The sequence below is a fragment of the Arenimonas sp. MALMAid1274 genome (assembly GCF_049195245.1).
Taxonomy (GTDB): Bacteria; Pseudomonadota; Gammaproteobacteria; order Xanthomonadales; family Xanthomonadaceae; genus Arenimonas.
Genome location: NZ_JBMIRR010000028.1, coordinates 1 through 57,671 on the forward strand (window position 1 = coordinate 1; position 57,671 = coordinate 57,671).

At 69.8% G+C, this 57,671-nt stretch carries 44 protein-coding genes, 1 tRNA gene and 1 pseudogene (1 of these 46 running past the window's edge); 33 read left to right on the top strand and 13 right to left on the bottom strand.

The annotated features are described in order from the left end of the window. A pseudogene (locus tag ACOQFR_RS14830) lies at positions 1–1,646 on the top strand (spermine synthase); the annotation flags it as partial. Here the strand turns inward: ACOQFR_RS14830 and ACOQFR_RS14835 are convergent. Continuing rightward, positions 1,624–3,003, bottom strand: coding sequence for a sigma-54-dependent transcriptional regulator (locus ACOQFR_RS14835; protein ID WP_421383323.1), 1,380 nt, complete (start codon positions 3,001–3,003; stop codon positions 1,624–1,626). The pseudogene ACOQFR_RS14830 and the gene ACOQFR_RS14835 overlap by 23 nt on opposite strands. Positions 3,004–3,054: 51 nt before the next feature. Continuing rightward, positions 3,055–4,689 (bottom strand): sensor histidine kinase, encoded by a 1,635-nt coding sequence (locus tag ACOQFR_RS14840; RefSeq protein WP_421383325.1) that lies wholly within the window; start codon positions 4,687–4,689, stop codon positions 3,055–3,057. 130 nt (positions 4,690–4,819) lie between these two features. Between ACOQFR_RS14840 and sucC the strand changes: the two genes are divergently transcribed. The 4 genes from sucC to ACOQFR_RS14860 all read left to right on the top strand — a co-directional run bounded on the left by sucC (position 4,820) and on the right by ACOQFR_RS14860 (position 10,595). Further along, positions 4,820–5,980 carry an ADP-forming succinate--CoA ligase subunit beta gene (gene sucC, locus ACOQFR_RS14845; RefSeq protein WP_421383327.1) on the top strand — a complete coding sequence of 387 codons (1,161 nt, stop codon included), beginning with the start codon at positions 4,820–4,822 and terminating at the stop codon, positions 5,978–5,980. Positions 5,981–5,993: 13 nt separating this feature from the next. After that, positions 5,994–6,875 carry a succinate--CoA ligase subunit alpha gene (sucD, locus tag ACOQFR_RS14850; RefSeq protein ID WP_421383329.1) on the top strand — a complete coding sequence of 294 codons (882 nt, stop codon included), beginning with the start codon at positions 5,994–5,996 and terminating at the stop codon, positions 6,873–6,875. A gap of 127 nt (positions 6,876–7,002) precedes the next feature. Further along, entirely contained in the window at positions 7,003–8,970 is a 1,968-nt protein-coding gene (locus tag ACOQFR_RS14855; RefSeq protein WP_421383331.1) for an acyltransferase family protein, read from the top strand. After that, a complete protein-coding gene (locus ACOQFR_RS14860) occupies positions 8,967–10,595 on the top strand; it encodes an NAD+ synthase (protein WP_421383333.1) in 1,629 nt (542 codons plus the stop codon). The genes ACOQFR_RS14855 and ACOQFR_RS14860 overlap by 4 nt, the downstream gene beginning before the upstream one ends. A 51-nt stretch (positions 10,596–10,646) precedes the next feature. Here ACOQFR_RS14860 and ACOQFR_RS14865 read toward each other — a convergent pair whose 3' ends face one another. Continuing rightward, positions 10,647–11,480 carry an outer membrane protein assembly factor BamD gene (locus ACOQFR_RS14865; protein WP_421383335.1) on the bottom strand — a complete coding sequence of 278 codons (834 nt, stop codon included), beginning with the start codon at positions 11,478–11,480 and terminating at the stop codon, positions 10,647–10,649. Positions 11,481–11,601: 121 nt separating this feature from the next. Between ACOQFR_RS14865 and rluD the strand changes: the two genes are divergently transcribed. From rluD to clpB, 5 genes are all read left to right on the top strand, one after another. Then, a complete protein-coding gene (gene rluD / locus ACOQFR_RS14870; protein ID WP_421383337.1) occupies positions 11,602–12,618 on the top strand; it encodes a 23S rRNA pseudouridine(1911/1915/1917) synthase RluD in 1,017 nt (338 codons plus the stop codon). A gap of 3 nt (positions 12,619–12,621) precedes the next feature. Then, positions 12,622–13,374: a peptidoglycan editing factor PgeF gene (gene pgeF / locus ACOQFR_RS14875; RefSeq protein ID WP_421383339.1), complete on the top strand. Its 753-nt coding sequence runs from the start codon at positions 12,622–12,624 to the stop codon at positions 13,372–13,374. A gap of 90 nt (positions 13,375–13,464) precedes the next feature. Then, positions 13,465–14,424 (top strand): tetratricopeptide repeat protein, encoded by a 960-nt coding sequence (locus tag ACOQFR_RS14880; protein WP_421383341.1) that lies wholly within the window; start codon positions 13,465–13,467, stop codon positions 14,422–14,424. Between the two features lie 141 nt (positions 14,425–14,565). Beyond that, positions 14,566–16,602 carry a glycoside hydrolase family 97 protein gene (locus ACOQFR_RS14885; RefSeq protein WP_421383343.1) on the top strand — a complete coding sequence of 679 codons (2,037 nt, stop codon included), beginning with the start codon at positions 14,566–14,568 and terminating at the stop codon, positions 16,600–16,602. 107 nt (positions 16,603–16,709) lie between these two features. Next, positions 16,710–19,295 carry an ATP-dependent chaperone ClpB gene (gene clpB, locus ACOQFR_RS14890; RefSeq protein WP_421383345.1) on the top strand — a complete coding sequence of 862 codons (2,586 nt, stop codon included), beginning with the start codon at positions 16,710–16,712 and terminating at the stop codon, positions 19,293–19,295. Positions 19,296–19,323: 28 nt separating this feature from the next. On the opposite strand, the gene ybaL is transcribed toward clpB, so the two are convergent. Continuing rightward, positions 19,324–21,003: a YbaL family putative K(+) efflux transporter gene (gene ybaL / locus ACOQFR_RS14895; protein WP_421383347.1), complete on the bottom strand. Its 1,680-nt coding sequence runs from the start codon at positions 21,001–21,003 to the stop codon at positions 19,324–19,326. 121 nt (positions 21,004–21,124) lie between these two features. Here ybaL and abc-f point away from each other — a divergent pair, with 121 nt between their 5' ends. Continuing rightward, positions 21,125–23,047, top strand: a complete 1,923-nt coding sequence (gene abc-f, locus ACOQFR_RS14900; RefSeq protein WP_421383350.1) for a ribosomal protection-like ABC-F family protein — start codon at positions 21,125–21,127, stop codon at positions 23,045–23,047. 19 nt (positions 23,048–23,066) lie between these two features. Here the strand turns inward: abc-f and ACOQFR_RS14905 are convergent, their stop codons facing one another. The 4 genes from ACOQFR_RS14905 to ACOQFR_RS14920 all read right to left on the bottom strand — a co-directional run bounded on the left by ACOQFR_RS14905 (position 23,067) and on the right by ACOQFR_RS14920 (position 29,613). Continuing rightward, entirely contained in the window at positions 23,067–24,665 is a 1,599-nt protein-coding gene (locus tag ACOQFR_RS14905) for a diguanylate cyclase domain-containing protein (protein ID WP_421383352.1), read from the bottom strand. Between the two features lie 245 nt (positions 24,666–24,910). Continuing rightward, the gene (locus ACOQFR_RS14910) at positions 24,911–25,954 is read right to left on the bottom strand and encodes a DUF3011 domain-containing protein (protein ID WP_421383354.1); all 1,044 of its coding nucleotides are present in this window, start codon (positions 25,952–25,954) and stop codon (positions 24,911–24,913) included. A gap of 135 nt (positions 25,955–26,089) precedes the next feature. Further along, positions 26,090–28,375, bottom strand: a complete 2,286-nt coding sequence (gene ggpS, locus ACOQFR_RS14915) for a glucosylglycerol-phosphate synthase (RefSeq protein WP_421383356.1) — start codon at positions 28,373–28,375, stop codon at positions 26,090–26,092. Beyond that, positions 28,372–29,613 (bottom strand): MFS transporter, encoded by a 1,242-nt coding sequence (locus ACOQFR_RS14920; protein ID WP_421383358.1) that lies wholly within the window; start codon positions 29,611–29,613, stop codon positions 28,372–28,374. The genes ggpS and ACOQFR_RS14920 overlap by 4 nt, the downstream gene beginning before the upstream one ends. 182 nt (positions 29,614–29,795) lie before the next feature. Here ACOQFR_RS14920 and ACOQFR_RS14925 point away from each other — a divergent pair, with 182 nt between their 5' ends. Both ACOQFR_RS14925 and ACOQFR_RS14930 read left to right on the top strand, forming a co-directional pair. Further along, a complete protein-coding gene (locus tag ACOQFR_RS14925) occupies positions 29,796–30,110 on the top strand; it encodes an FmdB family zinc ribbon protein (protein WP_421383360.1) in 315 nt (104 codons plus the stop codon). A gap of 40 nt (positions 30,111–30,150) precedes the next feature. Next, on the top strand, positions 30,151–30,837 hold the full coding sequence (locus ACOQFR_RS14930; protein ID WP_421383362.1) for a hypothetical protein: 687 nt from the start codon (positions 30,151–30,153) through the stop codon (positions 30,835–30,837). A 52-nt stretch (positions 30,838–30,889) separates the two neighbouring features. On the opposite strand, the gene ACOQFR_RS14935 is transcribed toward ACOQFR_RS14930, so the two are convergent. Then, positions 30,890–31,618 carry a DUF3011 domain-containing protein gene (locus ACOQFR_RS14935; RefSeq protein ID WP_421383364.1) on the bottom strand — a complete coding sequence of 243 codons (729 nt, stop codon included), beginning with the start codon at positions 31,616–31,618 and terminating at the stop codon, positions 30,890–30,892. A gap of 168 nt (positions 31,619–31,786) precedes the next feature. Here ACOQFR_RS14935 and aspS point away from each other — a divergent pair, with 168 nt between their 5' ends. From aspS to ACOQFR_RS15020, 17 genes are all read left to right on the top strand, one after another. Further along, positions 31,787–33,565, top strand: coding sequence for an aspartate--tRNA ligase (aspS, locus tag ACOQFR_RS14940; protein WP_421383366.1), 1,779 nt, complete (start codon positions 31,787–31,789; stop codon positions 33,563–33,565). After that, the gene (locus ACOQFR_RS14945; protein WP_421383368.1) at positions 33,562–34,200 is read left to right on the top strand and encodes an esterase/lipase family protein; all 639 of its coding nucleotides are present in this window, start codon (positions 33,562–33,564) and stop codon (positions 34,198–34,200) included. Before aspS ends, ACOQFR_RS14945 begins: the two co-directional genes overlap by 4 nt. 46 nt (positions 34,201–34,246) lie before the next feature. Then, positions 34,247–34,978 carry a YebC/PmpR family DNA-binding transcriptional regulator gene (locus ACOQFR_RS14950; RefSeq protein ID WP_421383370.1) on the top strand — a complete coding sequence of 244 codons (732 nt, stop codon included), beginning with the start codon at positions 34,247–34,249 and terminating at the stop codon, positions 34,976–34,978. Then, complete coding sequence (ruvC, locus tag ACOQFR_RS14955) at positions 34,975–35,505, top strand: crossover junction endodeoxyribonuclease RuvC (RefSeq protein ID WP_421383373.1); 531 nt, start codon at positions 34,975–34,977, stop codon at positions 35,503–35,505. The genes ACOQFR_RS14950 and ruvC overlap by 4 nt, the downstream gene beginning before the upstream one ends. Next, on the top strand, positions 35,502–36,101 hold the full coding sequence (gene ruvA, locus ACOQFR_RS14960; protein WP_421383375.1) for a Holliday junction branch migration protein RuvA: 600 nt from the start codon (positions 35,502–35,504) through the stop codon (positions 36,099–36,101). The genes ruvC and ruvA overlap by 4 nt, the downstream gene beginning before the upstream one ends. A gap of 28 nt (positions 36,102–36,129) precedes the next feature. Continuing rightward, positions 36,130–38,019, top strand: a complete 1,890-nt coding sequence (locus ACOQFR_RS14965) for a potassium transporter Kup (protein ID WP_421383377.1) — start codon at positions 36,130–36,132, stop codon at positions 38,017–38,019. A gap of 327 nt (positions 38,020–38,346) precedes the next feature. Next, on the top strand, positions 38,347–39,378 hold the full coding sequence (gene ruvB, locus ACOQFR_RS14970) for a Holliday junction branch migration DNA helicase RuvB (RefSeq protein WP_421383379.1): 1,032 nt from the start codon (positions 38,347–38,349) through the stop codon (positions 39,376–39,378). Next, complete coding sequence (ybgC, locus tag ACOQFR_RS14975; RefSeq protein WP_421383381.1) at positions 39,375–39,776, top strand: tol-pal system-associated acyl-CoA thioesterase; 402 nt, start codon at positions 39,375–39,377, stop codon at positions 39,774–39,776. The genes ruvB and ybgC overlap by 4 nt, the downstream gene beginning before the upstream one ends. 15 nt (positions 39,777–39,791) lie before the next feature. Next, positions 39,792–40,568, top strand: a complete 777-nt coding sequence (tolQ, locus tag ACOQFR_RS14980) for a protein TolQ (protein WP_421383383.1) — start codon at positions 39,792–39,794, stop codon at positions 40,566–40,568. A gap of 44 nt (positions 40,569–40,612) precedes the next feature. Continuing rightward, positions 40,613–41,053: a protein TolR gene (gene tolR / locus ACOQFR_RS14985; RefSeq protein WP_421383385.1), complete on the top strand. Its 441-nt coding sequence runs from the start codon at positions 40,613–40,615 to the stop codon at positions 41,051–41,053. Beyond that, positions 41,043–41,984 (top strand): protein TolA, encoded by a 942-nt coding sequence (locus tag ACOQFR_RS14990; protein ID WP_421383387.1) that lies wholly within the window; start codon positions 41,043–41,045, stop codon positions 41,982–41,984. Before tolR ends, ACOQFR_RS14990 begins: the two co-directional genes overlap by 11 nt. After that, complete coding sequence (tolB, locus tag ACOQFR_RS14995; RefSeq protein ID WP_421383389.1) at positions 41,981–43,294, top strand: Tol-Pal system beta propeller repeat protein TolB; 1,314 nt, start codon at positions 41,981–41,983, stop codon at positions 43,292–43,294. The genes ACOQFR_RS14990 and tolB overlap by 4 nt, the downstream gene beginning before the upstream one ends. 64 nt (positions 43,295–43,358) lie before the next feature. Next, positions 43,359–43,868 carry a peptidoglycan-associated lipoprotein Pal gene (pal, locus tag ACOQFR_RS15000; protein ID WP_421383391.1) on the top strand — a complete coding sequence of 170 codons (510 nt, stop codon included), beginning with the start codon at positions 43,359–43,361 and terminating at the stop codon, positions 43,866–43,868. Between the two features lie 3 nt (positions 43,869–43,871). Then, complete coding sequence (gene ybgF / locus ACOQFR_RS15005) at positions 43,872–44,723, top strand: tol-pal system protein YbgF (protein ID WP_421383393.1); 852 nt, start codon at positions 43,872–43,874, stop codon at positions 44,721–44,723. A gap of 25 nt (positions 44,724–44,748) precedes the next feature. Beyond that, positions 44,749–45,405, top strand: coding sequence for a 7-carboxy-7-deazaguanine synthase QueE (queE, locus tag ACOQFR_RS15010; RefSeq protein WP_421383395.1), 657 nt, complete (start codon positions 44,749–44,751; stop codon positions 45,403–45,405). A 162-nt stretch (positions 45,406–45,567) separates the two neighbouring features. After that, positions 45,568–46,242 carry a 7-cyano-7-deazaguanine synthase QueC gene (queC, locus tag ACOQFR_RS15015; RefSeq protein WP_421383397.1) on the top strand — a complete coding sequence of 225 codons (675 nt, stop codon included), beginning with the start codon at positions 45,568–45,570 and terminating at the stop codon, positions 46,240–46,242. Between the two features lie 56 nt (positions 46,243–46,298). Next, a tRNA-Lys gene (locus ACOQFR_RS15020) sits at positions 46,299–46,371 on the top strand. A 224-nt stretch (positions 46,372–46,595) separates the two neighbouring features. On the opposite strand, the gene ACOQFR_RS15025 is transcribed toward ACOQFR_RS15020, so the two are convergent. The 3 genes from ACOQFR_RS15025 to ACOQFR_RS15035 form a co-directional block, all read right to left on the bottom strand. Further along, positions 46,596–47,645, bottom strand: a complete 1,050-nt coding sequence (locus ACOQFR_RS15025; protein ID WP_421383399.1) for a lipid A deacylase LpxR family protein — start codon at positions 47,643–47,645, stop codon at positions 46,596–46,598. A gap of 91 nt (positions 47,646–47,736) precedes the next feature. Continuing rightward, positions 47,737–49,551, bottom strand: a complete 1,815-nt coding sequence (gene recQ, locus ACOQFR_RS15030) for a DNA helicase RecQ (protein WP_421383401.1) — start codon at positions 49,549–49,551, stop codon at positions 47,737–47,739. A gap of 103 nt (positions 49,552–49,654) precedes the next feature. Continuing rightward, positions 49,655–50,182, bottom strand: coding sequence for a Dps family protein (locus ACOQFR_RS15035; RefSeq protein ID WP_421383403.1), 528 nt, complete (start codon positions 50,180–50,182; stop codon positions 49,655–49,657). A gap of 89 nt (positions 50,183–50,271) precedes the next feature. Here ACOQFR_RS15035 and hrpA point away from each other — a divergent pair, with 89 nt between their 5' ends. After that, positions 50,272–54,252, top strand: coding sequence for an ATP-dependent RNA helicase HrpA (hrpA, locus tag ACOQFR_RS15040; protein WP_421383405.1), 3,981 nt, complete (start codon positions 50,272–50,274; stop codon positions 54,250–54,252). On the opposite strand, the gene ACOQFR_RS15045 is transcribed toward hrpA, so the two are convergent. Then, on the bottom strand, positions 54,245–54,718 hold the full coding sequence (locus tag ACOQFR_RS15045; RefSeq protein ID WP_421383407.1) for a hypothetical protein: 474 nt from the start codon (positions 54,716–54,718) through the stop codon (positions 54,245–54,247). The two genes, hrpA and ACOQFR_RS15045, sit on opposite strands and share 8 nt — an antisense overlap. 137 nt (positions 54,719–54,855) lie before the next feature. Here ACOQFR_RS15045 and ACOQFR_RS15050 point away from each other — a divergent pair, with 137 nt between their 5' ends. Together ACOQFR_RS15050 and ACOQFR_RS15055 are read left to right on the top strand one after the other, a co-directional pair. Beyond that, positions 54,856–56,928: a RelA/SpoT family protein gene (locus tag ACOQFR_RS15050; protein WP_421383409.1), complete on the top strand. Its 2,073-nt coding sequence runs from the start codon at positions 54,856–54,858 to the stop codon at positions 56,926–56,928. Positions 56,929–56,991: 63 nt separating this feature from the next. Continuing rightward, positions 56,992–57,671, top strand: partial view of a hypothetical protein gene (locus tag ACOQFR_RS15055; protein WP_421383411.1) — the beginning only. Its footprint extends 922 nt past the window's final position; only the first 680 of its 1,602 coding nucleotides appear in the window; the start codon lies at positions 56,992–56,994; the stop codon falls past the right edge of the window.

The following is a 57,671-nucleotide window of genomic DNA, read 5'->3' on the forward strand; positions in this document are numbered from 1 at the left end:
TGAGCCTGAGCCTGGGCCGGGCCTCGCCCGAGTCCCTGGCCTCGGGCGTGTTCCGCACGGGGGCCTCGGAGCTGGCGCAGGGTTCGCAGGTGCGCTTCCTGCGCGATGGCAAGACCGCCACGGTCGCGTTCTACCAGCAGGGAATGGCCGGCACGATCGCTACCAACGGCAAGCCGGACGCCGCGATGCAGCTCGATCCTTCGCTCGCCCCGTCTGACGACGAGATCACGATGCTGATGCTGGGCTCCATGCCCTTGGCGGCACATCCCTCTCCGAAGCGAATTGCTTTGATCGGTTGGGGGTCCGGCTTGAGTACCCACACCGTGCTGGGCAGTCCGGTGCCGGAGGTGGTGGACTCGGTCGAGATCGAGCGCGCCATGTACGACGGCGCCATGCTCTACGGAGAGCGCGTCGCGCGCGCCTACCGCGACCCCCGGTCCAGGCTGCACATCGATGACGCCCGCACCTACTTCTCCGCCGGCAAGAAGAAGTACGACGTGATCGTCTCCGAGCCGTCCAATCCCTGGGTCAGCGGCGTCGCCGGGCTCTTCACCCACCAGTTCTACGACTTCCTTGGCAACCACCTCGACGAGGGTGGCGTGCTGGTTCAGTGGATCCATACCTACGAACTGAACGATCCGCTGCTGGCCACCATGCTCGCCGCGCTCTCGGAACGGTTTCCTTACATCGAGTTGTACCGCCCCAATTTCGGGGACCTGATCGTGGTCGCCAGCCACAGTCCTCTGCAGGACCTGGTGTATCCGGCGGCCGAGGGGAGCGCGCTGGGTGCGGAACTGAAGCGCGTGGGGCTGGGTGGGCTGGCGGACTTCTCCGCCACGCACATGGGATCCCGGGCCGTTGTCGAGAATTTTGTGCGCTTGTTCGGCACTGCGCCCCACGACGATTTCCACCCTACGGTCTCGCTTCAGGCGCCCCGCAGCCGCTTCCGCGGCGATTCCGCCGGATCGCTGCAGCTGCTCGTGCAGTCGGGAATCCCGGTGCTGGAAATGACCGATGCCTGGGTTCCGCCCAGGGCCTCGTCGGGAATGAACCTGACGCGCAACGATCAGATGGTGACGCTGCCGCGCGACGCCGCGCGGATTGCCGCCGCGATGCGCAGCGGCGACTTCGCCGACGTGGCCAGTGACTACCAGCCTCTCGCGGCCCAGGGGTTCGTATTCCGGTCGCTGTCCGGTGCACCCGTTCCTGAGGCGCAGGTGGTGAACTGGATGACCTCCGCCAGTGCGATCGCCGAGCTCACCCTGGCGCACCTGGCGGTGGAGGACCAGGGAGGAATGTGGATCGGGCCGGCGTGGTACGTCCCTGAGGGCCAGCCGCGCCCGGTGCAGGCCGTGATGGCCGCCTATGGCGCGGCGGCGCTGCGCGATGGGCCCGCGATGCTCACGACCGGCCGCGCTGCGCTTGCCGAACTCGACCTCGGCTATCCGACGGAGACCCGGGAGCACATGCTGGTCATCGCAATGCTCGGTGCGCTGGCGTCCGGCGACTCCGCCGAGGCCGTCCGGCTGGACCGGGAAGAAGGTGCGACCGTGCCGGTGCTGCCCAACTCCAGCTACGGATTCATCCGAGCCTACCTGCTGGCGTGGGCGGATCGCCCCGCCACTACTCCATCCCCAGCTTCTTGAGCTTGTACCGCAGCGCCCGGAACGTGATCCCCAGCTGCACGGCGGTCTTGGTCTTGTTGTAACGGTTGGCTTCCAGCGCCTTCTGGATGGTCTCGCGCTCCATCTGCTCGATCGCGTCGGGAAGGGCCGTGCCGTCGGCGCCCAGCGCGGTGGGCGAGGGCGGTGCCAGCGGCCGCAGCGGCGCGTCGCCGTCGGTGCCGATCAGGGCGTCCACCTGGGGCAGGTAGAGGTCGGCCACTTCGATCACCGCGCCCTCGCACAGGGCCACGGCGCGCTCGAGGATGTTTTCCAGCTCACGCACGTTGCCAGGGAAGGGATACGCGGCCAGTGCGGCCTCGGCTTCATCCGACAGCGTGGGCAGCACTTCGGACTGTTCCCCGGCCAGCCGCTTGAGGATGGCCTCGGAAATCGGCGCGATGTCCTCGCGCCGCTGGCGCAGCGGCGGCACGGCCAGTTCGATCACGTTGATGCGGTAGTAGAGGTCCTGCCGGAACTTGCCGTCCTCGACCAGCTTGGCCAGGTTCTTGTGCGTGGCCGACAGGATGCGCACGTCCACCGGCAGTTCGGCCGGGGCACCCACGGGCCGCACCGACTTTTCCTGGATCACGCGCAGCAGCTTGACCTGCATGTGCAGCGGCAGCTCGGCCACTTCGTCCAGGAACAGGGTGCCGCCGTTGGCGGCCTGGAACAGGCCTTCCTTGTCCACATGGGCGCCCGTGAAGCTGCCCTTCTTGTGGCCGAACAGTTCGCTCTCCATCAGCTCGGAGGGAATGGCACCGCAGTTCACCGGCACGAAGGTGCCGGCGCCGCGCGAGCCCTGCTCGTGGATCAAGCGCGCCACGAGCTCCTTGCCCACGCCCGACTCGCCGCTGATGTAGACCGGCGCCTGGCTGCGCGCGACCCGCCCGATGGTCTGGCGCAGCTGCTGCATGCGCGGCGAATCGCCGAGCAGGCGGGCGCTGGCCGGGCTCATCGTGCGGCGCTGTTCGTTGAGGTCGAGCGCGTGCTGCACCAGTCGGCGCAGCACCGCCAGGTCGACCGGCTTGGTGACGAAGTCGAAGGCGCCGGCCTTGAGCGCGTCCACCGCCGCCTCGACGTTGCCGTAGGCGGTGATCATGGCGACCGGGGTATCCGGATAGCGCTGGGCGATGTGCTGGATAAGTTCCTGCCCCGACCCGTCGGGCAGGCGCATGTCGGTCAGGCACAGGTCGTATTCGCCCTGGGCCAGCTGCGCGCGCGCGCTGGTGAGGTCGGCGGCGGTGTCCACGCGCAGGCCCATGCGGCCCAGGGTCAGGACGAGCAGCTCCCGGATGTCGCGTTCATCATCGACTACGAGGGCGCTGCGGGGGCTTGCCATGGTGTACCGGGGGCGTGAAAGGCCCCTGTACCTTATCCGAACCGGCAGGGCTCAGGCCAGATTTAGCCGGCCGGAGGGCGCGTCCTCGCGCATCAGGGTCATGCCCGGCGGCAGGATGATGCGGAAACAGCTGCCGCCCCCGGGTACCTGCTGGTAGACCAGCGTGCACTGGTTGGCCTCGCACAGCTGCTGGGCAATGTAGAGGCCCAGGCCGGTGCCGTGCTCACTGGTGGTATAGAAGGGCGTGAAGATCTGCTCGGCCACCGCGGGCGGGATGCCGGGGCCGCGGTCGACCACGTTCAGCTCGGGCGGCGCGCCCAGCGGGGCGCTGCGCACCGCCACCGTCACCTTGGCCGGTTCACCGGGCATGCGGCCGTAGGTCAGGGCGTTCTGCACCAGGATGGTCAGCACCTGGTGCAGGTGGCGCGGGTCGGCCATGGCCAGCGTGCTGCGCTCGCTGACGGCCTGCAGGATGTCGGTCTCCAGCGGGTGGCTGGCGCGGTATTCCTCGACGAAGCGGCGCGCGAACTGGCCGATGTCGATGGTCTCGGGCTGCGAGCGCTCGCGCCGGGCAAGGCCCAGGATGTCCTGCACGATGCCGTTCATGCGCTGGCACTGGGTGTGGATGATCTCCAGCAGGCGCCGGTCGGCCTCGGGCAATTCGGTGGTTTCTTCCAGCAGTTGGACCGAATAGTTGATCGCGGCCAGCGGATTGCGGATCTCGTGCGCGATGCTGGCCGACAGCCGGCCCAGCGTGGCCAGGGTCAGCTCCTCGGCGCGGTCGGAATAGATGCGGCTGTCGTCGAGGAAGATCAGGAACAGGTTGTCGGTGAGGCTGAGCGAGACGAAGCGCGGCAGCACCTCCGGCGCCCCTTCGGCCAGGGTCATGGCTTTCGGGATGTCGCCGCGGCCCTGCCGCCACAGCAGCAGGGCGCGATGCAGGGTGCCGGCGATGTCGCCCAGCTGCTGGCGGTCGGGCGAGGGCTTGCCCAGCAGCCCCCAGGCGGCCTCGTTGCAGACCTTGACCCGGTGTTCGCCGTCCACCACCAGGATGCCGGTGCGCATGCGCCGGATCACCAGCTCGTTGATCTCGGCCTGGTTGGCCAGCTCCTCGCCGCGCTTCTCGGCCAGGGCCTGGGACTCGATCACCTGCCGGCTCAGCAGTTCGCACAGCACCGCGGTGGCCAGGTAGGTGACGCTGAACATGACCGATTCGGCCATCGGCCGGGCGTTCATCGGGTCGAAGGTGCGGTGGTAGAGGCTGTCCCCGAGCACCACCAGGGCCGCGCCGGTTGCAAAGCCCAGGCCCGCCCGCTGCGGAAGGATCAGGGCACCGGCGCCGATGTTGAACAGCAGCAGCAGGGCGATGCCGCCCTGGCTTCCGGTGGTGGTGGCCAGGATGCCGCCCGCAACCAGGATGTCCAGGCTCAGTCCCAGCGCGGCCTGCCGCGGGGCACTCATCTGGCTCCGGTAGCTGGCGACGATCAGGGCGGCGGCCGCCAGCATGTAAAGCGCGACGATGCTCTGCAGCATCGCCGGTTCGCGGATGTCCAGCAGCAGGTCGCCGACCGGGCTGAAGGCCACCAGGGCCAGCAGGGCCGCCTCCAGCCCGCGGTAGAGCGTGAAGAAATACAGCTCGCGGCGCTGCGGCGAGGTCGCCAGGGATTTGCGGGGGGAGGGCGCCATGCCCGGCAGTATGCCACCGGCTCCGGCCGCTGCCGCCGTCCGCCGGGTCCCGGGCGTTTTGCCTTTGCCGGGGGGGTCGGCGACAATACCGCCCCTCGCTCGCGAGCCCTCCCCAAGCACAGGTAGCCGCATGAACTTCCACGAGTACCAGGCCAAGCAGCTGTTCGCCGACTACGGCATCGCCGTCCCGGCGGGCCGCGTCGCCCGCACCCCCGAGGAGGCCGTCGACGCGGCCAAGGCCATCGGCGGCGACTTCTGGGTGGTCAAGGCCCAGATCCACGCCGGCGGCCGCGGCAAGGCCGGTGGCGTCAAGCTGGCCAAGACGCTCGACGACGTGCGCGCCTACGCCAAGGGCATGCTCGGCACCAAGATGAGCACCTACCAGACCGCGGGCGTCGCCCTGCCGGTGGACACGGTGCTGGTGACCCAGGCCACCGACATCGCCAAGGAGCTCTACCTGTCGGTGCTGGTCGACCGCGGCACGCGCTCGATCACCTTCATCGCCTCCAGCGACGGCGGCGTGGACATCGAGACCACGGCCAAGGAAAACCCGGACGCGATCAAGACGCTCAACGTCAACTTCGTGCAGGGCCTGCAGCCCTACCAGTGCCGCGAGCTCGGCTTCGACCTGGGCCTGAACGCCAAGCAGGTCGGCCAGCTCAGCAAGATCATGATGGGCCTGTACAAGCTGTTCAACGAGAAGGACCTGGCCCTGGTCGAGCTCAACCCGCTGGCCATCCTGACCAACGGCGACCTGGCCGTGCTCGACGGCAAGATCAACTCCGACGACAACGCCACCTTCCGCCACGCCGACCTGGCCGCCATGCGCGACGTGCGCCAGGAAGACGAGACCGAGCTGCTGGCCAGCAAGTACGACCTCAACTACGTCACCATGGACGGCAACATCGGCTGCATGGTCAACGGTGCCGGCCTGGCCATGGCCACGATGGACGTGATCGCGCTCAACGGCGGCTCGCCCGCCAACTTCCTGGACGTCGGCGGCGGCGCCACCAAGGAGCGTGTCACCGAGGCCTTCAAGCTCATCCTGTCCTCGGACAAGGTCAAGGCCATCTTCGTCAACATCTTCGGCGGCATCGTGCGCTGCGACATGATCGCCGAGGGCATCATCGCCGCGGTGAAGGAAGTGGACGTCAAGGTGCCGGTGATCGTGCGCCTGGAAGGCACCAACGTCGACAAGGGCAAGGAAATCCTCCGGAACTCCGGCCTGGCCATCCAGGCCGCCAACGACATCAACGACGGCGCCAAGCTCGCCGTCGCCGCTGCAGCCTGAGGACACAGAACCCATGAGCGTTTTGATCAACAAGAACACCAAGGTCATCGTCCAGGGCTTCACCGGCCAGCAGGGCACCTTCCACGCCGAGCAGATGGTCGAGTACGGCACCAAGGTCGTCGGCGGCGTCACGCCCGGCAAGGGCGGCACCACCCACATCGGCCTGCCGGTGTTCAACACCGTGCGCGATGCGGTGGAAGAAACCGGCGCCGACGCCTCCGTCATCTACGTGCCGCCGCCGTTCGCGGCAGACGCCATCCTGGAAGCGGCCGACGCCGGCATCCGGGTCATCGTCTGCATCACCGAGGGCATCCCGGTGCTGGACATGCTGCGCGTCAAGAACACCCTGATGGGCTACGACGACGTGGTGCTGGTCGGCCCGAACTGCCCCGGCGTGATCACCCCGGGCGAGTGCAAGATCGGCATCATGCCGGGCCACATCCACCTGCCCGGCAAGATCGGCATCGTGTCGCGCTCGGGCACGCTGACCTATGAAGCCGTGAAGCAGACCACCGACGCGGGCCTGGGCCAGTCCACCTGCATCGGCATCGGCGGCGACCCGATCAACGGCACCAACTTCATCGATGCGCTCCGGCTGTTCCAGGAAGACCCGCAGACCGAGGGCATCATCCTGGTCGGCGAAATCGGCGGCAGCGCCGAGGAAGAAGCCGCGGAGTTCATCGCCGAATACGTGACCAAGCCGGTGGTCGGCTTCATCGCCGGCGCCTCGGCCCCGGCCGGCAAGCGCATGGGCCACGCCGGTGCCATCGCCTCGGGCGGGCAGGGCACGGCCGCGGGCAAGTTCGCCGCGCTCGAGAAGGCTGGCGTCACCACCGTGAAGTCGCCCGGCGACCTGGGCAAGGCCATCGCGGAACGGTTGGCCGCAAAACGCTGAGCGGTCGCGGCGGCTGGCCGCGCCGCTGGAGTCTCGGTCCCGGAGGCAAGTCGCGCCTGGATCGGGAAGGCGCCGGACCGGCCGCCAGGGTGATACGTTCCCGGGCGGAGATCATCGCGAGGGTTGCTTGGCCAAGCTCACCTACCGCCCGGAGATCGATGGCCTGCGGGCCATCGCCGTCGTACTTGTCGTCCTCTACCACGCTGACCCGCGGCTGCTGCCAGGCGGTTTCATCGGTGTAGACGTTTTTTTCGTCATCTCCGGCTACCTGATCACCTCCTTGCTGGCCGACGAGTGGAAGCGCACAGGTCGAATCGACTTCCCGGCCTTTTACGCCAGGCGTATCCGGCGGTTATTGCCGGCGCTCGTGGTCGTCGTGGTCGCTGTGGTGGCAGCCGCGGTGCTGCTGATCGGTCGTCACGGCGAGGTGTTCGAACAGACCGGTGACTCCGCCGTGGCGGCGTTGCTGCTTGCGTCGAACCTGTACTTCGACTCGACCACCGGGGGCTATTTCGACAGCGCAACCGAGTTGGCGCCAATGCAGCACCTCTGGTCGCTGTCGGTCGAAGAGCAGTTCTATCTGGTGTATCCGCTGATGCTGGCACTGCTGTTGCGCTGGGTTCCGCAGGGCGTTGCCCGGCGGCTGGCGGTGCTCTCGGTGATGTCGTTGCTGCTTGCGGAGTATTGGGTCCATATCGTGCCGCAGCGGGCGTTCTACCAAATGCCAGCGCGTTTCTGGGAACTGTCGGCGGGCGCGATGGTGGCGCTGTCCGCGACGGCTCCCGCACCCCGCAGCCTTGCCCCCTGGTACCTGCCCGCCGGTGTACTGGCCATTCTGTCCGCCAGCATGTGGACACCGGCATGGCCGAGCTTCCCCGGCCTGGGGGCGATGCCCGCGGTGCTGGGTTCGGCGCTGGTGCTGCTGGGCATACAGCGTGGGCAGGTGTCAGGCCACTTTGCAGCCTTGCTGCGTACCCCCGTCCTGGTCGGCCTCGGGCTGGTGTCCTACTCGCTGTATCTCTGGCACTGGCCGCTGCTGGCGTTCGACGCCAACGTCCGCTTCGAGCCATCTGCGCTGCCATGGCGGCTGGCCCTGTGTCTGTTGGCGGTCGGCCTGGCCTGGTTGAGCTGGCGATACGTCGAACAGCCGCTACGACGCCCGCGCGGGCAGGAGCCTGGTCGCACGATACTGGCGGGTGGCGGCGCCACCCTGGTGGCGATTGCGGCCGTGCTGGCCTTGATGTCCATCGAGCGCACGCCTGTGGAGGCCAGACGCATGGCCGAGGCGGGACGTGGCGATCATCCCGCCTACATGGCCAACTGCCACTTCGATGCCCTGGACGAATTCACCGGCCTCAAGCCAGCGTCATGCCGATCCCGGCCTGCCGTCGAACCCACGGTGGCGCTGTGGGGTGATTCCCATGCGATGGCCTGGCAGCCTTTCACATGGCACCTGGCGGCGGCGTCCGGCCAGTCTGCGGCGGGGGCGACCATGAACGCGTGCCGCGCGAGCGGCTTGCCGGCGTCGCGAAGCAGCAATCGCCTCGAAGCCAATTGCGCGGCCTTGAACGCGCAGGCGCTGGCGTGGCTCGAGTCCGGCAACATCGATACGCTGGTGATCGGCTTGCGCTGGCCGTTGGTCGAGGCATCCGGCGAGGTGATTCCGGACGTGCTGCAGCAGCGTTACCACGAAATCGACAGCGCGCTTGTCCGGCTGCGGCAGGTGCGACGGGTGATCCTTATCGGCCCGGTTCCCTTGCTGAAGCGTTCCGCCTCCACCTGCCTGTCGCTGGGATGGGATGACCGATGCGCGGTTTCCCGCGCGCATCACGACCAGGTGAGCTCGGGCGCGTGGCAGGCGATGGACGCGCTGGCGCGTGTGCATCCGAACGTGGTGTTAATCGACCCGACCGAGTTCCTCTGCAACGACGTGGTGTGCCCGGTAGCCCGGGATGGTTACTCGCTCTATTGGGACAACAACCACGTTTCGGCCACGGCGTCAGCGCAGTTTGCCGTGCAGTACCTGCGCGAGCCCGCGCGCTACACTCGTAAGCCGCAAGTGGGCCCGTCCCCCTCACCGCAGGAGTCACCATGAGGTCGCTGCGAATTGCCTTGGCCCAGTTCGATTTCCCCGTAGGCGCCGTGCAGGCCAATGCCGCCCGCATTGCCGCGCTGGTGGCCCAGGCCCGCGATGACCATGGCGCCGACCTGGTGCTGTTTCCCGAACTCGCGATTTCCGGTTACCCGCCCGAGGACCTGCTGCTGCGCCCGGCATTCCTGGCCGCCTGCGAGCAGGCCATCGAACGGGTCGCCCACGCCTGCACTGGCATCACCGCCGTCGTAGGCTGGCCGCAGGCGGCGGGTCCGGTGGTCTACAACGCCGCCAGCGTGCTGCGCGACGGCCGCATCGAGCAGACCTACCGCAAGCGCGAACTGCCCAACTACGCGGTGTTCGACGAGCGGCGGTATTTCGCCGTGGATCCCGATGGCGGTGCCTGCACCTTCGAGGTGAACGGTGTCACGGTCGGCCTGGTGATCTGCGAGGACCTCTGGTTCGCCGAGCCCCTGGCCGAAACCGCCGCGCTGGGCGCCGAACTGGTGGTGGTGCCCAACGCCTCGCCCTTCGAAAGCGACAAGACCGCCCAGCGCGACACCCTGCTGGCCCAGCGCGTGCAGGAAACCGGCGTCGCCCTGGCCTACCTCAACCTGGTCGGCGGCCAGGACGAGCTGGTGTTCGACGGCGCCTCGGTGCTGGCCGACGGCGATGGCGGCGTGCATCCGGCCGCGCGTGCGTTCGAGGACCACTGGCTGGTCGCGGATTTCGACGCGGACACCCGCCGCTTCACCCGCCGCGCCTGGCCCGAGGAAACCGACGAAGGCCGCGAGTCGCTGGCCTATCGCGCCATCGTGCGGGGCATCCGCGACTACTGCGGCAAGAACGGCTTCGACCGCGTGTGGCTGGGCCTGTCGGGCGGCATCGATTCGGGCCTGGTGCTGGCCCTGGCGGTGGACGCGCTGGGTGCCCGCAACGTCGCGGCGGTGCGGCTGCCCTCGCGCTACACCAGCGGCCTGAGCAACGACCTGGCCGACGACCAGGCCCGCCTGCTCGGCGTGCGGCTGGAAACGGTCGCGATCGAGGCGCCTTTCACCGGTTTCCTCGAGGCGCTGTCGCCCCTGTTCGAAGGCCTGCCCCCGGGCGTGGCCGAGGAGAACCTGCAGTCGCGCAGCCGCGGCGCCCTGATGATGGCCCTGAGCAACCGCTTCGGCGGCCTGCTGCTGACCACCGGCAACAAGAGCGAATACGCGGTCGGCTACGCCACCATCTATGGCGACATGTGTGGCGGCTTCGCGCCCATCAAGGACCTGTACAAGGTCGAGGTGCAGGCACTTTGCCGCTGGCGCAACCGCCAGTCGCCTGCGATCCCCGAGCAGGTGATCACCCGGCCGCCCTCGGCCGAGCTGCGCGAGAACCAGACCGACCAGGACTCGCTGCCGCCCTACGAGGTACTCGACGGCATCCTGGTGCGGCACGTGGACCTGGAGCGCTCCGCCGCCGAGATCGTCGCCGATGGCTACGAGGCCGCCACCGTCGAGCGCATCCTGAAGCTGGTGCGCACCAGCGAGTGGAAGCGCCGGCAGTCGGCGCCCGGCCCCAAGCTGTCGCGTCGCGCCTTCGGCCGCGAGCGCCGCTATCCGATCACCTCGGGTTGGCGCGACTGAAACGACAACGCCGCCCGGAGGCGGCGTTGGTTTGAGATCCGCGCTGGGATGTCAGTCGCGGTCGAAAGGATTGATGCGGCTGAAGAAGCCGTCCGACTTCGGCCAGCGGCCGCCATCGAGATAGTCGTGGTCCGGGTAGTTCTGCTCGAGCACCTTGCGGGCGTCCGCCGCCAGCTGCTCCTGGCCCAGCGCGCTGTAGGACGCGGCCATCAGCGCCACCGCGTCGCCGTCGTAGGCACTCTGCGGATAGGTCTGCAGGATGTACTTGCCGCGGTTGGCGGCGGCCACGTAGGCATCGCGGCGCAGGTAGTACAGGCCGACGTTGATCTCGTGCTGGGCCAGCAGGTTGCGCAGGTAGATCATGCGCTGGCGGGCGTCGGGGGCGTAGACGCTGTTCGGGTAGTCGCGCACCACTTCGGCGAAGTCGTTCAGGCTCTGCGTGGGCGCGCCCAGGTCGCGCTGCGACATGTCCTGGCGCGCGAGCCGCAGCAGCAGGCTGGAGCTGCGGTCGAAGTTGATCAGCGCCTTGAGGTAGTGCGCGTAGTCGATGTGGCGGTGCGTGGGGTAGGTGCGGATGAAGCGGTTGATGGCCGAGGTGGCTTCTTCCGTCTTGGCCTGCTTGTAGAGCACGTAGGCCAGCTCGAGCTGGGCCTGCTCGCTGTACACGCCGTAGGGGAAGCGCGAGACCAGGCGCTGGTAGAAGCGCGCCGAGCGGTCGTAGTTGCGACCCAGCATCGAGCCCTTGGCCTCGGAATACATCGCCTCGACCGGCAGGGTTTCGGTGGCCTCTTCCTTGTTGCCGCCGAACAGCTTGCCGATGCTCTGGCAGCCCGAAAGGGTCGCCACCAGCACCAGGATCAGGAAAATACGCGTCTTGCCGGTCATTCGGGTCATCAGGAAGGCAGGTCAGGGCGCTGGAGGCAGCGAGTTCGGGGATAATACCGGAAAGCCCGCTGTCGCCTCCATGAATGGGGCCGGGAGCCCTCCCGGCCCGAAGAGACCCCCTATGCCACCCCTGCGACCGCAAGACACCGCCCCCGCCGACGACGCCGACGGCGAGCGCGAGCTGCTCGAAGCCGCCATCCCGCTCGAATCGGCCGGACGCCGCTTCGACCAGGTGCTGGCCGAGCTGTTCCCGGATTTCTCCCGCTCCCGGCTGACCGAATGGATCAAGGCGGGCGACGCCCTGCTCGACGGCCGACTGGTCAAGCCCAAGGAGGCCGTGCGCGGCGGCGAGCCGGTCACGCTGTCGGTGCGCATCCAGGTCGAGACCGGGGAGGCCCTGCCCGAGGACATCCCGCTCGAGATCCTGTTCGAGGACGAGGACGTGCTGGTGGTCAACAAGCCCGCCGGCCTGGTGGTCCACCCGGGCGCCGGTAACCCCCGCGGCACCCTGGTCAACGCGCTGCTGCACCATGACGCCCGCCTGGCCGGCCTGCCGCGCGCCGGCATCGTGCACCGGCTCGACAAGGACACCTCGGGCCTGATGGCCATCGCCCGCAGCCTGCGTGCCCATACCTCGCTGGTGGAGCAGCTGTCCGGACGTGAAGTGCACCGGCAGTACCTGGCCGTGGTGCAGGGCACCATGGTCGCCGGCAGCACCGTCAACGCGCCGATCGGCCGGCATCCCACCGACCGGGTCCGCATGGCGGTGGCGAAGGAGGGCGGTGGCCGCGACGCCATCACCCACTATCGCGTGCGGGAAAAATTCCGCGCCCACACCCTGGTCGAGTGCCGGCTGGAAACCGGGCGCACGCACCAGATCCGCGTGCACATGGCGCATATCCGCCACCAGATCGTCGGCGACCCGCTGTACGGCGGTTCCTTCCGCCAGCCCAAGGCCGCCACCGAGGCGCTCGCCGCGACCCTGCAGGGCTTCCGGCGCCAGGCCCTGCATGCCGAGAAGCTGAGCTTCCGGCACCCGGCCACCGGCGACACGGTCACCACCGAGGCGGCCATGCCCGAGGACATGCAGCGGCTGGTGCGCGACCTGCGCGACGACACTGCCGCCGCAAAGAAGTAGGCGATGGGTGCGCCGGCCTGGATCGACGCCGACTGGCCCGCGCCCCCCGGCGTGCGTGCGCTCACGACGCTGCGCGGCGGTGCCGGCGTTTCCGCGCCGCCGTTCGACCGACTGAACCTGGGACTGCGCAGTGGCGACGACCCCGCCCACGCCCGGCGCAACCGCGAATTGCTTGCGGACTGGCTGGCCTTGCCATCGCCGCCGCACTGGCTCCGGCAGGTCCACGGCACCCGCGTGCTGCGGGTGGATGCGGCGCCCGTGGGCGACGACGAACCCGAAGCCGATGCCCTGGTCACCGGCCGGCCTGGCGTGGTGCTGGCCATCCTGACCGCCGATTGCCTGCCGGTGGTCCTGGCCGATCGCGACGGCCGCGAAGTTGCCGCTGCGCACGCCGGCTGGCGCGGACTGGCCGCCGGCATGCTGGAGGCCACGGTTGCGTCGATGCACTCGGCGCCGGCGCAGTTGCGCGCGTGGCTGGGTCCGGCCGCGGGCCCCCGCGGCTATGAAGTTGGCGCGGAGGTGCGCGACGCCTTCCTGACGCACGATGCGGGCGCCGGCGCGGCCTTCGTGCCGACCCGCCCCGGGCACTGGCACGCGGACCTCTACGCGCTGGCGCGCCAGCGGCTTGCGGACGTCGGCGTGACGCAGGTGTATGGCGGTGACCGCTGCACCCTCACCGAGCCGGACTGCTTCCACTCCCACCGGCGCGACGGACGCAGCGGCCGCATGGCCACCCTGGCCTGGATCGCAACCTGAGCTGACCGGCCGGAGGCGTGGGTGCCTGCGGGGCCTTGGTGCGGAACGCGACGCGTGAGATGTTCGCCGCTGCCATCCGGGAGAGTGCCCATGCGTCGAAGCCTTTGGTCCTGCGTCATGCTGTTTTCCCTCGCCCTGCCGGCTTGGGCCGCCGATCCGGTGGCCGATGCCGCCGCGCTGCTCAAGGCCAAGGACCCGCGCGCCGAAGCCACGATCAAGGGGCTCGTGAAATCGCAGCCCCGCAATCCCGAGGTGCACATCCTGCAGGCGCGCCTGTGGCTGCAGAAGGGCGAGGCCGAAGAGGCCGTGGATGCGGCCGAACGTGCGGTGGACCTGGCACCCGACAGCGCGCAGGCGCACTACTGGCTGGGCAACAGCTACGGAAACCGCATCGGCCAGGTAGGCATGCTGTCGCAGGCGATGATGGCGCCCAAGCTGCGCGATGCCTTCGAGCGCGCCGTGCAGCTGGACCCGGATCTGCACGACGCCCGCATCAGCCTGGTGGAGTACTACCTGCAGGCCCCGGCGATCGCCGGCGGCAGCGTGGACAAGGCGCGCGCGCAGGCCGCCGAACTCGCCCGCCGCGACCCGCCGCGCGGCCACTACGCCCGCGGCCGCATCGCCACGATGGAAAAGAAGCCGGCCGAGGCGGCGCAGGCCTTTGCGGCGGCGTATGCCGCGCGGCCCGACAACAAGGACTACCGGATGATGGCGGGCCTGGGCTACCAGGAAACCGCGCAATGGCCCAAGGCCTTTGCCCTGTTCGAGGCCTGGACCGCGGAAGATCCGAAATCGGCCATGGCCTGGTACCAGCTGGGACGCACCTCGGCCCTGTCCGGCCAGCGACTGGACATCGGCGCCGCGGCGCTGAAGCAATACCTCACGCTGCCCACCGTGCGCGGCCAGCCGGGGCCGCAGCATGCCTGGTATCGCCTGGGCCAGGTGCAGGCACATGCCGGCGACAAGGCCGCCGCGCGGGCTTCCTTCGAGCGTGCGATCAAGGCCGAGCCGGACAACGCGCAGTTCAAGGCGGCGCTGGCGGCGCTCTGAGCGGGGCGCGGGTCTCGCATACGTATTCAGGACCGGCGCCTGCGAACAGCCGTTAGGCTCGAACCCTCCGGGCCGGCACCGCCGCGACGCCTGCGCGCCGCCGCAACGGCCGGGTCCGCCAACGAACCGGGAGGGTTCCGAATGCGCCTGCTGACCTGCCTCGCCGTCCTCGGACTGGCCTTCGCTTCCCCGGCTGACGCCAAGCGCGAGGTGGTCGCGCGCGTCGCCTCGCCCGGCGACGTGCTCACCGTCGAGATCGGCCTGGACGAAGGCCGCGCCGACTACCGCGTGCTGCGCCTGGGCGAGGAGGTGATCGCGCCCTCGCGGCTGGGCTTCCAGCTGCGCAACGCGCCCAAGCTGGAGCGCAACTTCATCCTGGCCGGCCAGCGCCAGGCCGATGCCGACCAGACCTGGGAACAGCCCTGGGGCGAGAACCGCCGGGTGCGCGACCACCACCGCGAGCTGCGCGTGCGGCTGCGCGAGTCCATTGCCCCCGCGCGCGAGCTGGAGCTGGTGTTCCGAGTGTTCGACGACGGCGTCGGTTTCCGTTACGAGTTCCCCGACCAGCCCGCGTTGAAGGATGTCGTGATCGACGATGAACTCACCGAGTTCAACATCGCCGATCCGGCTACCGCCTGGTGGATCCCGGCGGGCGAATGGAACCGCTACGAATACCTCTACCAGCGCACGCCGGTGTCGGAAGTGAGCCAGGCGCACACGCCGATGACGGTGCGCACCGAGGGCGGCCTGCACCTGGCCTTCCACGAGGCGGCGCTGGTGGACTACTCGGCGATGTGGCTGCGGCGGGTCGAGGGGCAGCGCTTCCGCGCGCAGCTGTCGCCCGCCTCCGAAGGCTGGAAGGTGCGGCGGCAGGCACCCTTCCACACGCCGTGGCGCACGATCCAGGTCGCGGAGACGGCGGGGGCGCTGTACCAGTCCTCGCAGCTGGGCCTGAACCTCAACGAGCCCAACGCGCTCGGCGACGTGAGCTGGGTGAAGCCGGCCAAGTACGTGGGCGTCTGGTGGTCGCTGCACCTGGACACCGAGACCTGGGCCACGGGCAAGCGGCACGGCGCCACCACGGCCAATACGCGCCGCTACATCGATTTCGCCGCGGCCAACGGCTTCCGCGGCGTGCTGGTGGAAGGCTGGAACCCGGGCTGGGACGGCCAGTGGTTCGGCAACGGCTGGGACTTCGACTTCACCCGCGCCACGCCCGATTTCGACCTGGCGGGACTGGCCGCGCGCGGCAAGCCCGACGACGTGCACCTGGTCGGCCATCACGAAACCGGCTGCGCGGTGAGCCACTACGAGCGCCAGCTGGAGGCCGCGTTCGCGCTGTACGCGCGCCACGGCGTGGACCAGGTCAAGACCGGCTATGTCTGCGACGCCGGCCAGATCGAACGCCAGGACCAGCCCGGCGGCCCGGTGCTGCGCGAATGGCACGACGGCCAGTGGCAGGTCGGGCACCACCTGCGCGTCGTCCGCGAGGCGGCGAAGCATCGCATCGCGATCAACGCGCACGAGCCGATCAAGGACACCGGCCTGCGCCGCACGTATCCCAACTGGCTGGCGCGCGAGGGCGCACGCGGCATGGAGTACGCGGCCTGGGGCAACCCGCCCAACCCGCCCGAACACGAGGCCAACCTGGTGTTCACCCGCCTGCTGTCGGGCCCGATGGACTACACGCCGGGCATCGTCAGCCTGCAGGGCCGCGGCCAGGCGGTGCAGACCACGCTGGCCAAGCAGCTGGCGCTGTACGTGGTGGTGTACAGCCCGATCCAGATGGTGGCCGACCTGCCCGAGAACTATGCGCGCCAGCCCGCCGCGTTCCAGTTCATCAAGGACGTGGCGGTGGACTGGGAGCAGAGCCTGGTGCTCAACGGCGAGGTGGGCGACTACGTCACCTTCGCCAGGCAGGCGCGCGGCAGCGGCGAGTGGTTCCTGGGCAGCCTGACCGACGAGCATGGCCGCGTGCTGTCGGTGCCCCTGTCCTTCCTCGCGCCGGACACGACCTACGTGGCCGAGATCTACCGCGACGGGCCGGGCGCGCACTGGCGCGACAAACCCTTCGCCTTCGAAGTGGAGAGGCGCGAGGTGCGTGCCGGCGACACGCTCAACCTGAAGCTGGCGCCGGGCGGCGGCCAGGCCATCCGGTTCGTGCCGCGCACGCCCTGACCGGCGCGCGGAAAGGCCCGCCGGGCGCTTGAAACGCGCCCCGCGGGCACCATCTTGGAAGTCGTGCGGGCGGCGTTTCGCGGCCCCGGAACTCCCACGGTGATCCCATGCGCATGGACAAGCTGACGTCCCGATTCCAGCAGGCCCTGGCCGACGCCCAGTCGCTGGCCGTCGGACGCGACCACAACCTCATCGAACCCGCCCACGTACTGCTGGCCCTGCTCGACCAGCAGGGCGGCAGCACCCGCCCCCTGCTGCAGCAGTCCGGCGTCAACGCCACGGTGCTCCGCCAGCGCCTCGGCGAGGCCCTGGACAAGCTGCCGCGCGTCTCCGGCCAGGACGGCACGGTAAGCGCCGGCAACGACCTCGGCCGCCTGCTCAACGTCTGCGACAAGCTGGCCCAGCAGCGCGGCGACGGTTTCATCGCCAGCGAACTGTTCGTGCTGGCCTGCCTGGACGACAAGGGCCCGGCCGGACAGGCCCTGAAGGCCGCCGGCGCGAAGCGCGAGGCGATCGAAAAGGCCGTGGACGGCCTGCGCGGCGGCGAGCCGGTGCAGGACGCCAACGCCGAGGAAAACCGCCAGGCGCTGGAGAAGTACTGCCTGGACCTCACCGCCCGTGCCGAGTCGGGCAAGCTCGACCCGGTGATCGGCCGCGACGAGGAGATCCGCCGCACCATCCAGGTGCTGCAGCGGCGCACCAAGAACAACCCCGTGCTGATCGGCGAGCCCGGCGTGGGCAAGACCGCCATCGTCGAAGGCCTGGCCCAGCGCATCATCAACAACGAGGTGCCCGAGGGCCTGCGCGGCCGCCGCGTGCTGTCGCTGGACATGGGCGCGCTGATCGCCGGCGCCAAGTTCCGCGGCGAATTCGAGGAGCGCCTGAAGGCGGTGCTCAGCGACCTTGCCAAGCAGGAAGGCAACGTCATCCTGTTCATCGACGAGCTGCACACCATGGTGGGCGCCGGCAAGGCCGAAGGTTCGATGGATGCCGGCAACATGCTCAAGCCGGCGCTGGCGCGCGGCGAGCTGCACTGCATCGGCGCGACCACGCTGGACGAATACCGCAAGTACGTCGAGAAGGATGCGGCGCTGGAGCGCCGGTTCCAGAAGGTGTTCGTGGGCGAGCCCTCGGTCGAGGACACCATCGCCATCCTGCGCGGCCTCAAGGAGCGCTATGCGGTGCACCACGGCGTCGAGATCACCGACCCGGCCATCGTCGCCGCGGCCACGCTGTCGCACCGCTACATCGCCGACCGCCAGCTGCCCGACAAGGCCATCGACCTGATGGACGAGGCCGCCTCGCGCATCCGCATGGAGATCGACTCCAAGCCCGAGGAAATGGACCGCAAGGAGCGCCGGTTGATCCAGCTCAAGATCCAGCGCGAGGCGCTGAAAAAGGAGAAGGACAGCGAGTCCAAGCAGCGCCTGGCCGACCTGGAAAGCGAGATCGAGCGCCTGGAGCGCGAGTTCAACGACCTGGAAGAAGTCTGGAAGGCCGAGAAGGCCACGCTGACCGGCGCCACCAGGATCAAGGAGCAGCTCGAGCAGGCGCGGCAGGAGCTGGAGGCCGCGCACCGGCACCAGGATTTCGCCAAGGCCAGCGAGATCCAGTACGGGCGCATCCCGGGCCTGGAGAAGCAACTGCAGTCGGCGCAGGAGGTCGAGTCGCGCGGCTTCACCCTGCTGCAGGACAAGGTCACCGCCGAGGAGATCGCCGAGGTGGTCTCGCGCTGGACCGGCATCCCGGTGTCGAAGATGCTGGAAGGCGAGCGCGAGAAGCTGCTGAAGATGGAGGACGCCCTGCACGGCCGCGTGATCGGCCAGGACGAGGCGGTGAAGGCCGTGTCCGACGCCATCCGGCGGTCGCGCGCGGGGCTTTCCGATCCCGACCGCCCGAACGGTTCCTTCCTGTTCCTGGGCCCTACCGGCGTCGGCAAGACCGAGCTGTGCAAGGCGCTGGCCGGCTTCCTGTTCGACACCGAGGACGCGATGGTGCGCATCGACATGAGCGAGTTCATGGAGAAGCACTCCGTGGCCCGCCTGATCGGTGCGCCCCCGGGTTACGTCGGCTACGAGGAGGGCGGCTACCTGACCGAAGCCGTGCGCCGTCGCCCGTATTCGGTGCTGCTGCTCGACGAGGTCGAGAAGGCGCATCCGGACGTGTTCAACATCCTGCTGCAGGTGCTCGACGACGGCCGCCTGACCGATGGCCAGGGCCGCACCGTGGACTTCCGCAACACGGTGATCGTGATGACGTCCAACCTGGGCTCGCAGCAGATCCAGGAGCTGAGCGCCGACGACAGCGCCGAGAGCTACACCCAGATCAAGGCGGCGGTGATGGGCGTGGTGCAGGCGCACTTCCGGCCCGAGTTCATCAACCGGCTCGACGACATCGTGGTCTTCCACCCGCTGGGCAAGGCGCAGATCCGCAGCATCGCCGGCATCCAGACCGCCTACCTCTCGCGGCGGCTGCAGGAGCGGCAGATCAAGCTCGTGCTCGACGATGCGGCGCTGCAGCTGCTGGGCGAGGTCGGCTTCGATCCGGTGTACGGCGCCCGCCCGCTCAAGCGCGCGATCCAGCAGCAGCTGGAGAACCCGCTGGCCAACCGCATCCTGTCGGGCGAATTTGGTGCCGGCGACACCGTGCGCGTCGGCGCGGAAGCCGGCGCCCTCACCTTCACGAAAGCCTGAGGCCAGGAAACCGCGGTCGCCTGGTCTCTCAGGCCGGGCGGGGCTTGCGGAAGGGCGGGGCGGACAGCGCCATTTCGGCCATGCTGTGCGCCAGCTCCTTCTCGGCCAGCACGGCGCCGTCGGCGCCGTGCGCCAGCAGGTGCCGCACCTCGGTGTCGCTGTGCGCGCGCGCCAGGATGGTCAGCTCCGGATTGAGCGCGCGCAGCCGTGCGATCACTTCGCCCGCCTCCAGCGCCTGCGGGATGGCCAGCACGATGAGCTTGGCGCCTTCCGGCGAAGCCTCGGCCATCACCCGCGGCGCGGCGGCGTTGCCGCGGATCGCCGGGAAGCCGGCCGCGCGGGCCTTCTGCACCAGGTCGTTGTCGTCGTCGATCACCACCAGCGGCACTGCGCGCTCGCGCAGCAGCTTGGCGATCTCGCCGCCTACCCGGCCGTAGCCGATCAGGATCGCGTGGCCTTCGGTCGGCAGCGGCGGACCCGCGGCGACATCGGCCGCGGGCGTCGGCCTGGCCTCCGATTCGTCCCGGTGCCGGGCCTGCCACGCATCCAGCGCCACGAAGATAAGCGGGTTGGCGATGATGGACAGCAGCGCGCCGGCCAGCACCAGGTCACGTCCTTCTTCGGGCAGGATCGCCAGCGACACGCCCAGCCCGGCCAGGATGAAAGAGAACTCGCCGATCTGCGCCAGGCTGGCGGAAATGGTCAGCGCGGTCGCGTTCGGGTGCCCGAACGCACGCACGATCAGGTAGGCCGCCAGCGACTTGCCCACCGTGATGATCAGGAAGGTGGCCAGCACGGGCAGCGGCTGCTGCACCAGGATCATCGGGTCGAACAGCATGCCCACCGACACGAAGAACAGCACCGCGAAGGCATCGCGCAGCGGCAGCGAATCCGAAGCCGCCTTGTGGCTAAGGTCGCCGTTGAGCAGCATGCCCGCGAAGAAGGCGCCCAGCGCGAACGACACCCCGAACAGCTTCGCCGACCCGTAGGCCACGCCCAGCGCGATCGCCAGCACCGACAGCGTGAACAGCTCGCGCGATCCGAAGCCGGCGACGCGCTCGAGCAGCCAGGGAATCGCCCGGCGCCCCACCACCAGCATCAGCACCACGAAGGCGCTGACCTTGGCCAGGGTCAGGCCCAGCGAGCCGAGCACCGATCCCGCACCGGCGCGCTGCTCGCCGCCCATGGACTCGGCCAGCGCCGGCAGCAGCACCAGCGCCAGCACCATCACCAGGTCTTCCACGATCAGCCAGCCCACCGCGATGCGGCCACGCCGGGTGTCCAGCAGGCGCCGGTCCTCCATCGCCCGCAGCAGCACCACGGTACTGGCCACCGACAGCGCCAGGCCGAACACCAGGCCCTGCAGCGTCGGCCAGCCCAGCAACCACGCCAGGCCCCAGCCCAGCAGTGTCGCCACCGCGATCTGCGCGATCGCGCCCGGGATCGCGATCCATTTCACCTCCATCAGGTCCTCGATGGAGAAATGCAGGCCCACGCCGAACATCAGCAGGATCACGCCGATCTCGCTGAGCTCGAAGGCCAGCTCGGGATCTGCCACGAAGCCCGGCGTGAACGGCCCCACCAGGATGCCCGCGACCAGGTAACCCACGATCGGCGACAGCCGCAGCCGGTGCGCCAGCGAGCCCAGCACGAAGGCCAGCACCAGTCCCACGGCAAGCAGGGCGATCAGGGGGGTGTGATGCGGCATCGTGTCTCCTCGGGGTCGCGTCGATTATCACGGCCCGGGTCCGGGCACGGCAAACCGGGGCGGCACCGCCCGGCCTGATAGAATGCCGCCCCTCGCCTGTACGCGCGCCCCGCCCAAGCCCATGATCGCCTTCCGAAACTTCGCCTTGCGCCGCGGCGAACGCCTGCTGCTGTCCCAGGTCGACCTCAGCCTGCACGCCGGTTGGCGCATCGGCGTGATCGGCCGCAACGGCTGCGGCAAGTCCAGCCTGTTCGCCGCGGTCATGGGCGAAGTCGAAGCCGACCAGGGCGACATCGACCTGCCCGGCAAGGTGCGCATCGCCAGCGTCGCGCAGGAAACCCCGTCGCTGCCCGACGCGGCCATCGACTTCGTGCTGTCGGGCGACACCGAGGTCAACGCCATCCTTCAGGCCGAGGCCGCGGCCATGGCCGCCGAGGACTGGGACGCGGTCGCCGCGGCGCACCAGCGCCTGGCCGAGATCAACGGCTACGACGCTACCGCGCGCGCCGGCCGCCTGCTGCACGGCCTGGGCTTCCCGGCCGACACCCACGGCCGCGCCGTGTCCTCGTTCTCCGGCGGCTGGCGCGTGCGCCTGAACCTGGCCAAGGCACTGATGATGCCTTCGGACCTGCTGCTGCTGGACGAACCCACCAACCACCTCGACCTCGATGCCGTGCTGTGGCTGGAAGCCTGGCTGCTGAAATACCCGGGCACGCTGCTGATGATCTCGCACGACCGCGAGTTCCTCGACGGCGTCAGCACCCACACCCTGCACCTGCACGACGGCAAGGCCAAGCTCTACGTCGGCGACTACACCAGCTTCGAGCGCCAGCGCGCCGAGCACCTGCGCCAGCAGCAGATCGCGCACGAGAAGTCGCAGGCCGAGCGCGCGCACCTGCAGAGCTTCGTCGACCGCTTCAAGGCCCAGGCCAGCAAGGCCCGCCTGGCCCAGAGCCGCATGAAGCGCCTGGCCAAGATGCAGGGCACCGAGGCGGTGCGCGCCGAGCGCGCGTTCCGGATCCAGTTCGCCGAACCCGCGCGGCTGCCGCACTCGCTGATCCGCCTCAACCACGTCGATGCCGGCTACCGCGCCTCGGCCAGCGCGGCCGGCGGTCACGGCGGCGCGACGACGGGCGAGGGGGTGGTGACGATCCTGCGTGACGTCGGCTTCGGCCTGGAAGCGGGCGACCGCGTCGGCCTGCTCGGACCCAACGGCGCCGGCAAATCCACCCTGGTCCGGACCCTGGTCGGCGAACTGCCCCTGCTCGACGGCGAGCGCGTGGCCCATCCCGACCTGCGCATCGGCTACTTCGCCCAGCACACGGTCGAGAGCCTGCACGAAGGCCAGAGCCCGCTGTGGCACCTCAAGGAACTGGCGCCCAATGCCGGCGAACAGGTGCTGCGCAATTACCTGGGCCGCTGGAACTTCGTCGGCGATCGCGCCTTCGAATCGGTGGACGGGTTTTCCGGCGGCGAACGCGCGCGCCTGGCGCTGGCGCTGATCGCCTTCCTCGAGCCCAACGTGCTGCTGCTCGACGAGCCCACCAACCACCTCGACCTGGACATGCGCGAGGCCCTGGCCGAGGCGCTGAGCGATTTCGCCGGTGCCATCGTGCTGGTCTCGCACGACCGCCACCTGATCGGCCTGGTCTGCGAAACCTTCTGGCGCGTCGCCGACGGCAAGGTCGAAGCCTTCAACGGCGACCTGGACGAGTACGCCGCCTGGCTGCGCAGCCGCAACAGCGACAGCAAGTCGGGCAAGCCCGTGGCCTCGAAGACCGTGGTCGCGCCGGCGCCGGCCCCGGCGCGCAAGCCGGCCCGGTCCAGGCACGAGACCGACCAGGCCGCGCGCCGGCTCAAGCAGGTGGAGGCGCGCATCGCCGCGGTGCAGGACGAGCTCACCCGCATCGAGACCCAGCTGGCCGACCCGGCCATCTACGGCAACGACGGCGGCATCGAGATCGGACAGCTGGCGCAGCGCCAGGGCGAGCTGGCCCGCGAGAAGGACGCGCTCGAATCGGAGTGGCTCGAGCTGGCCGACTGAGCCAGCCCGGCGCCGCGGTTCAGGCGTCCGGCGCCGCCGTGATCGCGGGCAGCGAGACCTCGAAGGCGCTGCCGCGGTCGCGGCCGTCGCTGGAGGCCGACAGCACGCCCGCGTGCGCCTCCACCAGTTCGCGCGCCACCGCCAGGCCGATGCCGAGGCCGCCCTTGTGCACCGCCATCGCCTGCGTGCCGCGGGCGAACAGGTCGAAGATGCATTCGTGCATGTCGTCGGTGAGGCCCATGCCGTTGTCTGACACGGTGACCACGATACGCCCGCCCTGGCTGCGGCCGGCGAGGCTGACGTGGCCGCCGTCGGGCGTGTATTTGCTGGCGTTGTCGAGCAGGTTCACCAGCACCTGGGCCAGGCGGTCGGCGTCGCCGCGCACCCACAGGCCCGACGCGGGGAAACGCAGGCGGAAGGCCTGGTGCTTGAGCGCGAACGCGGGCTGCCACGTCTCGGCCACCTGGCGCAGCACCTCGGACACGTCCACCGGCACCTGCTGCATCCGGAACCGTCCGCGGTCGAGCCGCGCGTCGTCCAGCAGGTCGTCCACCAGCCGCGCCATGTGCGTCACCTGGTTCTCGATCACGGCATGCATGCGCTCGAGCACGGCCTCGTCGCCGTTGGCGCGGCGGATCAGGTCGGCCGCGGTGCGGATCGGCGCCAGCGGGTGCCGCAGCTCGTGCGCCACCATCGCCAGAAAGCGCACGCGGCGCCCGTGCATGGCCTCGGTCTCGGCATCCACCGGCTGGCCTGCCAGCACCGACAGCACCAGCCGTTCGTTCGCCTGGCGCAGCGACTGCGTATTGCCGGCGCTGATGGCCAGGTTGTCTGCGCGCGCCTGCCCAGGGTCGGCCTCGGCGGCGGGCGCGGAGTGGAAGCGGTAGGCGCTGCCCGGCACTTTCTTCGCGCGGTACATCGCGGTGTCGGCCGATTCGAGCAGGGCCGCCACCTGGTCGCCGTCGTCGGGAAACAGGCTGATGCCGATGCTGGCGCGCACCGTAGCCTCGGGTGTCGGCAGGTCGCTGGGCTGCGCCAGCGCCTCGAGCATCTTGGCCGCGATCAGCCCGGCATCGCCGGGTTTGGAGATCTCGGGCAGCAGCACCACGAACTCGTCGCCGCCGAACCGGCTGACGGTATCGGAGTCGCGCACCACTTCCTCCAGCCGGCGCGCCACCAGCTTCAGCACCTCGTCGCCGCAGGCGTGGCCCAGGGTGTCGTTGACGCGCTTGAAGTGGTCCAGGTCCAGGTACATCACCGCCAGCCGCGCGGCGCGGCGGCGCGCCATCATCACGGCGTTCTCAAGCCGGTCCAGCAGCAGGGTGCGGTTGGGGGTGTCGGTCAGCGGATCGCGCTGCGTGGCCTTGGCCAGCTCGTCCAGGCTGCGCACCGCGGTTTCGGCGATGCGCGCGGCTTCTTCGGCGGCCTGGCTCAGCCGCTCGTAGGCGGCATGACGCTGCGCGCTGCTCATGCTGAGGTAATCGTGCGGCACGTCGTCCAGGTCGCGCCGGAACTTTGCCAGCTCCTGGCGCAGGCTGTCGGCCTGGACTTCGGCGCCGGGCAGGGTCTCGATGCCGCCGCAGGGTGAAGCGGAGGAGGGGTTAGCGGTGGTCGCCATGATCGAACCTGTCCGAGGGAAACCCGGGGAGTGTCGCAGCTTGCGGGCGAAGGATGCGGATGCGGCGACACTGTTTTTTCGCTTCGTGGCGCCGTGCTGTCGTGGAATGTGCACGGCGCGCCGCGTTATGCATGATCACGGTTCGCGGGTCCTGCAGGCTGCCCGCCTGTCGCGTGTCTGCGCTGGCCCGTGCACGCGACCGGGCCCCCGCCTTCGCGGGAGCCCGGTTGCGGGCGACACGCCGCTCAGCGGCGCACGAAGCGCGCGCGGCAGCCTTCGCTGACCCACAGGCCTTCCCGATCGTTGTAGCCCCAGCTGCGGCCTTCGACGCACGCGGCCTGTGACAGGCGCTGTGCGACGCGCGGCGCGCCGTAGCGTGCGTCCCAGTCGCAGCGCGTGCGCTGGCTGTTGGCATTGGCGCCTGCGCAGGTCACGCTGTAATCGCGCTCGGCGGTCCAGCGGTCATCACGCTCATCACCGCCATCGCGGCCATCGCGGTCATCGCGGTCAGCGCGGTCGTCACGGTCATCACGATCATCGCGGCTGTAGCGGTCGTCTCTGCTGCGACCGTCGTAACGCGCATCGTCTCCCGGACCCGGACGGCCCATCGCGGCGAATCGCGCACGGCAGTTGCCGCTGACCCACACCTGGCCGGGACGCTGGCCCCAGGTGCGCCCTTCGATGCAGGCGCCGCTGTTCTTGAACCGGCTCACCAGCGCCACCTGCCCGCGCATTCCGGTGGCACAGACTTCCTGCCTGCCCTGCAGGCTCTTGCACACCACGCTGGCCTGCGGGGCAGGCGGCGCCGAAACCGTGGCCATGCCGATGAAGCGGGCGCGGCAGCCGTGGTTCACCCACACCTGTCCCGGCTTCTGGCCCCAGCTGCGGCCTTCCACGCAGGCGGCCTGCGACACCTGCTGGTCCAGCCTGGCGCGGCCGCGGAAAGGCGCCTGGCATTCCCGGTACTGGTTGCGTTCGCTGCTGCAGATGATGCCGCGGGCACTCCAGCCCGACTGCGGCCGCCAGGCATCGGGCCGGTTGCGGCCGCGCGCGGTGGCCATGTCCTGGCCCACGCGGTCCATCGACCATCCCGACTGGGCGCGGTCCACGTAGTACTCCAGCTGGTCGTCGGGGATGGCCTTGCCGTCGTTCTGGCGCGCGTACTCCCGCTCGATCGAACGCACCTGGTCGCGGCTGGCGTCCTGGGCGACGACGGCCGGTGCCAGCGCCATCGCCATCGCACTGGCGGCCAGCAGGCAGGAAAACATGAGTCGGGAAACGGTGGCCATGGTGTTCACTCCTGGGCAGGGACTGCCGGGTAGGCCACCATGGCAGCCGCGGGCGGTCGCCGTATGTTCGCCACCGCACGCGCCGCGCGACGCGTTCAGCCCGCGTCACGCAACGCGCGGGCCGGTGCCCAGGGCTCAGGCGGACGCCACCGCGGCAAGGAAGTCGCGACCCCAGCGGTCCACGTCGTGTTCCTCCACGATGCCATACAGCTGGCGCAGTCGGCCCTCGGCCTCGTCCGGATCCATCGCCAGCGCCTGACCCAGCGCCGCGGTCAGGTCGGCCGGATCGTGGGGATTGGTCAGCAGCGCGCCCTTGAGCTCGGCGGCGGCGCCCGCGAATTCCGACAGCACCAGCACGCCGCGGCCCCCCTCGATGCCCTGGGTGGCGACGAACTCCTTGGCCACCAGGTTGAGCCCGTCGCGGAGCGGCGTGATCCACATCACGTCGGCAGCGGCGTAGTGCGCCACCACGTCCTCGAACGGCAGCGGCCGCGCGAAGAAGCGCACCGGCGTCCAGTCCAGGCGCGAGTAGGCGCCGTTGATGCGTCCCACCGCCTGCTCGATCTGGGTCTGGAGCTGCCGGTACACGGTCATCTCCTTGGCGGCCGGCACGCACACCACCACCAGCGTCACCCTGCCCAGCAGGTGCGGCTGCGCCGCCAGCAGGCGCTCGAAGGCGTTGAGCTTTTCCAGCGTGCCCTTGGTGTAGTCCAGGCGCTCGATGGACAGCACCAGCTTGCGCGGGCTGATTTCGCGACGCAGTTTTTCCAGGCTGCCGCGCACCGATGGTTTGGCGAGCGTGGTGCGGATGCGGCCCAGGTCGGTGCCGATCGGATGCGCGCCGAGCGCGATCTCGCGGTCGCCGATGCGCAGGCGCGTGCTCATCGTGTCCAGGCCCACCGCGCAGCCATAGGTCAGGAAGCGCGGCGCACAGGCCTCGCGTGCCAGCACCTCGGTCGGCATGGCGCCGCGCACCACGTCCACGAAGTTCTCCACCTGGCGCGGGATGTGGAAACCGACGTAGTCGCAGCACAGCAGGCTGCCGATGATCTCGCGCCGCCACGGCACGACGTTGAACACGTCGGCCGAAGGGAAATGGGTGTGGTGGAAAAAGGCGATCTTCAGGTCGGGGCGCAGTTCGCGCAGCCGCCCGGGCACCATCCACAGGTTGTAGTCATGCAGCCACACGGTGGCGCCAGGCGCCGCCTCGGCGGCCACGGCTTCGGCGAAGCGCCGGTTGACGCGAAGGAAGATCTTCCAGTCCTCCTCGCGGAAGCGTGCGCGCTCCCAGAACGTGTGCAGCATCGGCCAGAAGGCTTCCTTGGAGAAGCGCTTGTAGAAGCCGTCCACTTCGGCCTTGCTCAGCGGCACCCGCACCGCGGTGAGCTGCGGATAGTGGTCCGGGTCCACCGGGGTGTGGGTTTCGAACGTGCCGTGCCGGGCATCGTCCACGCCCCAGGCCACCCATGACCCGTCCTGTCCGCCGCCGAAGAAGCTCAGCAGGCTCGGGATGATGCCGTTGGGCGAGGTGTGCCGCCGGCGCTTGAGCACACCGTCCTCCAGGTACTCCTCGTAGGGAAGTCGGTGGTAGACCATCACCAGCTTGGCCGCGCCGGTGCGGTGCGCGGGTTTTTCCTTGCGGTGCGGGTCGTCGCCGGCCAGCAGGCCGAAGTGTTCGATCGCCTCGAGGATGCCACCGCAGCCGGGCGCGGCGGCGTGCAGTACCTTGGGCATTTCGCGGGTGGCATTGAGCAGGGCGGGCTCGGACTCGCCCACGCACACGCCCTGGAATCCCGCCACATACATCGACAGGTCGTTGAGCGTATCGCCGGCCACCAGCACGCGGTGTTCGGGCAACTGCAGCTGACGGGCCAGGGCCGCCAGCGTGCGGCCCTTGTCGGTGCGCGGCGGCAGGATGTCCAGGTAACGGTCTGCCGAATAGAGCACGGCGCAATCGAGCCCGCGTGCCACGGCCTCGATGTCGGCGCGCTGCGGCGCCAGCACGTCGGGCTCGCAGAAATAGGAGCAGCGGCGTTCCTGTGGGACGTCCTGCCGGCGCAGGCCGGGGAAGGCGCGCATCGCCTCGGCGACGCGCCGCTCGCCGGGCCAGCGCGCATCGATGGCCGACTGCAGCGGCTGCAGCGGCTGCAGGCTGTGGCCGTCCACCACGGTCGCGCCGACGTCGCAGACCAGGTAGTCGGGGCGCGGCAGCGAGGGATCGGCCAGCAGCGGCATCACCGCCTCGAGTCCGCGGCCGGTGATCCAGACCAGTCGGATGTCGGGATGCCGGGCGATGAGCCGGTAAAGCTGGTGGCGTGCGTCGGCATCGCCAGCCAGGAAAGTGCCGTCAAGATCGGTGGCCAGCACCAGGCGGATCGGAGCGGAGGTTTCGATGGGAGTTGGGTTTGTCTGGGTGCTCAATGGTTTTCCTCGGGGTGGGGGTCGGGGGCGTCGCCGGTCTCCGGCAGCAGCGCGAGTGCGCCGGGCGTGGTGCGCAACATCGGGTGGAAGGGCGCGGGATGCGGCCGCGTCCTGCGGTGTCCGGCCAGGCGCACGGCCAGGTACAGCGCCAGTACCGCCAGCACGGCGGCGAAGAACAGGGGCAGCGCCTGCGGCCCGTGGCGTGTCATCACCAGTCCGGCGGCCGCGGGACCCAGCGCGGCGCCGATGCCGTGCACCAGCAGCAGGCTGCTGCAGCCGGCCAGCAGTTCGTCGGCGGGCAGGGTGTCGAGCATGTGCGCCACGCTCATCGGGTAGATCGAGAACGCAAGGCCGCCGTAAGCAAAGAACACCGCGAACACCCATCCGGCGCCCGTCGCCGCGGCGGGCAGGGCCAGCAGCGCGGTGACCGTCGCCGCCACGCAGACCAGGCCCAGGCCGATGCGCCGGTCAACGCGGTCCGACCAGCGGCCCAGCGGCCACTGCAGCAGGGCGCCGCCGATGATCGCGGACACCATGAACCAGGCGATGCCCATGCGGTCCAGCCCGATCCGGTCGGCATAGGTCGGGCCCAGGCCCCAGAACGCGCCCATCGCCAGCCCGGACAGGCCCGCGCTCGCCGCCGCTGCCGGCGCCACGCGGAACAGCCGGCGCAGGCCCAGCCGCGGCGTGTCCGGGAAACTTGGCTGCGCCAGCCGGGTCAGGGTCACGGGCAGCGCCGCCGCACAGACCAGGATCGCCACCAGGCTGAAGAGCGCGAAGCCGCGGTCCACACCCAGGCCCAGCAGCAATTGGCCGCAGGCCAGGGCGCCCAGGTTCACCGCCATGTACACCGCGAACACCCGGCTGCGGTGTTCGGGCGAGGGCTGCGCGTTGAGCCAGCTCTCGATGACGGTGAAGAGCCCGACGAGGGCCGCGCCGGTCGCCAGCCGCAGAACGAACCAGGCGATCGGATCGACCCAGAGCGGGTGCAGCAGCACCGCGATCGCGCAGACACCGGTGTAGAAGGCAAAGGCACGCACGTGGCCGATGCGGCGTATCAGTCCGGGCGCCGCGAAGGTGCCCAGGAAGAAGCCGGCGAAGTAGCCGGACATGACCAGGCCCAGGGTCCGCTGGTCGAAGCCTTCCAGGCCGCCGCGGACCGCCAGCAGGGTACCCAGCAAACCACTGCCCATGAGCAGCAGCGCCACGCCCGCCAGCAGGGCGGTGAGGGGCAGCATCACGGATTTCATCGTGTCGCCAGTTGCGAAACAGCGTGCAATTGTAACACATTGATATGAATGGGAAAAATCACCAAGGTTCAGCGACTTGCGGCCAGCTGCCGCGGTCCGGGCTTGAACTGTCGGGCCGCATACCCACTAATGCGCGCACTCGGCCCCGGCCGCATCAGTGTCCTCCCGCCATGCCCATCTACGCCTTCGAGTGCGCCCACTGCGGCCACGCGTTCGACCGACTGCAGAAGCTGTCCGATGCCGATCCGACCGACTGCCCGGCCTGCGGCCAGCCCCAGGTGCGCCGGCAGCTGACCGCGCCCAGCTTCCGGCTGGCCGGCGCCGGCTGGTACGAGACCGACTTCAAGAAGGACGGCGACAAGAAGCGCAACCTGGCCGAGGGCACGGCCGGGAAGCCCGAGTCCGCCCCCGCCCCCGCAGCCAAGCCGGCAGCCACGCCCGAACCCGCCAAGCCCGCGCCCGCGAAGCCCGCCGCCGCCGACTGACCGGTTGCCCGTGGCGTTCCGGGCGGGGTAGGGTCGGGGCATGAAAACAACCCTGCCTGCGGCGAACCTGCTCGCCATCGCCGTCCTGCTCGCCGCCTGCGGTGGCCAGTCGACGCCCCGTCCCGAAGCCGATCTTTCCAGCCAGCTGGGCCTGCCCGAGCCGCTGCCCCCGCCCGCGCTGGATGACGCCACGCAGGCCACGGCGCCGGTGGATGCCTTCCTGGCCAGCCTGTCGCGCTACTGCGGCCAGGCCTTCGCCGGCCGGGTGCGCGTGGACGAACCCGCCAGCGCCGACAATGCGTTCGCGGGCAAGGCCCTGGTGATGCACGTGCGCGGCTGCGGCGAGCGCGAACTCCGCATTCCCTTCCACGTGGGCGATGACCATTCGCGCACCTGGGTGCTGACGCGCACGGCCTCGGGCCTGCGGCTCAAGCACGACCACCGCCACGAGGACGGCAGCCCGGACCCGGTCACGATGTACGGCGGCGATTCCCGCGACGCCGGCACGGCGCAGCGGCAGGCCTTCCCGGTGGATGCCGACTCGGTGGCGATGTTCCAGCGCGAAGGCCTGTCGGCCTCGGTCACCAACACCTGGGCGATGGAGGTCGGGCCCGGCCCGGTTTTCGTGTACGAACTCTCGCGGCCCGGCGGCCGCCTGTTCCAGGTCGAGTTCGACCTGTCGCGTCCGGTGCCGCTGCCGCCCGCGCCCTGGGGCAGCGAGCCCTGAAACAGGAACGCCGCCGCGGAGGGCGGCGTTCCGTGGTGACGATGTCGCCGGTTCAGCGACCCGGCGCGAACCGGGCGCGGCAGCCGCGATCAACCCAGATCGAATTGCCGCGGTAGCCCCAGGTGCGGCCCTCGATGCACTCCGAGCGCGACAGCTTTTCGATCAGCTGCGGGCGGCCGTAGCGCGAGTTCCAGGCGCAGGTGGTGTAACCCTCGCTCGGGCTGCTGCAGGTCACCGTGTAGCCGCGGTCGCCTTCCCAGCCGGCGTTGGACTCGGTGAACTCCGCGCGGCAGCCCCAGTTGACCCAGACCATGCCCTGGCGCTGGCCCCAGCTGCGGCCTTCCAGGCAGTCGGCCTTGGACAGCTCGCGGCGAAGCACGGCGCGGTTGCGGAAGTTGGTCGGGCATTCGCGGTAGCGCTGGTTGGCGCTCTCGCAGCGGACGACCTGGCCGTTGCCGCCCCAGTTGCCGCCGTTGTTGCCGCCGTTCCAGCCGCCGCCGTTGCCATTGCCGTTGCCGCGCAGCGAGGTGGCGATGTCGTTCTTGATCTGGCTGAAGCGCCAGCCCGAGCGGATCTGGGCCAGGTAGAAGTCGAGCTGGTCGTCGGGGATCTGCCGGCCGTTGGACTGGTCGGCGTATTCCTCGCGGATCACGCGGGCCTGGTCGCGGGTGGACAGCTGGCCGATGTTTTCAGGGGCATAGGCCTTGGGCGCCACCTGGGCGTGGGCCTGGGGCGAAAGCAGAAGGAAGGCGAGGGCGAGGGCGGCAAGGAGCTTTTGCATCGGGCTTACTCCGGAAGAGGGGTGGCGCGGCCCCACTATAAACCCGCACCGTGAACGCAGGGTGGCCGGGCAGGCTGCCCGGTATTTGCGGCTGCGGCCCGCAGAGCCTTAAAATTCAACGTTTTCCGCCGCCCGTCCGGGCGCCGCGGACCGCCTCCTGGAGTCAACATGCGCACCCATTTCTGCGGCCTCGTCGACGAGTCGATGATCGGCCAGACCGTCACCCTCTGCGGCTGGGCCGACGTTGCCCGCGACCTGGGCGGCCTGTGCTTCATCGACCTGCGCGACCACGAAGGCATCGTGCAGGTCGTGGCCGAACCGTCCGCCGACGCCGGCAACGCCGCGGTGGTTGCCGCCGCGGCCAGGGTGGGCTACGAGGACTGCCTGCGCATCACCGGCGTGGTGCGCGCGCGCCATTCGGTCAACGACAAGATCCGCACCGGCAAGGTCGAAGTGCTGGCCATGCAGATCGAGGTGCTGAACAAGGCCGAGCCGCTGCCCTTCCACGCCCACGAGAATGCCGGCGAGGAAACCCGCCTCAAGTACCGCTACCTCGACCTGCGCCGTCCCGAGATGCAGAAGATGATGCGCACCCGCATCCGGCTGGTGCAGGCGCTGCGCCGCTGGCTGGACGCACGCGGCTTCCAGGACATCGAGACCCCGATCCTGACCAAGGCCACGCCCGAGGGCGCGCGCGACTTCCTGGTGCCGGCGCGCATGCACCCGGGCGAGTTCTACGCGCTGCCGCAGTCGCCGCAGCTATTCAAGCAGATCCTGATGGTGGCCGGCTTCGACCGCTACTACCAGATCGCGCGCTGCTTCCGCGACGAGGCCCTGCGCGCCGACCGCCAGCTCGAGTTCACCCAGCTCGACCTGGAGTTCGCCTGGGTGCGCGAGCGCGACGTGCAGGACGAGGTCGAGGGCATGATCCGCGCCATCTTCAGCGAAGTGGTCGGCGTCGAGCTGGACGCGTCGTTCCCGCGCCTGACCTGGGCCGAGGCCATGCGCCGCTTCGGCTCGGACAAGCCCGACCTGCGCAACCCGCTGGAGCTGCAGGATGTGGCAGCGCTGGTGAAGGACTCGCAGTTCAAGGTGTTCACCGACTGGGCCACGCACGAGGACGGCCGGGTGGCCGCGCTGCGCGTACCGGGCGGCGCCGCGCTGTCGCGCAAGCAGATCGACGACCTGGGCGCGCATGCGGCCAAGTTCGGCGCCAAGGGCCTGGCCTACATCAAGCTGGGCGAGAACGGCGAGCTGAGCTCGCCGATCAGCAAGTTCTTCGAGGCGCCGGCCTTCGATGCGCTGGTGGCCGCCATCGGCCTGCAGAAAGGCGACATCGCCTTCTTCGGCGCCGGCACCTTCAACACGGTCAGCGACTTCATGGGCGCGCTGCGCCTGAAGGTCGGCAAGGACCTGGGCCTGGTGCAGGAAGGCTGGAAGCCGCTGTGGGTCACCGACTTCCCGATGTTCGAGTGGGATGCCGAGGAGCAGCGCTACGTGGCCCTGCACCATCCCTTCACCGCGCCGGCCGTGGACGACATCGCCGACCTGCGCGCGAATGCGAAGACCGCCGTGTCGCGCGGCTACGACATGGTGCTCAACGGCAACGAGATCGGGGGCGGCTCCATCCGCATCCATCGCAGCGACATGCAGAGCGCGGTGTTCGAGCTGCTGGGCATCGGCGCCGAGGAGGCCGAGGGCAAGTTCGGCTTCCTGCTCGACGCCCTGCGCTACGGCGCGCCGCCGCACGGCGGCATCGCCTTCGGCATCGACCGCATCGCCGCGCTGATGGCCGGCACCGAGTCCATCCGCGACGTCATCGCCTTCCCCAAGACCACCACGGCGCAGTGCCTGATGACCGGCGCACCGTCGCCGGTGCCGGACAAGCAGCTGGCGGAGGTGCATGTGGCGGTCAGGGTGAAGGAAGTGGGCGCCAACGCCCCTTGAGCCCACCTGACGCCCGCGTCCCGGTCCTGCTGCTGCACGGCGTCTGGACGCGCAGCGTCACGCTGCTGCCGCTGGCCATGCGGCTGCGCGCCCAGGGCTACCGTCCGATCCTGTTCGACTACGCCAGCCTCACCGGCGGGCCGGCGCCCTCGGTCGACCGGCTGGCCGCGAAGATGCTGGCGCTGGGCCCGGGTCCGGTGCACCTGGTGGGCCACAGCCTGGGCGGGCTGATCGCGCTGGAAACCCTGATCAGCTACCACGGCCTGCCCACCGGGCGCGTGGTGTGCCTGGGGACGCCGCTGGCGGGCAGCTGCTGTGCACGCGGGCTGGCGCACCGGCACCTGGGCACGGTGCTGGGCCGCAGCGCGCGCCTGCTCAAGAGCGGCCTGCACGAATTGCCGCGGGGCCGCGAGGTGGGCGTGGTGGCCGGTTCGACCTCGATGGGGCTGGGCCGGTTCTTCGCCGACTTCGACGGCCTCAACGACGGCAGCGTGGCGGTCTGGGAAACGCGGCTGCCGGGGCTGGCCGACCACCGCGTGCTGCCGGTCAGCCACAGCGGCATGGTGTTCTCGCGGCCGGTGGCGGACCTGACCGGCGCATTCCTGGCGCACGGCCGGTTCCCGCCCGCGCGCTGAGGCGCCGGCCGTATAATCGCCGCTTCGCAACGAGGGGTCGGGTTCCATGGGCAGGTTGATGGTCATCGAGGGGCGCAAGGGCGCCCAGGACGCCAAGCGCGGCAAGGTCTTCACCAAGGTCATCCGCGAGATTTCCACCGCGGCCCGCATGGGTGGCGGCGACCCCAAGGGCAACCCGCGCCTGCGCCTGGCAATGGACAAGGGCCTGGCCGTGAACATGTCGCGCGACGTGATGGAGCGCGCCATCAAGAAGGCCACCGGCGAACTCGAGGGCGTCAGCTACGAGGAAATCCGCTACGAAGGCTATGCGCCCGGCGGCGTCGCGGTGATCGTGGACTGCCTCACCGACAACAAGGTGCGCACCGTGGCCGACGTGCGCCACGCCTTCAACAAGTGCGGCGGCAACCTGGGCACCGACGGCTCGGTCAGCTTCATGTTCAAGAAGCAGGGCGTGCTGGGCTACGGCCCCGGCGCCAGCGAGGACGCCATCACCGAGGCCGCCATCGAGTGCGGCGCCGACGACATCGTGATCTATCCCGAGGACGGCGCCATCGAGGTGCTGTGCGCGCCGGAGGCCTTCGAGGCGGTGAAGCAGGGCATGTTGGCCGCCGGCTTCCCGCCGCTGCAGGCCGAAGTGACGATGCGCGCCGAGAACGACATCAAGGTGGAAGGCGAGGTCGGCCAGCAGGTGGCCAAGATGCTCGACATGCTCGAGGACCTGGACGACGTGCAGAACGTCTACTCCAATGCCGACCTGGGCGCCGACGCCTACCAGTGATCCGCATCCTCGGCATCGATCCGGGATCGCAGCGCACCGGCATCGGCCTGATCGATGTCGATGCCGCGGGCAAGTGCGCCTTCGTGCACTGCCAGATGCTCAACCTGCTGGTGGACACCGACGACTTCCCGGCGCGGCTGGGCAAGCTGGTGTTCGACCTGGAGGAAGTGATCGAGCAGTGGCAGCCCACCGTGGTGGCCATCGAGACCGTGTTCATGGACAAGTCGGCCATGTCGGCGCTGAAGCTGGGCCATGCCCGCGGCGCCGCCATCGCCACCGTGGTGCGCCGCGGCCTGGCCGTGAACGAATACGCGCCGCGCGTGATCAAGCAGTCCCTGGTCGGCAGCGGCGCCGCCGACAAGACCCAGGTGCAGCACATGGTGAAGCTTTTGCTCAGCCTGGGCGAGCGCAAACTGCAGGCCGACGCCGCCGATGCCCTGGCGGTCGCCCTGACCCACGCCCACACCAGCGCCACCGCCGGACGCAGCGGCCTGGCCTCCTCGCTACTGCTACGGAGACGTCGATGATCGGTCGCCTGAAGGGACTGCTGGTCTACAAGGCCCCGCCCGCGCTGATGGTGGACGTGGGCGGCGTGGGCTACGAACTGTCCGCGCCGATGTCCACCTTCTACGACCTGCCCGAGGTGGGCCGCGAGGTGACGCTGTTCACCCACTACGCGGTGAAGGAAGACGGCGTGGCCCTGTTCGGCTTCCTCACCGAGGCCGAGCGCCGCCTGTTCCGCGAGGTGCAGAAGGTGACCGGCGTCGGCGCCAAGATCGCGCTGGCGGTGCTGTCGGGCGCCAGCGTGGACGACTTCGCGCGCCTGGTGCAGACCGGCGACCTGGCCGCGCTGACCCGCATCCCAGGCATCGGCAAGAAGACCGCCGAGCGCATGGTGGTGGAGCTGCGCGACCGTGCCGCCGATTTCGCCACCGGTGGCGTTGCCGTGGTCACCGGCAAGGGCGGCGCGGTGCCGGCCGATCCGGTCTCCGAGGCCAGCGTCGCGCTGACCCAGCTCGGCTACAAGCCGGCCGAGATCCAGCGCATGCTCAAGCAGGCCGAAGCCGGCGACAGCGCCGAAGACATCATCCGCAAGGCCCTCAAGTCGGTCCTGCGCGGCTAAGCCATTCCATCCGCCTGCGGGCACGCCCATGACAACCTCCACCCACGATGGCGCCAAGGCGCCGCGGACCTGGCCTTTGGTGATCGGCGCCGTCGGCGTCGTCTTCGGCGACATCGGCACCAGTCCGCTGTACACGCTCAAGGAAGCCTTCGGCCCGCACTACGGCCTCGAGGCCGACCCCGCCAACGTACTGGGCGTGCTGTCGCTGATCCTGTGGTCGCTGATCCTGGTGGTGACGCTGAAGTACGTCGCCATCCTGATGCGCGCCGACAACCGCGGCGAGGGCGGCATCCTGGCGCTCACCGCCCTGGTGCAGCGCAGCCTGCCGGTGGCGGCGCCGCTGTCGTACACCGTGGGCATCCTGGGCATCTTCGGCACCGCGCTGTTCTTCGGCGACGGCGTGATCACGCCGGCCATCTCGGTGCTGTCGGCGGTGGAAGGCCTGGAGGTGGCGGCGCCCGAGCTCAAGCGCTTCGTGCTGCCGGTCACCCTGGTCATCATCGTGCTGCTGTTTTCGATGCAGAAGCACGGCACCGAGAAAGTGGGGCGCATCTTCGGGCCGATCACCTGCCTGTGGTTCGCCACGCTGGCGGTGCTGGGCGTGGTCGAGATCGTGCAGCACCCCGCGGTGCTGGAAGCGGCCAACCCGGTCTGGGCCGCGCGTTTCTTCATGGAGCACGGCAGCCTGGCCTGGCTGGCGCTGGGCGCGGTGGTGCTGGCGGTCACCGGCGGCGAGGCGCTGTACGCGGACATGGGCCACTTCGGCCGCGTGCCGATTCGGCTGGCCTGGCTGGGCCTGGTGCTGCCCTCGCTGGTGCTGAACTATTTCGGGCAGGGCGCCTTCATCCTGTCCCACCCCGGGGACGTGGCCAATCCGTTCTATGAGCTCGTGCCCGGCTGGGCGCTGTATCCGATGATCGTGCTGGCCACGCTGGCCACGGTGATCGCTTCGCAGGCGCTGATCTCGGGCACGTTCTCGGTGGTGCGCCAGGCGATCCAGCTGGGCTACCTGCCGCGCATGGAGATCGTGCACACCTCCGACCGCACCGAGGGCCAGATCTACATGCCGCTGGTGAACCGCACGATGCTGCTGGCGGTGATCGCGGTGGTGCTGGGCTTCGGCAGCTCCAGCAACCTGGCCATCGCCTACGGCGTGTCGGTCACGGGCACCATGCTGATCAGCACCCTGCTGCTGGTGATCCTGGCCAAGCTGCGCTGGAACCTGCCCGGCTGGCAGGTGTGGCCGCTGGCGGCGATGTTCCTGGCGATCGAGGCGGCGTTCTTCTCGGCCAACGTGATCAAGTTCGTCGAGGGCGCGTGGTTCCCGCTGGCGCTGGGCGTGGCCGCGTTCGCGGTGATGCGCAGCTGGCGCAAGGGCCGCGACCTGGTCTACGCCCAGGTCAACCGCGACAGCCTGCGCATCGAACACTTCGTCGGCAACCTGGTGGCGCACCCGCCGCTGCGCGTGCCGGGCACCGCGGTGTTCCTCACTCCGTCCAACCAGTACATGCCGCCGGCGATGCTGCACAACCTCAAGCACAACAAGGTGCTGCACGAGCGCAACGTGCTGCTGAGCGTGGAGGTGCTGGGCGTGCCGCGCGCGGACGAGGCCGAGCGGGTGGTGCATACCGACCTCGGCCACGGCTTCGCAAGGCTGACGCTGCGCTTCGGCTACCTCGAGGACCCGGACGTGCCGCGCGCCCTGAAGCTGTGGCAGATCCCGGGACCGAAGTTCGAGGTGATGGAAACCACCTACTTCGCCAGCCGGGAGTCGCTCAGTGCGAAGCCGGGGCAGGGCATGGCGCTGTGGCGCGACAAGCTGTTCCTCTTCATGTCCCGCAACGCCACCCCGGCCACCGAGTTCTTCCACATCCCCGGCAACCGCCTGGTCGAACTCGGCACCCAGGTGGTGATCTGACGATTTGAAGCCCCCGCCGCTTGTTCGGTCAGGGCGAGCGGCGCCGCGATGCAGGGGGTCATGTCTGCCCGGCCTCTTGCTAAGCGCCGTCCCTGGCAGCAAAGGCCGGCCGTTCCGGGCTTCCTGCCCTCCACTTCAGACATGACCCCCTGCATCACGTCGCCGCCCCTGATCGTCCAGGCGGCGGCGGGAACTGCAGATCGTCGCGAGAGTGCGGAGGGTCGCGTAACGCCTGTCATCGAGGGCATTGAGCGGCGCTGCGGAGGAGCTGCCCCGTCGGCAGGCCGAATGCGAGGTGGTCACGAATCAGTGACATAATCCGCGACCATGGAAGAACAGCGCGTCATTGCCCCGGGCGCTACCCGCGAAGACGACCTGGCCGAGGCCAGCATCCGGCCCAAGCGGCTGGATGACTACCTGGGCCAGCAGCCCGTGCGCGAGCAGCTCAAGATCGCCATCGAGGCCGCCAAGGGCCGCGGCGAGGCCATGGACCACGTGCTCATCTTCGGGCCCCCGGGCCTGGGCAAGACCACGCTGAGCCACGTGATCGCCAACGAACTGGGCGTCAACCTGCGCCAGACCTCGGGCCCCGTGATCGAGCGCGCCGGCGACCTGGCCGCGCTGCTGACCAACCTGCAGCCGCACGACGTGCTGTTCGTGGACGAGATCCACCGCCTCTCGCCCGTGGTCGAGGAAGTGCTGTACCCGGCCATGGAGGACTTCCAGATCGACATCATGATCGGCGAGGGCCCTGCGGCCCGCTCGATCAAGCTCGACCTGCCGCCCTTCACCCTGATCGGCGCCACCACCCGGGCGGGCCTGCTGACCGCGCCCCTGCGCGACCGCTTCGGCATCGTCCAGCGGCTGGAGTTCTACAGCCCCGAGGAGCTGACCCGCATCGTGCGGCGCTCGGCCACCATCCTGGGCATCGAGTGCGCGCCCGACGGCGCCGCCGAGATCGCGCGCCGGTCCCGCGGCACCCCGCGCATCGCCAACCGGCTGCTGCGCCGGGTGCGCGACTACGCCCAGGTGCGCGCGGGCGGGGTGATCACCCGCGAAGTGGCCGACCAGGGCATGGCCATGCTCAAGATCGACGCCGAAGGCTTCGACCAGCTCGACCGGCGCATGCTGGGCATGATCATCGAGAACTTCGACGGCGGTCCGGTCGGGGTGGAGTCCCTGGCCGCGGCCCTGAGCGAGGAGCGGGGCACGCTCGAGGACGTCATCGAGCCCTACCTGATCCAGCAGGGTTACCTGGTCCGCAGTGCCCGCGGCCGCATGGTCACCCACCGGGCCTACACCCACCTGGGCCTGAAACCGCCGAAAAAACCGCTGGATCCCGATCTTTTCGAACCATGAACCCCGGTTTGTTCAGCTTCCCGATAAGGGTTTACTGGGAGGATACCGACGCGGGTGGAGTGGTCTACCACGCCAGCTATGTCCGGTTCCTCGAGCGCGCGCGCACCGAATGGCTGCGCGCCCAGGGCATCGGGCAGCAGGCCCTGCGCGAAAGCGAGGACCTGGTGCTGGTCATCCGGGACATGCAGATCGATTTCCACAAACCGGCCAGGCTCGATGACGTGCTGCAGGTCAGCGTCGCCATCATCGAGCGGCGCCCGGCCAGCCTGCGTTTCGAGCAGGTGATCGCCAGGGACGGCCAGGTGCTGGTCCGCGCGCAGGTGCGCGCGGCCTGCCTGGTGGCCTCGAGTTTCCGTCCGCGACCGCTGCCCCAGTGGCTGGTCGCGGGCATCCAGTGATTCACGGAGTGACCCATGCTTGAAATCGCCAGCCTGTTCCTCGCCGCCGCCCCGGTGACCGAGCTTCCCCCCGAAACCCTTCCGGCCGCCGCCGAGGCCGCCGTGACCGCGGGCAGCGAGGGCATCAGCTACGTGCAGCTGCTGCTGCACGCCAGCCTGCCGGTGCAGGTGATCATGCTGCTGCTGGCCCTGGGCTCGGTGCTGAGCTGGGTGATCATCTTCCGCAAGAACCGCATCTATGCCCGCGCCGCCGACGAGGCCGACGAGTTCGAGGGCCGCTTCTGGTCCGGCGTGGACCTGACCCAGCTCTACCGCTCGGCCACCGACCGCAACCGCGTGGTCTCGGGCCTGGAGGCCATCTTCGAAGCCGGCTTCCGCGAATACGCCCGCCTGCGTCAGAAGAAGGGCCTGGACACCCGCACCCAGCTCGAGGGCGCCCAGCGCGCCATGCGCGCCACCTTCGCCCGCGAGGTCGACCGGCTCGAGCACAACCTCGAGCTGCTGGCCAACGTGGGTTCCACCGCGCCCTACGTGGGCCTGGTCGGCACCGTGTTCGGCATCATGGTCACCATGCACGGCCTGGCCTCGGACCAGCAGGCCAGCATCGCGGCCGTGGCCCCGGGCATTTCCGAGGCGCTGTTCGCCACCGCCATGGGCCTGTTCGTGGCCATCCCGGCGGTCTGGGCCTACAACCGCTTCGCGACCAAGGTCGAGCGGCTGTCGGTGCGCTACGAGTCCTTCGCCGAGGAGTTTTCCTCGATCCTGCAGCGGCAGTCCCACGTCGAGGAATGAGCGGCCAACCCCGTTCCCCCCGACCACACGTTGAGACCTGACGCATGTCCGCCACCATCACCCGCCACCGCAAGCGCAAGAAGCTCAAGGCCGACATCAATGTCGTGCCCTACATCGACGTGATGCTGGTGCTGCTGATCATCTTCATGGTCACCGCGCCGCTGCTGAACCTGGGCGTGGACGTCGACCTGCCGCAGTCGCGCGCCAAGCCCATGCAGCAGCAGAAGGACCCGGTGATCGTCTCGGTGGACGAGGAAGGCCGCTACTTCCTCAAGGTCGAGGACGGCACCAACGAGCAGATTGACGCCACTTCGCTCAAGGCCAAGATCGCCGCGATCGTGCGCCAGAACCCGGACGCGCCGGTGTTCGTGGCCGCGCCCGGCGTCACCGAATACCAGACCGTGATCGACACCATGGTGCTGCTGCAGTCCGCCGGCGCGCCGCGCGTCGCCCTGATGACCCAGCCCCCGAGCAATGCACGCTGACGCCATCCGCCAAGAGGTCGGCAGCGACGACGACCTGGTGATGCCGGTCGTGATGGCGCTGGGGCTGCACGTGGCCCTGGTGCTGCTGCTGTTGCTGGCCGGCTGGTGGCAGCCGGCGCCGACCGTGGTGTCGGTGGCTGGACCGGTGGTGGAGGCGTCGCTGGCGGTGACGCCATCCGACGTCGCTGCGGCGGAAAAGGCCATGGAGGAGGCGCCCAAGCCCGAGCCCGTGGACACGGCCCCCCCGCCGCAGCCTCTGCCCGCGCCACAGCCCGAAGTGTCGCCAGAGGAAGTGCAGCCGGTGCCGCAGGAACAGCAGCCCGAGCCCGACACCGTGGACCAGGAGGCGGTGGCCCGGCTTGCCCTGGAGCAGGAGCAGGCCCGCGAGCGCGAGGAACAGGAAGCCCGCCAGCGCCAGGAGCAGATCGACCTGACCGAGCGCGAGAAGCAGGCCGAGGCCGAGCGCAAGCAGCGCCTGCGTGAGCAACTCGAAGCCGTGCGGAAGGAGCAGGAGGACGCGAAGCGCCGCACGCGCATGGAGGAGCAGCGGCTTCAGCAGTTGGCCGATCGCCAGCCCGCACCGCAACCGCAGCCTGGCCCGCCGCAGCCTCCCGTGCAGGCGGGGGGCAATAATGGCGTCGACACCGACCTGCGTGCGAAGTATGTGGTCGCGATGAATCAAACTGCCAAAGCCAACTGGAATCGCGCGCTTGCGCCAGAAAATGTCGCATGCAAGGTCCGGTTCACTCAGATTCCAGGCGGCGAAGTGATCGACGTGAGCTTCGTTTCTTGTGGATTCGATGCCCAGGCTCGCGAGTCCGTCGAGCGCGCGCTCCGCCGGACACCCATGCCGTACTCCGGTTTCGAACCGGTGTTCGCGCGCCAGATCGACCTGACATTCTGTTACCCCGAAGAGGCCTGCCAACAATGAAAAGATTCTTCTGCTTGCTGGCGTTCGCGCTGCTGTTGCCCTCGGGCCTGGTTCGAGCGCAGACCGCCCTGGACATTGGCTTCGTGCCCGGAGTCGAGGGCGCCCTGCCCATCGCCGTCGTGCCGATGCCCTACCTGGGCACCAGCGTGGCCCCTGACACCGACATCGCCGCGGTCATCCGCGCCGACCTCAACCGCTCCGGCCAGTTCCGCGCCCTGAGCGAGCAGGACGTGATCGAGAAGCCCATCCGCGGCAGCGAGATCAAGTTCCCCACCTGGCGCGTGCTCAAGCAGGACTTCATCGTGGTCGGCCGCGTGCTGGACAACGCCGACGGCGGCTACCGGGTCGAGTACGAGCTGTACGACGTGGCCAAGCAGGAACGCCTGATCGGCATGGCCGTGGGCGGCCGGGCCCGGGGCATGCGCGACGTGTCCCACCAGATCGCCGACCAGATCTACGAGAAGATCCTCGGGGTCCGCGGCGCCTTCTGGACCCGCATCGCCTACGTCACCGCCAACGGCCTGGGCGCCAACACCCAGTACGCCCTGATGGTGGCCGACTCGGACGGCTACAACCCGCAGACCGTGGTGCGCTCCAAGGAGCCCCTGCTGTCCCCGTCCTGGAGCCCGGACGGCCGCAAACTGGCCTACGTCAGCTTCGAGCGCGGCAACTCCACCATCTACGTCCAGGAAATCACCACCGGCGCCCGCGAGGTGCTGGCCAGCTTCCGGGGCATCAACGGCGCCCCCAGCTTCAGCCCGGACGGCCGCCGCCTGGCCCTGACCCTGTCCCGGACCGGCAACCCCGAGATCTACGTGATGGACCTGGGCAGCCGCAACCTGACCCAGATCACCCGCCACTACGGCATCGACACCGAGGCGGTCTGGAGCGCCGACAGCCAGTCCCTGTATTTCACCTCCGACCGGGCCGGCAAGCCGCAGATCTACCAGGTGCCGGCCGCGGGGGGCGACGCGACCCGGGTCAGCTTCCAGGGCGACTCCAACGCAAAAGCCAGTATTTCCTTTGACGGCAAGAAGATAGCTATGGCGCAGGGCGGCGGAAACGTTTATCGTATTGCCGTTCTAGACCGCAGCTTTGGCGGAGCGGGTCGCTGGCAGACGCTGTCGCCGGGCAACCTCGACGAGTCGCCCAGCTTTGCCCCGAACGCCAGCATGCTGCTCTACGCCACGAAGGAAGGCCGTCGTGGCGTGCTGTATGCCGTGTCGGCCGATGGTCGGGTGCGGCAGCGGTTGGTACTGGCTGATGGTGACGTCCGGGAGCCCGCCTGGTCACCGTTCCGGCAGCGGTAAGTAAGGACGGGCCACAAAACAATAAGTTCCACCCACACTGCATCCGATCAATAGAGGGTTCCCCATGAATATCACCACCCGCGTGCTGCTCGCCGCCTCGATCACCGTCGCCCTGGCGGCCTGCTCGAAGAACACCAAGCCGACCGAAACCACCCAGGTCGACACCACCCCGACCGCCGTCACCCAGCCGGTCGACAACGGTCGTTACACCCCGGAAGACCTGGACACCGACAGCTGCCTGCGCCAGCGCACCGTGTACTTCGACTTCGACCAGGACACCCTGCGTCCGGAGTTCCAGGCCATCATGGCCTGCCACGCCAAGTACCTGAACGACCGCTCCGAGTCGCGCATCACGCTGGAAGGCAATGCCGACGAGCGCGGTACCCGCGAGTACAACCTGGGCCTCGGCGAGCGCCGCGGCAACGCCGTCTCCGGCGCCCTGCAGGGTGCGGGCGGTTCGGCCGGCCAGATCACCGTCGTGTCCTACGGTGAAGAGCGCGCCACCTGCAACGACTCGACCGAAGAGTGCTGGTCGAAGAACCGTCGCGTCGAAATCGTCTACACCGCGAAGTAAGCGATGGGACGTCAGCGCATCCTTTGCGTTGTGACCGTGGTGGCGGCCCTCGTGGCCGCCACTCCGGCGATGGCGCAGCGTCTTAGCCTGGGCGAGCGCGTCACGCTGCTCGAGAACAAGGCCAACGTCGACAACCAGAGCGCCGGCCAGGCCAACCTGGAAGCGCAGAACAAGATGGTGCAGCTCCAGACCGAGGTGCAGTCCCTGCGCAACCTGGTCGAGACCCTGCAGAACGAGATCGAACAGCTCAAGCAGCGCAACCGCGACCAGTACGTGGACCTCGATGGCCGGCTAAGCCGCCTGGAAGGCAACCCGGCTGCTTCCGCCCCCAATTCCGCCCCGGCGCCCACCCGCGCCCCGGCACCCGCCACCGCCGCGCCGGCCCCGGCCCCTGCCGCGCAGTCGGGCTTTTCCGATGTTGATGCGCCGCCGGCCGATGCCGCGCCCGCCGCGCCTTCCGACCCCGCCGCCGAAGAGGCCGCCTACCAGGCCGCGCTCGACGCCCTGGTCGAGCGCTTCGAGGCCGCCGAGTCGGCGCGCATGTTCACCGCCTTCCTGCGTGACTATCCGGCCAGCCCGCTGGTGCCCAATGCCTACTACTGGCTGGGCGAGAGCTACTACGTCACCCAGAACTACGAGCTCGCGCTCGAAGCCTTCGCCACCCTGCAGACCCAGTTCCCGGGCTCGCGCAAGGAGGCCGATGCGCTGCTGAAGATGGGCTACTGCCAGATCGCGCTGGAGCAGCGCGACCGCGGCGAAGCCACCCTGCGCGACCTGGTCTCGCGTTTCCCCGGCACCGATGCCGCCGCCAAGGCCGAGAGCCGGCTGCGCACGCTCGCCCTCGAAAACCGCTGAAGCCGGCCCTGCGCCGGCCCCCGCCATGGACACCCCGGCCGCCGAGCGCCTGCGCCTGACCGAAATCTTCCTGTCGGTGCAGGGCGAGGCCCGCGCCGTGGGCTGGCCCACGGTCTTCGTGCGCCTCACGGGCTGCCCGCTGCGCTGCCAGTACTGCGACACGGCCTATGCCTTCCACGGCGGCGAGTGGTGGGACATCGACGCCATCCTGGCCGAAGTGGCCCGGCACGGCGCCCGCCACGTCTGCGTCACCGGCGGCGAGCCGCTGTCGCAGAAGCGCTGCCTGGTGCTGCTGGAAAGACTCTGCGCGGCCGGCTACGAGGTGTCGCTGGAAACCTCGGGCGCGATCGACATCGCCGGCGTGGACCCGCGCGTCAGCCGCGTGGTCGACCTCAAGACCCCGGCCTCGCTGGAAATGCACCGCAACCGGCTCGAGAACATTCCGCTGCTGACAGCCCACGACCAGGTCAAGTTCGTGGTCTGCGACCGCGCCGACTACGACTGGGCCCGCGGCATGCTGGCAGAACACGCGCTGGCCGAACGCTGCGAGGTGCTGTTCTCGCCGTCCTTCGGCCAGGTGCAGCCGCGCGACCTGGCCGAATGGATCCTGGCCGACCGACTGCCGGTGCGCTTCCAGATGCAGCTGCACAAACAACTCTGGGGCGACGCGCAGGGGAAGTGATTTTTTGCCGCGGATTTGCGCCGATTCAGGCGGATAAAAGCCGATAGAGCAAAACTGATTTTGGGTGTCGCTGTGGGTCTGACTGAATAACCTGCTTTGCTCTATCCGCTTTTATCCGCGTGAATCCGCGGCCAAACAGTCCTTGCTTCAAAGGTAACGAACATGAAAAAGGCCGTGGTGCTGGTGTCGGGGGGGATGGATTCGGCGGTGACGCTGGCGATGGCGCGTGAGCAGGGTTTCCTTTGCCATGCGCTGAGCGTGTCCTATGGGCAGCGGCATACGTCCGAGCTGGCGGCCGCGGCCGAGCTGGCGGCCAGCCAGGGTGCGGTGCAGCACAAGGTGGTCACCATCGACCTGCGCAGCATCGGCGGGTCGGCGCTCACTGCCGACATCGCGGTGCCCGAGGCGGCGGGCGAGGGCATTCCCGTCACCTACGTGCCGGCGCGCAACACCATCATGCTGTCCATCGCGCTCGGCTGGGCCGAGGTGCTGGGCGCCGACGACCTGTTCTGCGGCGTCAACGCGGTGGACTATTCGGGCTATCCCGACTGCCGGCCGGAATTCGTGGCCGCGTTCGAGCGCCTGGCCAACCTGGCCACGCAGGCGGGCGTGGAAGGCCACCGCATCCAGGTGCACGCGCCGCTGATCCGGATGAGCAAGGCGCAGATCGCGCTGGAAGGCCAGCGCCTGGGCGTGGACTTCAGCCGCACCGTGTCGTGTTACCAGGCCGACGACCAGGGCCGCGCCTGCGGCCGCTGCGACGCCTGCCGGCTGCGCGCGGAAGGTTTCGCCGCGGCCGGGCTGGCCGACCCCACGCGCTACGCGTCGCGGGGTTGATGGGGTAGAATTGCCGCCCCGCCGCGGTTCATGCCGGCGGGTTGCGGGATTTCGTTGGGCCGTTAGCTCAGTTGGTAGAGCAGAAGACTTTTAATCTTTTGGTCGATGGTTCGAATCCATCACGGCCCACATTCTTCCAAGCTGCGCTTGGAAGAATCCCACGATTCACGCGCACTGCGTGCGCGCAAATCGTGGGCCCCGGTTCGCTTACTTTCCGATCCCCGCGCCTGTCGGCGCGCCCCCTTACCAAGGGGGCTCTCATTCGGCTGATTCTCGGGTGTTCCCGCGCCCCTTGGTTCTCTGGCCAATTCTGGTGCGAGCCGACTTGATGCGGCGCGGCGTGGTGTTGCGGATCAGAAGCTGCGGCTGAGGCTGATGCTGCCGAAGACGGGGCGTTCGACCTGGCCGTTGAACTCGCGGGTGCGGCGGACGTGGGAGCCGGCGATTTTCCAGGGGCCCTTGGTGACGGCGATGCCCAGGCTGAGGTCGGCCACGACGGTGCGGCGGTCGACGCTGTGGCTGTCTTTCCAGGTGTTGCCGTCCAGCGTGATGTCGTGGGCGACGGCGCGGGCGTCCAGGCCGGCGAACAGGTGCCAGGCCCATTGGCTGCCGTCGCGCTGGCGCACGGCGGGCGCGCTGTTTTCGCCGGCGGGGCGCATCGGGTCGCTGCCGAAGTCGTCGGGCAGGTAGCGGCCCCAGCGCAGTTCGCCTCCCAGGTTCGCGTAGGTGGCCAGGTTGCCCAGACTGCCGCCCGCGTGGCCGACCGCGTCCCAGCCCCAGCCGCTGGGGCGGGGCTCGGGGCGGTGGCGCCACAGGCGCTCATGCACCAGCTGCACCACCACCTCGTCGCGCAGCTGGTTGTCCCAGCCCTTGAACCGGTCGCGACCGAAGACGTGGTGGATCGCGTCCTGTCCGCCCTCGCCCCAGGCCGAGGGCCCAACCATGCCCACGCGCAGGTGGGTGGTGCGCAAGCTGTCGCCGGTGCGCGCGTTGTAGCCGATGCTCAACGTGGCCACGCCCGCGTACGGGCGGTCGTCGGTGATCAGGTCGGCGCGGGTGCCGTCGGTGGGTGTGTAGATGGCGTGCTGCAGGCCCAGCACCATGTTCTGCTGATCGAAGCCGCCGGGCTGCAGCCAGGTCAGGTAGCGGTTGAGCCAACGCGCCGGTGCCGGCAGGCAGGGGTCCTGCTGCAGGTCGGCCAGGTTGGGCGACACGAAGGTGACGGCCACGCCATTGGTGTAGCCCTGGTCCTGGCCGGCGCGACCGTAGAGGTCGTTGTCGGAGCGTACGGTGATGGTGGCCGGGTTCTCGTCGCGGCTGCTGCCCTGGCGGCAGCTCTCCTGGGCCAGGGCAGAGGCGGGCAGGCAGGCAGCGGAGATCAGGAGCAGGGAGCGAAGTTGCATGGAGTGTCGGAGCCTTGCGGGACAAGGCCGCGATTCTACGTCCCGCCGCCCCGCCGCCGATGCAAGGGGCGTGAAGTCGCCGCCGACCGTTTCACGCGGTTTCAGCTTCGCGCAGCGCCGCCAGCACCTGTTCGCCATAACGTTCCAGCTTGGCGGCGCCGACGCCGCTGACCGTGCCCAGCGCATCGAGCGAATCGGGCCGGCGTTCTGCAATGGCGCGCAGGGTGGCATCGTGGAAAATGACGTAGGCCGGCACCGACTGCTCGCGCGCCAGCTGCGCGCGCAGCGCACGCAGGGCCTCGAACAGCGGCTGGTCACCTGCCGCCAGCGGCGCCGCCGGCAGCGCCGCGCCGCGCACGCCGCGCTCCTTCTCGCGCTTGCGCACGGACTCTTCCCGCAGCGCCACGGTCTGTTCGCCCTTGAGTACGGGCCGGCTGGCCTCGGTCAGGCGCAGGCTGCCGTGGCCTTCCACGTCCACTTCCAGCAGGCCCATGGCCACCAGCTGCCGGAACACGCCCTTCCACTGGCGCGCATCCAGGTCGGCGCCGATGCCGTAGGTGCTGAGGCGGTCGTGGCCGAGCTGCGAGATCCGGTCGTTTTCCGCGCCGCGCAAGATGTCCACCAGATGGGTGACGCCGAAGCGCTGGCCACTGCGGTACACGCAGGACAGGGCCTTCTGCGCCGCGACGGTGGCGTCCCAGGTGCGCGGCGGCTCGATGCAGTTGTCGCAGTTGCCGCAGGGCTCGGGGTAGTCCTCGCCGAACGAGGCCAGCAGCACCTGGCGCCGGCAGCGGGTGGATTCGCAGTAGCCCAGCAGGGTGTCGAGCTTGCGGCGCTCGAGCCAGCGGCGTTCCTCGCCGGCTTCGGAGTTCTCGATCATCTGGCGCAGGGTGACCACGTCGCCCAGCCCGTAACAGAGCCAGGCCTGGGCCGGCTCGCCGTCGCGGCCGGCGCGGCCGGTTTCCTGGTAGTAGCCTTCCAGCGACTTGGGCAGGTCCATGTGCGCCACGAAGCGCACGTCCGGCTTGTCGATGCCCATGCCGAAGGCGATGGTGGCGCACATCACCACGCCGTCCTCGCGCAGGAAGCGGCGCTGGTTGCGCGCACGCAGCCCCGCATCCAGCCCGGCGTGATAGGGCAGGGCGTCGATGTCGTGGCTGCGCAGGAACTCCGCGGTTTCCTCCACCTTGCGGCGCGAGAGGCAGTAGACGATGCCGGCCTCGTCGCGGTGGGCCGCCAGGAAGTCGAGCAGCTGGCGCCGCGCGTTGTCCTTCTGGACGACCCGGTAGCGGATGTTGGGCCGGTCGAAGGAGGTGATGAACTGGCGCGCGTCCTGCAGGCCCAGGCGTTCGGCGATCTCGCGGCGGGTGGGCGCGTCGGCGGTGGCGGTGAGCGCGATGCGCGGCACGCCGGGCCAGCGTTCGTGCAGAAGGTTGAGTTCGCGGTACTCGGGCCGGAAGTCGTGGCCCCACTGCGACACGCAGTGCGCCTCGTCGATGGCGAACAGGGCGATGCGGCTGCGGTCGAGCAGGTGCAGGAAGCGGTCGGTCAGCAGGCGCTCGGGGGCGACGTAGAGCAGGTCCAGGTCGCCGGCGATCAGCCGGGCTTCGACCGCCGCGGCGGCTTCGCCGGTGAGCGAGGAGTTGAGGAAAGCGGCGCGAACGCCCAGCTGCTCCAGCGCCTCCACCTGGTCCTGCATCAGGGCGATCAGCGGCGAGACCACGATGCCGGTGCCTTCGCGCAGCATCGAGGGAATCTGGTAGCACAGGGACTTGCCGGCGCCGGTGGGCATCAGCACCAGGCAGTCGCGGCCCGCGACCAGGTGCTCGACCACGGCCGCCTGCTCGCCGCGGAAGTCCGGGAAACCAAAGATGCGGCGCAGCAGCTCGCGGGCGGGGGAGGTCATGGCGCCAGTTTACCGGCTGCGCCCTGCGCGGTCTGCGTGGAAGCCTGCCCGGCCAGACCTCGGAAAACCGCCCGGCGTCCGGGCGGCCTTCCGGGCGGAAGGGTCACTCGAGCAGGGAGCGCAGCATCCAGGCGTTCTTCTCGTGCACCTGCAGGCGCTGGGTCAGCAGGTCTTCGGTCGGATCGTCGTCGGCGTCGTCGGCGATGTCGAGCACCTTGCGGGCCGTGCGGCACACGGCCTCGTTGCCCGCCACCAGCTGGCGCACCATCTCGCGCCACTCGGGGGCCTCGGGGGCGCCCGGCTCCTCCTTGATGCTGGAAAGCTTCACGAACTGCGCGTACGAGCCCGGCGCGTTGAAGCCCAGCGCGCGGATGCGTTCGGCGATCTCGTCCAGCGCCGTCCACTGCTCGGTGTACTGGGTCATGAACATGCCGTGCAGCGAATTGAACATCGGCCCGGTCACGTTCCAGTGGAAGTTGTGGGTCTTGAGGTAGAGCGTGTAGCTGTCGGCCAGGAAGCGCGACAGGCCGCCGGCGATCGCCTTGCGGTCCTTCTCGCTGATGCCGATGTCGATCTTGGGCGCGCCTTCGGCGGCGGCGGGCGATTTGCGGGAAACCTTCTTCGATGCCATGTCGGGAACTCCGGTGGGGATCGCCGCTTACTCTACGCCACGGCGGATTCAGGGAAAATGAAGCCCCGCGGTTGATACCATGCCCGCCGATGGCTGCCCGCGACGACTCCCTGCCCCCTTATCCCGAAGACCGCGTGCTCAGCCGTGACCGCGGCCGCCTGCTGCGGCTGCTGGCAAACCTGCGCAAGCAACCCGGCAGCGAATCCGCGCGCGCCGCCTGGCAGGCCGCGGTGGACGCGTCGGCCGCCGCCCGCGCGGTGCGCGAAAGCCAGGCCCCGCAGCCCACCTTCGACGACAGCCTGCCGGTGGCGCGCGAGGCGCAGACGCTGGAAGCGTTGATCCGCCGGCATCCGGTGGTGGTGGTGGCCGGCGAGACCGGTTCGGGCAAGACCACCCAGCTGCCCAAGATCTGCCTGGCGGCGGGCCGCGGCCGCGCCGGCCTGATCGGCTGCACCCAGCCCCGGCGCATCGCCGCGCGTGCGGTCGCGCGGCGCGTGGCCGAAGAGCTGCAGGTGCCGATGGGCGGCGCGGTCGGCTATCAGGTGCGCTTTACCGAAAACGTGGGCGACGGTACCTTCGTCAAGTTCATGACCGACGGCATCCTGCTCGCCGAGATCCAGTCCGACCGCTGGCTGTCGAAGTACGACACGATCATCGTGGACGAGGCGCACGAGCGCAGCCTCAACATCGATTTCCTGCTGGGCTACCTCAAGCAGCTGGTGCGCAAGCGGCCCGACCTGAAGCTGGTCATCACCTCGGCCACCATCGACACCGACCGCTTCGCGCGGCATTTCGACGGCGCCCCGGTGGTCAGCGTCGAAGGCCGCAGCTTCCCGGTCGAGGTGCGCTACCGACCCGGCGACGCAGATGCCGAACACCCGGCCAAAGCCCGCGAAAGACCGCTCGCCGAAGCCATCGTCGAGGCGGCCGACGAGATCACCCGCGAGGACCCGCAGGGCGACGTGCTGGTGTTCCTGCCGGGCGAGCGCGAGATCCGCGACGCGCACGCCGCGCTGAACCGCCGCAAGTACCGCAGCACCGAGGTGATCCCGCTGTACGCGCGGCTGTCGGTACGCGACCAGGACAAGGTCTTCAATCCCGGCCCCGGCCGGCGCATCGTGCTGGCCACCAACGTCGCCGAGACCTCGCTGACGGTGCCGCGCATCCGCTACGTCATCGACCCCGGCACCGCGCGCGTGAAGCGCTACAGCCCGCGCGGCCGGCTTGATCGCCTGCACATCGAACCCATCAGCCAGGCCAGCGCCGACCAGCGCAAGGGCCGCTGCGGCCGCATCTCGGCCGGCATCTGCTACCGGCTGTACGCCGAGGACGATTTCAACACGCGGCCTCGCTACACCGATCCGGAAATCCTGCGCGCGTCGCTGGCCGGCGTGATCCTGCGCATGCTGACCCTGGGCCTGGGCCGGGTCGAGGATTTTCCCTTCATCGACGCGCCCGATCCGCGCGCGATCGCCGACGGCTGGCAGACGCTGACCGAGCTGGGTGCGGTGGACGAGCAGCGCCAGCTCACCGCCATCGGGCGCCAGCTGGCGCGGCTGCCGGTGGACGTGAAGCTGGCCCGCATGCTGGTCGCGGCGCAGGCGCATGGCTGCCTGGCCGAGATGATCGTGATCACGTCCTTCCTGGGCATCCAGGACCCGCGCGAGCGTCCGGCCGATGCCCGCGAGAAGGCCGACAACGCGCACGCCGAGTTCGCCGACCCGCAGTCGGAGTTCGTCGGCATCCTCAAGCTCTGGGAGGGCTACCGCACCGCCCACGAGGACCTGACCCAGTCGAAACTGCGCGACTGGTGCGAGCGCCGCTACCTCGGCTTCCTGCGCATGCGCGAGTGGCGCGAGCTGCACCGCCAGCTGCTGCTAACCTGCGAAGAAATCGGCTGGCAGCCGGAGAATTCATACCAGGTATGTTTTTCCGGCCCGGACATGGCGCCGACGACCGATGCCGCCCGGAAAAACATACCTGGTATGAATTCTTCGAATTCCGCCGAGGCGGCGTGGTATCGGGCGCTGCATCGCGCGCTGATCGCCGGCCTGCCCACGCAGATCGGGCACCGGGCCGAGAAGGGGCTTTACGACGCGCCGCGGCAGCGCAAGTTCCAGCTCTTTCCGGGCTCGTCGCTGGCCAGGCTGCCGCCGGCCTGGATCCTGGTGGCCACGATGCTCGACACCCAGAAGGTATGGGGCCTGATGGCCGCGCGCATCGAGCCGGACTGGGTGATCGCGGAACTAGGCCACCTGCTGGCGCGCAGACACTTCGATCCGCACTGGTCGCGGGCGCAGGGACGCGTGGTCGGAAGCGAGCAGATCAGCCTGTTCGGACTGGTGCTGGCGCCGAAGAAGCCGGTGCACTACGGCGGCCTGTATCCGGCCGAAGCGCGCGAGATCTTCGTGCGCCAGGCCCTGGTGCCGGGCGAGATCGACAGCCGCAGCGCCTTCGTCAAACGCAACCTCGCCACCCTGGCCAAGGCCGGCGAGGAAGAGGCCAAGCTGCGCCGCGCGGGCCTGGTGGCCGACGAGGACTGGCAGGCGCGCTGGTACCTGGACCGCATTCCGCCCGAGATCAACAGCCTGGCGGGCCTGGACAGCTGGTACGGCAAGGCCGCGCCCGAGCAGAAGAAATCGCTGGAGTGGTCGCTGGCCGACCTGCTGCCGGGCGAGGGCAGCGAGGCCGACCGCTTCCCGAAATACTTCGCACTGGGCGATGCGCGCCTGGCGCTGCACTACCGCTTCGAGCCCGGCCATGCCGAAGACGGCGTCACCCTCGACGTGCCCCTGCACCTGCTCAAGGCGCTGGATACCGCGCGCCTGGGCTGGCTGGTGCCCGGCCTGGTAGAAGAGAAGGCCACGGCGCTGATCCGCGGCCTGCCCAAGACCCTGCGCCGCAACTTCGTGCCCGCGCCCGACTTCGCGCGCGCCTTCGCGCAGGCCTGGCCGCAGCCGGATGCCGACAGCCTGGCCGGCACCCTGGCGCGCTTCCTGGCCAAGGCCACCGGCGTGGCGGTGACGGCGCTGGACTTCGACGAGGCCGCGCTGGACCCGCACCTGCGCATGAACCTGCGCCTGGCCGACCGCGAAGGCTCGATGCTGGCGATGTCGCGCGACCTGGAGTCACTGCGCCAGCGCTTCGGCGACCAGGCCGAACGCGCCTTCGCAGACCGCGCCGGCGAGCGCCTGGCCCAGACCGGTCTGCTGCAGTTTCCGGACCAACCCATTCCGCACCAGATCGATGGCGCCGCCGGCGTGCCCGCGTTCCCCGCGCTGGTGGACCAGACCGACGCCGTGGCGCTGAGCGTGTTCGCCGACGCCACCGAAGCGGCGCAGGAACACGCGCGCGGCGTCCGCCGCCTGGCCGCGCTGGCGCTGGCCGACCGGTTGCGGCAGGCGCGCAAACAGCTTCCCGTGTCGCCGCGGCTCGCCCTGCTGTACGCGGCGATCGAAGGCTTCGCGCATGGCCCCGGCCAGCCGCCGGCGCACGAGCACCTGCGCACCGACCTGGCACAGGCCGCGCTGAATGCCGTGCTGGACGAGGCCGGCCCGGACGTGCGCGATCGCGCCGCCTTCCAGCGCCTGGTGGACACCGCGGCGAAGAAACTTTTTCCGGAAGCGATGCAGCGGCTGCAGCTGGCCGAAGCCATCCTCGGCGCGGTCGCCGAACTCAAGCCACGCCTGGATTCACCGCTGCTGGGCTGGGCCAGCGGCAACCTCGACGACCTCAAGGCGCAGCTGGCGGGCCTGGTGCCGCCGGGCTTCCTGCGCGAGACGCCGGCCGAATCGCTGGCCGAATACCCGCGCTACCTCAAGGCGCTGTCGCTGCGCGCCGAACGCGCGCTGCGCGACCCGGTGCGCGACCAGGCCCGCATGCTCGAGATCAAGCCCTTCACCGATGCGGTGGCGGCCGCGCGCCGCGACGGCCGCCTGCGCCGGCCGGACTGGCAGGCGCTGCGCTGGGACCTGGAGGAGCTGCGCGTGTCGATGTTCGCGCAGGAACTGGGCACCCGCCGCCAGGTCTCGGCCAAGCGGCTGGCACGCCAGCTCGAAGCGCTTACCTGATGCGCTTGACCCGGGCGCGGGTGTTGTAGCCGTCCACGCGCAGGTACCACGAGCCCAGGATGCCCGGCTCGATGAAGACCGTCGGGTCGTTCACCAGCACCTTGAGCTTGCTGGTGCTGTCGGTCACTTCCCAGACCTGGCCGTTGGCCAGGCGGATGCGGCTGCCCTTGCCATCCCAGCCGCGGAACTCGCCGGTGAAGGAGGTGACGATGGTGCCGTTGTCGGTGGTGGTGGAGGTCGGGAAGCCGCGGCGATCCTCCATCTGCGCGGTGGCGGCGCCCGAGGACACCTTGCCGGCCAGCCAGGCGTTGAGCTGGGCCAGCTCCTCGGCGCTGAGCTTGTCCAGGCCGGCGGCCTTGAACTCGGCCTCGGTCATGCGCTCTTCGAGCGTGGAGAACTGCTGGGCAAGCGCGGTGCCGCCGAGCAGCGAGAACAGGACGAGGGTGGTGATCAGCAATCGACGCATGATGGGCATTCCGACTGGTTAAACTGGCCAGTATTCGCGGGGAAGTCTACCTCTCCGGACAACACAGGCGCCACTTGGACCCGCAGACCCCATCCCCGCCGCGCCTTGCCCGCTGGTTGAGCGACCAGGGCGCCGCCGTGCCCCTGCTTTCGGCCCTGCAGGCCGCGGCCGCCCCGCTGCCGCCGGCACCGGAGGAGGTGCTGGCCCTGCGCGTGCTGGCCGTGCTTCAGCCGCTGCGCGCCGACCCGGAGGTCGTGGCCGCAGCCGCACTGCATCTGTGGCCCGCACTGCGGGAGGCGCTGCCGGGCAGCGCCTTGGCGGCTTCGCCCCGCCTGCCGCCGCTGCTCGAGGGACTCGCCGCGGCCGGCCAGGTGTCGGCGCTGCACCACCAGCGCCAGGGCAAGGGCAATGCCGAGGGACTGCGGCGCCTGCTGCTGGCCCTGGTCCGCGACCTGCGCGCGGTGCTGGTGCTGCTGGCGGTGCAGCTGGTGCGGCTGCGCGAGGCGGCAAGCTTGCCGCCAGATGAACGGCGTGCGCTGGCCGAGCTCACCAGCGACATCCATGCGCCCCTGGCCAACCGCCTGGGCATCTGGCAGCTCAAGTGGGAGCTGGAAGACCTGGCCTTCCGCTGGCTGCAGCCCGACACCTACCAGCGCATCGCCCGCCTGCTGGACGAGAAGCGCGGCGACCGCGAGCGCTTCATCCAGGACGCGATGCGGCGCATGCGCGAGGCGCTGGCCGAAGCCGGCATCGCCGCCGACGTGGCCGGCCGGCCCAAGCACATCTACAGCATCTGGAAAAAGATGCAGCGCAAGGGCGTGCCCTTCAGCGAGCTCTACGACATCCGTGCGGTGCGCGTGCTGGTGGACGACATCCCGGCCTGCTATTCGGTGCTGGGCCTGGTGCACCAGCTGTGGCCCTCGATCCCGTCGGAGTTCGACGACTACATCGCCCATCCCAAGGGCAACGACTACCGGTCGCTGCACACCGCGGTGATCGGCCCCGGCGGCCAGACCCTGGAAGTGCAGATCCGCACCCACCAGATGCACGAGCACGCCGAGCTGGGCGTGGCCGCGCACTGGCGCTACAAGGAGGGCGGCGGTGCCGACGCCAGCTTCGAGCGCAAGGTGGCGTGGATGCGCCAGCTGCTGGAGGCCCGCGACGAGGGCGAGGAAGCGCTGCTGGCCGGCTTCTCCACCGAACTGGTGGAAGACCGCGTGTACGTACTGACGCCGCGTTGCGAGGTGATCGACCTGCCGCGCGGCGCCACCGTGCTCGACTTCGCCTATGCCGTGCACACCGAGGTGGGCCACCGCTGCCGCGGTGCCAAGGTCAATGGCCGCATCGTGCCGCTGGACCACCAGCCCGCCACCGGTGACCGCGTCGAGATACTCACGGCCAAGACCGCCGAGCCGCGCCGCGACTGGCTGATGTCCAGCCAGGGATTCCTGGTCACCGGACGCGCGCGCGACAAGGTGCGGGCCTGGTTCCATCGCATCGACCGCAGCCGCAACCTGCAGGCCGGCCGCGAGCTGCTCGAAAAGGAGCTGCGCAAGGTGGCGCTGCTGCAGGCCGACCTGGCGCCGGTGCTGGCCAAGTTCCGCTTCGAGACGCTGGACGACCTGCACCTGGCGCTGGCCCTGGGCGATCTCGGCCCCAGCCAGGTCAGCCGGACGCTGCACGACCACGCGCAGGCGCAGAAGGCGCCCGCCGATGCCGCCGCCAGCCTGGTGTCGCGCCGTCCGCAGGCGCCGGCCTCGAAGGCGCCGTTCACGGTCGAAGGCGTGGGCAACCTGCTCAGCCAGATCGCGCGCTGCTGCCAGCCGGTGCCGGGCGATCCGATCGTGGGCTACCTGACACGCGGCCGCGGCGTCAGCATCCATCGCGCCGGCTGCGCCAGCGTTCAGCGCCTGCTGGCGCGGCAGCCCGACCGCCTGCTGCCGGTGGACTGGGGTCGCGCGGGCAGCTCCAGCTACGAGGTGGACCTGACCCTGCGTGCCTTCGACCGCAAGTGGCTGCTCAAGGACCTCACCAACGTGATCGCGCAGTTGGGCGTGAACATCCTGGGCGTGCAGTCGCGCGTGGACGAAGCCCAGGGCATGGCCGAGCTGCGCATCGCGGTGAGGGTGGGCGACTACGGCCAGCTCAGCGACCTGCTGGGCCGCCTCAACGCCGTGCCCGGCGTGCAGGAAGCCCGGCGCATCGGCTGAGGCCGCGAAGGGTAAGCGTTCAGGCACCGCTGTTATCCTGCCGCCCATGAACGAAGTGGCCGCATGACCCCCGAACGCATCGAGCCCGGCGCCACGCCGTCGCTGGGCCGCCTCGACGAGCTCGACCTGGCCCGGCCGAACCGGGGTCAGGGACGTGCGCCAGTGCCGTCAGCCCCGCCCCGTCGCACTGCGGCGCGCTGGATTGGGCTGGTGATCGTCCTGCTGGTGATCGCCGGCGCCGCCGTGCTGCTGGGCCAGTGGCGCGAGCAACTGGGCGAGCGCCTGGTGCCCGCGTCGGCCATCAACCAGCAGATCGCGCAGGCCCGCGAGGCCCTGGCGCGCGGTGACCTCAGCGCGGCCGACGGCAGCGGCGCGCGCGAGCGCTTCCAGGCCGTGCTGGCCCGCGATCCCGACCACCTGGCCGCGCGCGCGGGGCTCAATGCGGTGCGTGATGCCGCGCTGGCGCAGGCCCGCACGGCGATCGCGGCGGGTGATCCCGCCACCGCGCGTGCACGCCTGCAGCTGGCGCGGGCCATGGCCGCTCCGCAGGCCGACCTGTCGCTGCTGGAGATCGATCTGCAGCGCATCGAAAGCACCGGCGCCGACGTCGCCGACAAGCTCGAGCGCGCGCGCTCGGCGCAGGCGCGCGGCCAGATCGAGCAGGTGCCCGACGGCGCGCTGGCGCTTTACTCCGACGTGCTGCGGCTGCAGCCTGACAATGCCCTGGCGCTGGAAGGCCAGCG

Coding starts and splice junctions, on each gene's coding strand:
- ACOQFR_RS14865 (WP_421383335.1), bottom strand. CDS start 11,480: ATGACCGGCAAGACGCGTATTTTCCTGATCCTGGTGCTGGTGGCGACC.
- hrpA (WP_421383405.1), top strand. CDS start 50,272: ATGGCTGCCCGCGACGACTCCCTGCCCCCTTATCCCGAAGACCGCGTG.
- recQ (WP_421383401.1), bottom strand. CDS start 49,551: ATGACCTCCCCCGCCCGCGAGCTGCTGCGCCGCATCTTTGGTTTCCCG.
- ybgF (WP_421383393.1), top strand. CDS start 43,872: ATGGGACGTCAGCGCATCCTTTGCGTTGTGACCGTGGTGGCGGCCCTC.
- ACOQFR_RS14965 (WP_421383377.1), top strand. CDS start 36,130: ATGACAACCTCCACCCACGATGGCGCCAAGGCGCCGCGGACCTGGCCT.
- tolR (WP_421383385.1), top strand. CDS start 40,613: ATGTCCGCCACCATCACCCGCCACCGCAAGCGCAAGAAGCTCAAGGCC.
- sucC (WP_421383327.1), top strand. CDS start 4,820: ATGAACTTCCACGAGTACCAGGCCAAGCAGCTGTTCGCCGACTACGGC.
- sucD (WP_421383329.1), top strand. CDS start 5,994: ATGAGCGTTTTGATCAACAAGAACACCAAGGTCATCGTCCAGGGCTTC.
- ACOQFR_RS14905 (WP_421383352.1), bottom strand. CDS start 24,665: ATGGCGACCACCGCTAACCCCTCCTCCGCTTCACCCTGCGGCGGCATC.
- ACOQFR_RS14860 (WP_421383333.1), top strand. CDS start 8,967: ATGAGGTCGCTGCGAATTGCCTTGGCCCAGTTCGATTTCCCCGTAGGC.
- ACOQFR_RS14885 (WP_421383343.1), top strand. CDS start 14,566: ATGCGCCTGCTGACCTGCCTCGCCGTCCTCGGACTGGCCTTCGCTTCC.
- ACOQFR_RS14935 (WP_421383364.1), bottom strand. CDS start 31,618: ATGCAAAAGCTCCTTGCCGCCCTCGCCCTCGCCTTCCTTCTGCTTTCG.
- tolQ (WP_421383383.1), top strand. CDS start 39,792: ATGCTTGAAATCGCCAGCCTGTTCCTCGCCGCCGCCCCGGTGACCGAG.
- ybgC (WP_421383381.1), top strand. CDS start 39,375: ATGAACCCCGGTTTGTTCAGCTTCCCGATAAGGGTTTACTGGGAGGAT.
- queC (WP_421383397.1), top strand. CDS start 45,568: ATGAAAAAGGCCGTGGTGCTGGTGTCGGGGGGGATGGATTCGGCGGTG.
- clpB (WP_421383345.1), top strand. CDS start 16,710: ATGCGCATGGACAAGCTGACGTCCCGATTCCAGCAGGCCCTGGCCGAC.
- abc-f (WP_421383350.1), top strand. CDS start 21,125: ATGATCGCCTTCCGAAACTTCGCCTTGCGCCGCGGCGAACGCCTGCTG.
- ACOQFR_RS15045 (WP_421383407.1), bottom strand. CDS start 54,718: ATGCGTCGATTGCTGATCACCACCCTCGTCCTGTTCTCGCTGCTCGGC.
- ACOQFR_RS15035 (WP_421383403.1), bottom strand. CDS start 50,182: ATGGCATCGAAGAAGGTTTCCCGCAAATCGCCCGCCGCCGCCGAAGGC.
- ruvA (WP_421383375.1), top strand. CDS start 35,502: ATGATCGGTCGCCTGAAGGGACTGCTGGTCTACAAGGCCCCGCCCGCG.
- pgeF (WP_421383339.1), top strand. CDS start 12,622: ATGGGTGCGCCGGCCTGGATCGACGCCGACTGGCCCGCGCCCCCCGGC.
- ruvB (WP_421383379.1), top strand. CDS start 38,347: ATGGAAGAACAGCGCGTCATTGCCCCGGGCGCTACCCGCGAAGACGAC.
- tolB (WP_421383389.1), top strand. CDS start 41,981: ATGAAAAGATTCTTCTGCTTGCTGGCGTTCGCGCTGCTGTTGCCCTCG.
- ybaL (WP_421383347.1), bottom strand. CDS start 21,003: ATGCCGCATCACACCCCCCTGATCGCCCTGCTTGCCGTGGGACTGGTG.
- ACOQFR_RS14925 (WP_421383360.1), top strand. CDS start 29,796: ATGCCCATCTACGCCTTCGAGTGCGCCCACTGCGGCCACGCGTTCGAC.
- ACOQFR_RS14840 (WP_421383325.1), bottom strand. CDS start 4,689: ATGGCGCCCTCCCCCCGCAAATCCCTGGCGACCTCGCCGCAGCGCCGC.
- pal (WP_421383391.1), top strand. CDS start 43,359: ATGAATATCACCACCCGCGTGCTGCTCGCCGCCTCGATCACCGTCGCC.
- ACOQFR_RS14950 (WP_421383370.1), top strand. CDS start 34,247: ATGGGCAGGTTGATGGTCATCGAGGGGCGCAAGGGCGCCCAGGACGCC.
- ACOQFR_RS14920 (WP_421383358.1), bottom strand. CDS start 29,613: ATGCTGCCCCTCACCGCCCTGCTGGCGGGCGTGGCGCTGCTGCTCATG.
- ACOQFR_RS14835 (WP_421383323.1), bottom strand. CDS start 3,003: ATGGCAAGCCCCCGCAGCGCCCTCGTAGTCGATGATGAACGCGACATC.
- ACOQFR_RS14880 (WP_421383341.1), top strand. CDS start 13,465: ATGCGTCGAAGCCTTTGGTCCTGCGTCATGCTGTTTTCCCTCGCCCTG.
- ACOQFR_RS15025 (WP_421383399.1), bottom strand. CDS start 47,645: ATGCAACTTCGCTCCCTGCTCCTGATCTCCGCTGCCTGCCTGCCCGCC.
- ACOQFR_RS14990 (WP_421383387.1), top strand. CDS start 41,043: ATGCACGCTGACGCCATCCGCCAAGAGGTCGGCAGCGACGACGACCTG.
- ACOQFR_RS14910 (WP_421383354.1), bottom strand. CDS start 25,954: ATGGCCACCGTTTCCCGACTCATGTTTTCCTGCCTGCTGGCCGCCAGT.
- aspS (WP_421383366.1), top strand. CDS start 31,787: ATGCGCACCCATTTCTGCGGCCTCGTCGACGAGTCGATGATCGGCCAG.
- rluD (WP_421383337.1), top strand. CDS start 11,602: ATGCCACCCCTGCGACCGCAAGACACCGCCCCCGCCGACGACGCCGAC.
- ACOQFR_RS14930 (WP_421383362.1), top strand. CDS start 30,151: ATGAAAACAACCCTGCCTGCGGCGAACCTGCTCGCCATCGCCGTCCTG.
- queE (WP_421383395.1), top strand. CDS start 44,749: ATGGACACCCCGGCCGCCGAGCGCCTGCGCCTGACCGAAATCTTCCTG.